Annotated in this window: 51 protein-coding genes, 1 tRNA gene and 1 riboswitch (1 of these 53 cut by a window edge); of the genes, 43 read left to right on the top strand and 9 right to left on the bottom strand. The window is 64.9% G+C overall.

Annotation, left to right across the window (positions count from 1 at the left end):
• Together ligA and ACFVTG_RS22650 are read left to right on the top strand one after the other, a co-directional pair.
• Positions 1-1,676, top strand: partial view of an NAD-dependent DNA ligase LigA gene (gene ligA, locus ACFVTG_RS22655; protein WP_390282992.1) — the 3' portion only. The gene continues 583 nt to the left of window position 1, outside the view; the window shows 1,676 of its 2,259 coding nt (coding positions 584-2,259); its start codon lies off the left edge, out of view; it ends in the stop codon at positions 1,674-1,676.
• Complete coding sequence (locus ACFVTG_RS22650; RefSeq protein WP_390282991.1) at positions 1,673-2,500, top strand: inositol monophosphatase family protein; 828 nt, start codon at positions 1,673-1,675, stop codon at positions 2,498-2,500. Before ligA ends, ACFVTG_RS22650 begins: the two co-directional genes overlap by 4 nt.
• Before the next feature lie 84 nt (positions 2,501-2,584).
• Here the strand turns inward: ACFVTG_RS22650 and ACFVTG_RS22645 are convergent, their stop codons facing one another.
• Positions 2,585-3,940, bottom strand: coding sequence for an LLM class flavin-dependent oxidoreductase (locus tag ACFVTG_RS22645; RefSeq protein WP_390282990.1), 1,356 nt, complete (start codon positions 3,938-3,940; stop codon positions 2,585-2,587).
• A 536-nt stretch (positions 3,941-4,476) separates the two neighbouring features.
• Here ACFVTG_RS22645 and ACFVTG_RS22640 point away from each other — a divergent pair.
• Positions 4,477-4,989: a GNAT family N-acetyltransferase gene (locus tag ACFVTG_RS22640; protein ID WP_284751376.1), complete on the top strand. Its 513-nt coding sequence runs from the start codon at positions 4,477-4,479 to the stop codon at positions 4,987-4,989.
• A 57-nt stretch (positions 4,990-5,046) separates the two neighbouring features.
• Positions 5,047-5,427, top strand: a complete 381-nt coding sequence (locus ACFVTG_RS22635) for a RidA family protein (protein WP_078105825.1) — start codon at positions 5,047-5,049, stop codon at positions 5,425-5,427.
• A 66-nt stretch (positions 5,428-5,493) separates the two neighbouring features.
• On the opposite strand, the gene ACFVTG_RS22630 is transcribed toward ACFVTG_RS22635, so the two are convergent.
• Both ACFVTG_RS22630 and ACFVTG_RS22625 read right to left on the bottom strand, forming a co-directional pair.
• On the bottom strand, positions 5,494-6,168 hold the full coding sequence (locus tag ACFVTG_RS22630; RefSeq protein ID WP_284751375.1) for a response regulator: 675 nt from the start codon (positions 6,166-6,168) through the stop codon (positions 5,494-5,496).
• A complete protein-coding gene (locus tag ACFVTG_RS22625) occupies positions 6,165-8,003 on the bottom strand; it encodes an ATP-binding protein (RefSeq protein ID WP_390282989.1) in 1,839 nt (612 codons plus the stop codon). Before ACFVTG_RS22625 ends, ACFVTG_RS22630 begins: the two co-directional genes overlap by 4 nt.
• 226 nt (positions 8,004-8,229) lie before the next feature.
• Between ACFVTG_RS22625 and ACFVTG_RS22620 the strand changes: the two genes are divergently transcribed.
• The 11 genes from ACFVTG_RS22620 to ACFVTG_RS22570 all read left to right on the top strand — a co-directional run bounded on the left by ACFVTG_RS22620 (position 8,230) and on the right by ACFVTG_RS22570 (position 21,602).
• Positions 8,230-9,702, top strand: a complete 1,473-nt coding sequence (locus ACFVTG_RS22620) for a CitMHS family transporter (protein ID WP_390282988.1) — start codon at positions 8,230-8,232, stop codon at positions 9,700-9,702.
• Positions 9,703-9,838: 136 nt separating this feature from the next.
• Positions 9,839-10,135 (top strand): Asp-tRNA(Asn)/Glu-tRNA(Gln) amidotransferase subunit GatC, encoded by a 297-nt coding sequence (gene gatC, locus ACFVTG_RS22615; RefSeq protein ID WP_184736130.1) that lies wholly within the window; start codon positions 9,839-9,841, stop codon positions 10,133-10,135.
• A 3-nt stretch (positions 10,136-10,138) separates the two neighbouring features.
• Positions 10,139-11,719, top strand: coding sequence for an Asp-tRNA(Asn)/Glu-tRNA(Gln) amidotransferase subunit GatA (gene gatA / locus ACFVTG_RS22610; protein ID WP_390282987.1), 1,581 nt, complete (start codon positions 10,139-10,141; stop codon positions 11,717-11,719).
• The gene (gene gatB, locus ACFVTG_RS22605; RefSeq protein ID WP_284989768.1) at positions 11,719-13,227 is read left to right on the top strand and encodes an Asp-tRNA(Asn)/Glu-tRNA(Gln) amidotransferase subunit GatB; all 1,509 of its coding nucleotides are present in this window, start codon (positions 11,719-11,721) and stop codon (positions 13,225-13,227) included. Before gatA ends, gatB begins: the two co-directional genes overlap by 1 nt.
• 196 nt (positions 13,228-13,423) lie before the next feature.
• A complete protein-coding gene (locus ACFVTG_RS22600) occupies positions 13,424-14,041 on the top strand; it encodes a hypothetical protein (RefSeq protein WP_390282986.1) in 618 nt (205 codons plus the stop codon).
• Positions 14,042-14,123: 82 nt separating this feature from the next.
• Positions 14,124-15,128 (top strand): LacI family DNA-binding transcriptional regulator, encoded by a 1,005-nt coding sequence (locus ACFVTG_RS22595; protein WP_284751369.1) that lies wholly within the window; start codon positions 14,124-14,126, stop codon positions 15,126-15,128.
• 260 nt (positions 15,129-15,388) lie between these two features.
• Positions 15,389-16,711: an extracellular solute-binding protein gene (locus ACFVTG_RS22590; protein WP_390282985.1), complete on the top strand. Its 1,323-nt coding sequence runs from the start codon at positions 15,389-15,391 to the stop codon at positions 16,709-16,711.
• Positions 16,708-17,658 (top strand): carbohydrate ABC transporter permease, encoded by a 951-nt coding sequence (locus ACFVTG_RS22585; protein ID WP_284751367.1) that lies wholly within the window; start codon positions 16,708-16,710, stop codon positions 17,656-17,658. Before ACFVTG_RS22590 ends, ACFVTG_RS22585 begins: the two co-directional genes overlap by 4 nt.
• Positions 17,651-18,625 (top strand): carbohydrate ABC transporter permease, encoded by a 975-nt coding sequence (locus tag ACFVTG_RS22580; protein WP_390282984.1) that lies wholly within the window; start codon positions 17,651-17,653, stop codon positions 18,623-18,625. The genes ACFVTG_RS22585 and ACFVTG_RS22580 overlap by 8 nt, the downstream gene beginning before the upstream one ends.
• Before the next feature lie 60 nt (positions 18,626-18,685).
• The gene (locus ACFVTG_RS22575; protein ID WP_390282983.1) at positions 18,686-20,407 is read left to right on the top strand and encodes a DUF4091 domain-containing protein; all 1,722 of its coding nucleotides are present in this window, start codon (positions 18,686-18,688) and stop codon (positions 20,405-20,407) included.
• A 10-nt stretch (positions 20,408-20,417) separates the two neighbouring features.
• On the top strand, positions 20,418-21,602 hold the full coding sequence (locus ACFVTG_RS22570; protein ID WP_390282982.1) for a Gfo/Idh/MocA family protein: 1,185 nt from the start codon (positions 20,418-20,420) through the stop codon (positions 21,600-21,602).
• Positions 21,603-21,669: 67 nt separating this feature from the next.
• On the opposite strand, the gene ACFVTG_RS22565 is transcribed toward ACFVTG_RS22570, so the two are convergent.
• Positions 21,670-22,626, bottom strand: a complete 957-nt coding sequence (locus tag ACFVTG_RS22565; RefSeq protein ID WP_390282981.1) for a LysR family transcriptional regulator — start codon at positions 22,624-22,626, stop codon at positions 21,670-21,672.
• 115 nt (positions 22,627-22,741) lie between these two features.
• On the opposite strand from ACFVTG_RS22565, the gene tdh reads away from it, so the two are divergent.
• The 11 genes from tdh (at position 22,742) to ACFVTG_RS22510 (ending at position 34,118) form a co-directional block, all read left to right on the top strand.
• Entirely contained in the window at positions 22,742-23,788 is a 1,047-nt protein-coding gene (gene tdh, locus ACFVTG_RS22560) for an L-threonine 3-dehydrogenase (protein ID WP_284751362.1), read from the top strand.
• 59 nt (positions 23,789-23,847) lie between these two features.
• On the top strand, positions 23,848-25,056 hold the full coding sequence (locus ACFVTG_RS22555; RefSeq protein WP_284751361.1) for a glycine C-acetyltransferase: 1,209 nt from the start codon (positions 23,848-23,850) through the stop codon (positions 25,054-25,056).
• A gap of 6 nt (positions 25,057-25,062) precedes the next feature.
• Entirely contained in the window at positions 25,063-26,463 is a 1,401-nt protein-coding gene (locus ACFVTG_RS22550) for a 6-phospho-beta-glucosidase (RefSeq protein ID WP_390282980.1), read from the top strand.
• Between the two features lie 55 nt (positions 26,464-26,518).
• Positions 26,519-26,989, top strand: a complete 471-nt coding sequence (locus ACFVTG_RS22545) for a pyridoxamine 5'-phosphate oxidase family protein (RefSeq protein WP_390282979.1) — start codon at positions 26,519-26,521, stop codon at positions 26,987-26,989.
• 51 nt (positions 26,990-27,040) lie between these two features.
• Positions 27,041-28,138: an NAD(P)/FAD-dependent oxidoreductase gene (locus ACFVTG_RS22540; RefSeq protein ID WP_390282978.1), complete on the top strand. Its 1,098-nt coding sequence runs from the start codon at positions 27,041-27,043 to the stop codon at positions 28,136-28,138.
• An 11-nt stretch (positions 28,139-28,149) separates the two neighbouring features.
• Positions 28,150-29,373: an imidazolonepropionase gene (hutI, locus tag ACFVTG_RS22535; RefSeq protein WP_284751357.1), complete on the top strand. Its 1,224-nt coding sequence runs from the start codon at positions 28,150-28,152 to the stop codon at positions 29,371-29,373.
• Positions 29,374-29,637: 264 nt separating this feature from the next.
• Positions 29,638-30,555: an SIS domain-containing protein gene (locus tag ACFVTG_RS22530; RefSeq protein ID WP_284751354.1), complete on the top strand. Its 918-nt coding sequence runs from the start codon at positions 29,638-29,640 to the stop codon at positions 30,553-30,555.
• A gap of 8 nt (positions 30,556-30,563) precedes the next feature.
• On the top strand, positions 30,564-31,514 hold the full coding sequence (locus tag ACFVTG_RS22525; protein WP_390282977.1) for an ROK family protein: 951 nt from the start codon (positions 30,564-30,566) through the stop codon (positions 31,512-31,514).
• Positions 31,515-31,522: 8 nt separating this feature from the next.
• The gene (locus ACFVTG_RS22520; protein WP_390282976.1) at positions 31,523-32,467 is read left to right on the top strand and encodes a 1-phosphofructokinase family hexose kinase; all 945 of its coding nucleotides are present in this window, start codon (positions 31,523-31,525) and stop codon (positions 32,465-32,467) included.
• Entirely contained in the window at positions 32,464-33,303 is an 840-nt protein-coding gene (locus ACFVTG_RS22515; RefSeq protein ID WP_284751351.1) for a class II fructose-bisphosphate aldolase, read from the top strand. Before ACFVTG_RS22520 ends, ACFVTG_RS22515 begins: the two co-directional genes overlap by 4 nt.
• Before the next feature lie 23 nt (positions 33,304-33,326).
• Positions 33,327-34,118: a DeoR/GlpR family DNA-binding transcription regulator gene (locus tag ACFVTG_RS22510; RefSeq protein ID WP_234750768.1), complete on the top strand. Its 792-nt coding sequence runs from the start codon at positions 33,327-33,329 to the stop codon at positions 34,116-34,118.
• Positions 34,119-34,132: 14 nt separating this feature from the next.
• Here ACFVTG_RS22510 and ACFVTG_RS22505 read toward each other — a convergent pair whose 3' ends face one another.
• Positions 34,133-34,813 (bottom strand): histidine phosphatase family protein, encoded by a 681-nt coding sequence (locus tag ACFVTG_RS22505; protein WP_284751350.1) that lies wholly within the window; start codon positions 34,811-34,813, stop codon positions 34,133-34,135.
• A gap of 99 nt (positions 34,814-34,912) precedes the next feature.
• On the opposite strand from ACFVTG_RS22505, the gene ACFVTG_RS22500 reads away from it, so the two are divergent.
• Positions 34,913-35,677, top strand: coding sequence for a CPBP family intramembrane glutamic endopeptidase (locus ACFVTG_RS22500; protein WP_390282975.1), 765 nt, complete (start codon positions 34,913-34,915; stop codon positions 35,675-35,677).
• 119 nt (positions 35,678-35,796) lie between these two features.
• Here the strand turns inward: ACFVTG_RS22500 and ACFVTG_RS22495 are convergent, their stop codons facing one another.
• Complete coding sequence (locus ACFVTG_RS22495; RefSeq protein WP_028266517.1) at positions 35,797-36,435, bottom strand: VOC family protein; 639 nt, start codon at positions 36,433-36,435, stop codon at positions 35,797-35,799.
• A gap of 247 nt (positions 36,436-36,682) precedes the next feature.
• On the opposite strand from ACFVTG_RS22495, the gene ACFVTG_RS22490 reads away from it, so the two are divergent.
• On the top strand, positions 36,683-37,999 hold the full coding sequence (locus ACFVTG_RS22490) for a bifunctional o-acetylhomoserine/o-acetylserine sulfhydrylase (RefSeq protein WP_390282974.1): 1,317 nt from the start codon (positions 36,683-36,685) through the stop codon (positions 37,997-37,999).
• A 161-nt stretch (positions 38,000-38,160) separates the two neighbouring features.
• Positions 38,161-38,276: riboswitch (SAM riboswitch) on the top strand.
• Between the two features lie 13 nt (positions 38,277-38,289).
• The gene (locus ACFVTG_RS22485) at positions 38,290-39,411 is read left to right on the top strand and encodes a homoserine O-acetyltransferase (RefSeq protein WP_284751347.1); all 1,122 of its coding nucleotides are present in this window, start codon (positions 38,290-38,292) and stop codon (positions 39,409-39,411) included.
• A 1-nt stretch (position 39,412) separates the two neighbouring features.
• Here the strand turns inward: ACFVTG_RS22485 and ACFVTG_RS22480 are convergent, their stop codons facing one another.
• A complete protein-coding gene (locus ACFVTG_RS22480) occupies positions 39,413-39,805 on the bottom strand; it encodes a hypothetical protein (RefSeq protein ID WP_390282973.1) in 393 nt (130 codons plus the stop codon).
• Positions 39,806-39,871: 66 nt separating this feature from the next.
• The gene (locus ACFVTG_RS22475; RefSeq protein WP_390282972.1) at positions 39,872-40,708 is read right to left on the bottom strand and encodes an SGNH/GDSL hydrolase family protein; all 837 of its coding nucleotides are present in this window, start codon (positions 40,706-40,708) and stop codon (positions 39,872-39,874) included.
• 75 nt (positions 40,709-40,783) lie between these two features.
• Between ACFVTG_RS22475 and ACFVTG_RS22470 the strand changes: the two genes are divergently transcribed.
• The gene (locus ACFVTG_RS22470; protein ID WP_390282971.1) at positions 40,784-41,431 is read left to right on the top strand and encodes an alpha/beta hydrolase; all 648 of its coding nucleotides are present in this window, start codon (positions 40,784-40,786) and stop codon (positions 41,429-41,431) included.
• Positions 41,432-41,495: 64 nt separating this feature from the next.
• Here ACFVTG_RS22470 and ACFVTG_RS22465 read toward each other — a convergent pair whose 3' ends face one another.
• A complete protein-coding gene (locus ACFVTG_RS22465; RefSeq protein WP_284751344.1) occupies positions 41,496-41,726 on the bottom strand; it encodes an RNA-binding S4 domain-containing protein in 231 nt (76 codons plus the stop codon).
• A gap of 33 nt (positions 41,727-41,759) precedes the next feature.
• Here ACFVTG_RS22465 and ACFVTG_RS22460 point away from each other — a divergent pair, with 33 nt between their 5' ends.
• The 13 genes from ACFVTG_RS22460 to ACFVTG_RS22400 all read left to right on the top strand — a co-directional run bounded on the left by ACFVTG_RS22460 (position 41,760) and on the right by ACFVTG_RS22400 (position 56,992).
• Positions 41,760-42,788: a DMT family transporter gene (locus ACFVTG_RS22460; RefSeq protein WP_390282970.1), complete on the top strand. Its 1,029-nt coding sequence runs from the start codon at positions 41,760-41,762 to the stop codon at positions 42,786-42,788.
• A 115-nt stretch (positions 42,789-42,903) separates the two neighbouring features.
• Positions 42,904-44,289, top strand: a complete 1,386-nt coding sequence (locus ACFVTG_RS22455; RefSeq protein ID WP_284751342.1) for a glycine--tRNA ligase — start codon at positions 42,904-42,906, stop codon at positions 44,287-44,289.
• 2 nt (positions 44,290-44,291) lie between these two features.
• Entirely contained in the window at positions 44,292-45,266 is a 975-nt protein-coding gene (locus tag ACFVTG_RS22450; RefSeq protein ID WP_390282969.1) for a GNAT family N-acetyltransferase, read from the top strand.
• A gap of 214 nt (positions 45,267-45,480) precedes the next feature.
• Positions 45,481-46,854: an FAD-binding oxidoreductase gene (locus tag ACFVTG_RS22445; protein ID WP_284751340.1), complete on the top strand. Its 1,374-nt coding sequence runs from the start codon at positions 45,481-45,483 to the stop codon at positions 46,852-46,854.
• A gap of 252 nt (positions 46,855-47,106) precedes the next feature.
• Entirely contained in the window at positions 47,107-48,540 is a 1,434-nt protein-coding gene (locus ACFVTG_RS22440) for a YibE/F family protein (protein ID WP_390282968.1), read from the top strand.
• Positions 48,541-48,645: 105 nt separating this feature from the next.
• Positions 48,646-49,584: an ABC transporter ATP-binding protein gene (locus ACFVTG_RS22435; RefSeq protein ID WP_284751338.1), complete on the top strand. Its 939-nt coding sequence runs from the start codon at positions 48,646-48,648 to the stop codon at positions 49,582-49,584.
• Positions 49,581-50,357, top strand: a complete 777-nt coding sequence (locus ACFVTG_RS22430) for an ABC transporter permease (RefSeq protein ID WP_284751337.1) — start codon at positions 49,581-49,583, stop codon at positions 50,355-50,357. The genes ACFVTG_RS22435 and ACFVTG_RS22430 overlap by 4 nt, the downstream gene beginning before the upstream one ends.
• Positions 50,358-50,379: 22 nt before the next feature.
• Positions 50,380-51,552: a sensor histidine kinase gene (locus tag ACFVTG_RS22425; protein ID WP_390282967.1), complete on the top strand. Its 1,173-nt coding sequence runs from the start codon at positions 50,380-50,382 to the stop codon at positions 51,550-51,552.
• Positions 51,549-52,160: a response regulator gene (locus tag ACFVTG_RS22420; protein ID WP_390282966.1), complete on the top strand. Its 612-nt coding sequence runs from the start codon at positions 51,549-51,551 to the stop codon at positions 52,158-52,160. Before ACFVTG_RS22425 ends, ACFVTG_RS22420 begins: the two co-directional genes overlap by 4 nt.
• Positions 52,161-52,219: 59 nt before the next feature.
• The gene (dusB, locus tag ACFVTG_RS22415) at positions 52,220-53,401 is read left to right on the top strand and encodes a tRNA dihydrouridine synthase DusB (RefSeq protein WP_284751334.1); all 1,182 of its coding nucleotides are present in this window, start codon (positions 52,220-52,222) and stop codon (positions 53,399-53,401) included.
• A 113-nt stretch (positions 53,402-53,514) separates the two neighbouring features.
• Positions 53,515-54,825: a deoxyguanosinetriphosphate triphosphohydrolase gene (locus tag ACFVTG_RS22410; protein WP_370872192.1), complete on the top strand. Its 1,311-nt coding sequence runs from the start codon at positions 53,515-53,517 to the stop codon at positions 54,823-54,825.
• 48 nt (positions 54,826-54,873) lie between these two features.
• Positions 54,874-56,856, top strand: coding sequence for a DNA primase (gene dnaG / locus ACFVTG_RS22405; protein ID WP_390282965.1), 1,983 nt, complete (start codon positions 54,874-54,876; stop codon positions 56,854-56,856).
• 63 nt (positions 56,857-56,919) lie between these two features.
• A tRNA-Asn gene (locus ACFVTG_RS22400) sits at positions 56,920-56,992 on the top strand.
• Positions 56,993-57,199 lie beyond the last annotated feature (207 nt).

Raw genomic sequence — 57,199 nt, 5'->3', positions numbered from 1 at the left:
CATTCGCTGAATTCAACGAAGCGCTGATCGAGGCCGGCAAAGCGCCGTTGGCCAACCCCCGCAACGCCGCCGCAGGCTCCCTGCGCCAGAAGGACCCCGCGGAAACGGCCAAACGTCCGTTGCGGATGTTCGTCCATGGCATCGGAGCCCGCGAAGGCCTTGACTCCACGAGCCAGTCTGAAACGTACAAGCTGCTGGAGGAATGGGGCCTGCCCGTCAGCCCCTATTTGAAGGTGCTGGACTCCTTTGAGGAGGTCCTCGACTTCATCAAGCACTTCGGCGAACACCGGCACGACCTCCTGCACGAGATCGACGGCATCGTGGTCAAAATCGACGACTTCGCCACGCAGCGTGCCCTCGGTTACACCTCGCGGGTGCCTCGCTGGGCCGTTGCCTACAAATACCCGCCGGAGGAAGTCCACACCAAGCTTCTGGACATCCAGGTCAACGTCGGCCGCACCGGCCGCGTCACTCCCTACGGGGTGATGGAACCGGTCAAGGTGGCCGGATCCACCGTGGAGATGGCCACCCTGCACAACCAGGACGTGGTCAAGGCCAAGGGCGTCATGATCGGCGACATCGTGATTCTCCGGAAGGCCGGCGATGTCATTCCTGAGATCGTCGGGCCGGTATTGGCGCTCCGCGATCAGCAGGATCCCCCCGTGCGTGAGTTCGTGATGCCCACGGAATGCCCGTCCTGCCACACGCCCCTGGCTCCTGCGAAGGAAGGCGACGTCGATATCCGCTGCCCCAACGCGAAGTCGTGCCCGTCCCAGCTGCGCGAGCGTGTCTTCCACGTGGCGAGCAGGGGCGCTTTCGACATTGAGGCACTGGGGTGGGAAGCAGCCATCGCGCTCACCCAGCCGGCGGAACCGGAAACTCCGCCCCTGCGCAGTGAGGCGGCCCTGTTCAACCTCGCTCCGGAGGATCTCGCCGAGGTCCGCATCCGCCGTGAGAAGCGCTCCAAAGGCGTGGGCACGGGAACGTACGAACTGGTGCCGTATTTCTATTCCAAGGCCACTGCCAAGACCCCTTCGAAACCTACAGCCACCACGGACAAACTCTTCAAGGAACTGGAGAAAGCCAAGACCCAACCCCTCTGGCGCGTCCTGGTTGCCCTGTCCATCCGGCACGTCGGCCCCACAGCGTCCCGGGCCCTGGCCACGGCACTGGGGAGCATGGAAGCCATCCGGGCTGCCTCCGAGGAGGAGCTGGCCAACGTCGACGGGGTAGGGCCGACCATTGCAGCAGCACTCAAGGAATGGTTTGCCGTTGACTGGCACCAGGAAATCGTGGACAGCTGGGCCGCGGCCGGGGTGCGCATGGTTGACGATCGCGACGCCGGCATCCAGCGGAACCTGGAAGGACTCACCATCGTGGTGACGGGCTCCCTGCCCACGCTGAGCCGGGACGAAGCCAAGGAAGCCATCATCATCAGGGGCGGCAAGGCAGCCGGCTCGGTTTCCAAGAACACCAGTTACGTCGTGGCCGGGGAGAACGCAGGCTCCAAGCTGGACAAGGCCGAGCAGCTTGGTATCCGGGTGTTGGACGAGGACGGCTTCAAAGCATTGCTCGACGGCGTTCTGGAACCCGCCGGCGGCACGGCTCCGGATGACGAGGACGCAGCCGTTGCTCTGGCCGGCGCTGCCGCGGCCGAAACGGAAGCCTCCGAATGACGGCCGAGCTTTTGGAGCTTCTCGCTGTCGCCCACGCGGCGGCCGCGGCAGGAGCGGAGGTACTCGCCGCCCGGCCTGCCGGCCCCAACTCGGCGGGGAACCTCGGCGTCGTGAACAAAGGCGACGCCGGTGACTGGGTGACGGCCTTCGACGTCGCGGCGGAGAACGCTGTGCGGGACGCAATTACGGCAACCCGCCCGCATGACACCATCACGGGCGAAGAGCATGGCACCACCCGGCCCGAGCAGCCCAGTGGCTACCGATGGTCCATCGACCCGCTGGACGGTACTACCAACTTCATCCGGAATATCGTCTACTACGCCACGTCCGTGGCCGTTGCGGATGCCGACGGGGTCTGGCTGGCCGGCGTCGTCAACGCCCCCGCGCTGGGACGGATCTACTCTGCGGCACGCGGCCACGGAGCATGGCTTGAAGAAAACGGGCAACGCACCCAACTGAGTGGACCGCTCATGGGCCGGACGGGACTGATTGTGGCCTCCGGGTTCAGCTACGATCCCGCCACGAGGGCAGAGCAGTTCGCCGGGCTTCGGAACCTCATGGAAGGCTTTGCCGATCTCCGCAGGCTTGGCTCCGCCGCGTTGGATCTCTGCCTCGTGGCTGATGGAACCCACGACGCCTTCGGAGAACGCGGGCTCAACGAACATGACTACGCTGCGGGTGCCTTGATCGCCGAGGAAGCCGGCTGCTGGGTCCGCCGTCCACGGTTGACCAGCCCGCTGGACGGCGGCCCCACGGATGCGGACCGCTTGGAAGCTTGGACCTGCGCGGGAACCCTCGAGCTCTCGGGCAAGTTCCCGCTCTAAGGTGGCGTCAGGGGCCCCGACGACGGCGGGATGGCCGCCGTCGTCGGGGAGTTGTGGCTGCCTGCGCCGCTGGACTTTTCGTTGTTAAGCCCCGGCTGCGGCGAGCGACCCGATCTCCGAGAAGCGGTTGGCCGGGCGTTCCAAGCCGTAGTGGTCCCGCAGCGTGCTGCCCGTGTATTCGGTGCGGAACAGCCCCCGTTGGCGCAGCACCGGCACCACGTGGTCAACAAAGGTTTCGAGACCCGACGGTAGAACGGCCGGCATGATGTTGAAGCCGTCGGCCGCGCCGTTTTCGAACCACAGCTGGATCGCGTTGGCCACTTGTTCCGGCGTTCCCGCGAAGGTCAGATGGCCGCGGCCGCCGCCCAGCCTGCCGATCAGCTGGCGTACCGTAAGCTTTTCGCGGCGGGCAAGCTCCACAATGAGGGTATAGCGGCTCTTCGCTCCTTCGATCGAGTCCTCGTTGGGAAGATCGGCGGGAAGTTGGCGGTCGAGGGGCAAGTCCTCGGGCTTCACGCGGAGCGTCTTGGCCAGCTCGGCCCTCGCGTATTCGGGGCGGATCAGCTCATCCAGTTCACGTTCCAGGCGCAGCGCTTCGGCATGGGTGGCGGCGATCACCGGGACAATTCCCGGCAGGATCTTGATGCTCTCAGCCGTCCGGCCGAGTGCGACTGTCCGTGCCTTCAGGTCTCCGTAGAACGCCTGGGCATCTTCAAGAGTTTGCTGGGCCGTGAACACGGCCTCGGCGTACCTGGCGGCCAGGCCCTTGCCATTTTCGGAGGAGCCCGCCTGGACGATCAGGGGATGGCCTTGGGGAGAGCGCGGCACATTGAGCGGCCCGCGGACCCGGAAGTGCTTGCCCACGTGGTTGATGGGCCGGACCTTGGCTGAGTCTGCCCAGACGCCGGCTTCCTTGTCAGCGATGACGGCGTCGTCCCCCCAGCTGTCCCAGAGCTTGGCGGCCACTTCCAGGAACTCGGCGGCCCGTTCATAGCGGGCGGCATGGGCGGGCTGGTCGTCGATGCCGAAGTTCCGCGCGGCCTCCGGCCCGGCTGTGGTCACCACGTTCCATCCGGCCCTCCCGCCGCTGACGAAGTCCACCGAAGCGAAGCGCCTGGCCAGGTTGAAGGGATCGTTGTACGTGGTGGACGCCGTGGCGATGAGGCCGATCTTTTCGGTGGCAGCCGCGATCGCGGTGAGCAACACCGTCGGTTCCAGCTTGCCCGCGGGACGGCGTCCGACGTCGCCGAAGATCACGGGGGAGTCGGCGAAGAAGATGGAGTCGAACGTGCCACGCTCGGCAATCCGTGCGAGGTTTTGGTAGTGCCGGATGTCGGTGCTCGCGCGCGGGTTGCTTTCAGGCAGCCGCCACGAAGCCTCGTGGTGTCCGGTGCTCATGAGGAATGCGTTGAGGTGGAGTGTGCGTTGCTGGGGACTCATGTGGGGTTCCTTTCGTTGTGTCCTGGCCGCCAATCAACCACGCGAACCCCGCCCCGCGCCAGCATCGCGAAACCTTCCCGCAACAGCAGGAAACCGGGCTTCACAGCCGGAAACCGGACTCAATCTGGCGCCACGCGAAGCAATGTTTGAGCGGCCCCAACGCTCGCTCACCTGTGTGGGGTTTCTCCTCCACGCTCGCTCACCTATATGGGGGTGTTCCGCCGACGCTCGCTCACCTATATCTGAGCGGGCGTTGGGCGGAACGGCCTTGTATCTGAGCGGGCGTTGGGGGATCAGGGTGGATATCTGAGCGGGCGTCCGAGGCGGGACGACGCAAAGTCGCCCGCCGCCGTCGTACTTTAAGACGCTCGCTCACCTATGTGGGGTATTCTGCCGACGCTCGCTCACTCATATCTGAGCGAGCGTCGAGGGATTGGGGCATGTATCTGAGCGAGCGTCGGGTCCGGGGTGATAGTTCGGTCACGGAAACACCGCTTTGGCACCCGCGGCACCTCGGCCGCGACTACCATGGATCAGTGCATTCGCAGATTACCGTCCGTCCCGCCCTGCCCGAAGACTACGACGCCGTAGCCCGTATCACGATGGCGTCTTACGTGACCGCTGGCTACTATGGCAGCCCGGACCACCCGTACCTGGAGAAGCTGCGCGATGTGGCCGGCCGCGCGCGGTACGCCGATGTCTTCGTCGCCGAACGTGATGGCCAGGTTATCGGCTCCGTCACCTCGGCCAAGGCGGGAGGCGACTTTTCTGACATTGGCCTTCCGGACGAACTCGAAATGCGCACGTTGGTAGTTGATCCGGACGTGCAGCGCTCCGGCGCGGGACGCGCGCTCGTACAGGCGGTCGTCGACCAAGCCCGCTCCATAGATGGCATCAACGCCGTTTCCCTCACCACAGGCGCGACGTGGGAAAGCGCCAATGCACTCTACGCCAAGACCGGATTCGAGAGGGAGCCGGAGCGTGATTGGTTTGTTCCCGGGACCGACATAAAGCTGTTCGTTTACCGGCAGGATGTCCGCCAGCCATAAAGTTTCCTCGTAAACCCCGGTCATCGGGCCGGGTGCGGAAACTGAGAAAGGCGCGGCATGCGCAAGACATTCGGCACGGGCTCGGTCTGGGAGCAGACCCTTGGATACTCCCGTGCGGTCCAGGTGGACAACACACTCTTCATTTCGGCTACGGCGGCGTCCGGACCTGATGGCATCGTCGGCGACGACTTCTACTCGCAGACCAAGTACATCCTCGAAAAGCTGGGTGCCGTCCTGGCTGACGCCGGGTTCGACTACGAGGACGTCGTGCAGTCCAAGCTCTACCTGACCGACATCAGCAAGTGGGAAGACGCCGGCCGCGCGCACGGCGAAGTCTTCGGCGAGATCCGGCCCACCCTTTCCCTGGTCCACGTCCTGCCGTTCCTCGACCCTGAAATGCTGGTCGAAATCGAACTCGTAGCCCAGAAGAGCGCCTAAGAGCCTAAGAACTATCAAAGGTTGGCGCGAGCTGGCAGTAGATGCCCTCAAGAACGGCGGGAAGGGTCATTTGCTGCCAGTTCGCGCGGGGACGCCGTAGCGGTGTTCCGGGCGGCCGGTGCTGCCGTAACGCAGTTGGATTTCGACGGCGCCATCGTCGGCGAGCGAGGAGAGGTACCGTTGCGCCGTGGCGCGAGAGACGCCCACCCGTTCCGCTACTTCCGTGGCTGAGTATTGTTCCCCCGGTGCCAAGGATTCCAGCACCGATGCTTCGGTGGCCGATCGCGGCTTTCCCGACGGCGCGACGTCCCCGGCGACGAGCGCCCGCTTGGCCCGTTCGATCGTGTCCTGGTCCACCGCATGCTGTCGCCCGAGGATTCGCCGGTATCTGGCATAGGAACGCAATTGCTGCGACAGTGATTCAGCCGTGAACGGTTTCAGCAGATACGCCAAGGCCCCGCGCCGGAGGGCTGTCCTGATGGACACGGCATCGGAAGCCGCGGTCAGCATCATCGCATCCACATCGAGTTGGCCCAGGAGATCCAGGCCCGAACCGTCCGGCAGATAAACGTCCAGCAACACGAGATCCGGCCGAAGGCTATGCACGGACTGCAGCGCCTGCGCCGTGGATCCCACCGGGGCCAGGGCGAGGAAACCGGCCACGGAGTCCACGTAGGCTGCATGGAGCTTGGCGACATGGAAGTCGTCATCCACAATCAACACCCTGAAGTCTTCGCTCACTGGTGTCCTTCCTTGTGTTCGGCTGCTGCGGAGGGTTCGGCTGCTCCGGAGGGTCCAGCTGGCGGGGCATCCCCCGGCGAGCCGGTAACCCCTGGCGAGCCGGTAACCCCCGGCATCGTGGCCATGAAGACGGCGCCTGGACCGCCGGGCGAGCCCGGTTCCAGGACGCGCACGTCGCCTCCGCGACGCCGCACGAGCTGCCGGACCAGGGCGAGGCCGAGCCCCTGCCCACCTGCCCTGGCGGTCCCGCCTTCGGCGGCCTCCGCCGTCGTGAATCCTTCCACGAATACCCTTTCGGGCTCGACACCGCCGAGGCCGTCGCCGGAGTCCGCGACGACGATGTGCAGCGTGCCGCCGTCGGGCCCCGGTTCGTCGAGCAACTCAAGCTCCACCCAGCGTTGGGTCGAAGAGCCGGCGACAGCGGCGTTGACGGCGTTGTCGATCAGGTTGCCAAGCACCGTGGTGACGTCCTGCGGTTCGGTGACGTGCTCCCTCACTAGTGTCTCCGGGCCGATCCGCAACGCCACTCCTCGCTCGTCCGCCTCCACGCTCTTCGCGCCGACGAACGCTTGCAGATAAGGATCCTGCAGGAGCTCGGCTTGCTGCACGGGAAACTTCAGGGGACCGGTGGCGGAGATCCTGGCGAGATAGTCCTTGGCCTGGCCGTGTTGGCCGATGCTCAGGAAGCCGGCGATCGTATGGAGCTGATTCGCGAATTCGTGGCGCTGGGCCCGGAGCGCTGTGGACATGGTGCCCACGGCGTCGAGCTGGCGTGTCAGCTGCTGCAGCTCGGTGCGGTCCCTGAGCATGACCACCCAGCCGAGATCCTCCTTGCGGTGCAGCGCCTTGCGGGCGTTGGCAACCAAGACCCGCCCGCCCGCAACGATTTCCACGGCTTCGGCATCGTGCGCAGAGGGTTGAGTGAGGGCCTTGAGCTGCGCCGGGACGGCTGCGTTCTCCCAATCGGTGCCTGTCCAGTCAGTGCCTGGCAGGTTGGCGCCGGAGCTGTCCGAGCCGGCCGCGGCGGGGGAGCCAGGAGTCCCCGACGCTTCCGGCATACCAAGCAGCCGCCTCGCCGCGGCATTGAAGACAGTGATGCGGCCATCGGCGGAAATGCCGATCACGCCGTCGTCCACGCCTTGAAGCACGGCCACCTGGTCATGTACGAGGGTGCTGATTTCTTCGGGTTCGAGGCCTAGGGTCAAGCGTTGCAAACGGCGGCGCAGGAGGAAGGACGCCAGAACCCCGGCAACCAGGGAGCCCGCCGCGGTCAGGGCAATCGGGACGATGTCCTCGGCAAGGCTTTGGCCGAGCGACTCCATGGAATAGCCCACACTGACTTCGCCAACCACCGTCGCCACGGAACCCGGAGCGAAGACCGGGACCTTGGCGCCCGCGGATGGTCCCAGAGTGCCCGTGTTCCGGGTGGTGACTTCCTTCCCGGAGAGGGCGTCCGAGGGATCCGTGCTGACCCGTTCGCCGAGCCGGACGAGATCCGGGTGAGCCAGCCGCAAACCGGTCTCGTCCGTGACTACCACGAACAAAGCACCAGTGCGGCTCCTGGCAGCCTCGGCGGCTGCTTGGATGGCGCCGGTCGCGAGCACTCCGGGAGGCGGTGTTCCCGGCTCGTTGCTGATGGCTTGGACCTGGGCACGGATCACCGGATCCGAAGCCACGGTGCGTGCCAAAGTCAGCGCCTGGTTTTCCGCTTCGGCGCCGATCCGCCCATAGACGAGCCACGCATGCACACTGCCGCTGAGCAGCACCACCAAGAGGACGACCCCGAGTTGCAGGAGCAGGGTCTGCGTCGAGAACCGCAAGGCAAGCCTGGGCATCCTGCCTCCTTCCGGCTGGGATTGGCCGGCTGGAGCTGGGCAGCAGCGGCGCTGTATTTCTACGTCTACCTCTCCATTGAAGCATTGAGCACAATGAGCAAAATGCTCTCAATCAGCAGTATGTCCATCAAATCCCACAAACGCCTTGCTGTGAGCGTCGCCACTATAAGTTCTGTATCGCGCATCACATCGACGTGATGCCGTTCACTGTAGTAAGGAGCCGGCTGTGCTGGTATTGCTTGGATTCGCAATGATTGCGGTGTTCATGGTCCTGATCATGACAAAGAAGTTGACGCCCGTTCTGGCGCTGATCATCGTTCCCACCGTCTTCGGTTTGTTTGCCGGTGCCGGTCTTGGCATCGGGCCGATGGTCATGGATTCGATGAAGTCCATGACGTCCACCGCCGCACTCCTGATGTTCGCGATCGTGTACTTCGGACTCATGATCGACGTCGGACTGTTCGACCCACTGGTCAAGTTCATTCTCCGCAAGCTGGGCAACGACCCCGCCAAAGTGGTCCTGGGCACCGCCATCCTCGCTGCCGCTGTATCGCTCGACGGCGACGGCTCCACCACATTCATCCTCACCACCGCGGCGATGCTGCCCGTCTACCTCCGTTTGAAGATGAGCCCCGTGGTCCTGACCTGTGTGGCCGGCCTGGCCAACGGCACCATGAACATCCTGCCGTGGGGTGGCCCCACGGCCCGTGCGGCCACCGCCCTCAAGATCGACGTCAACGACGTGTTTGTTCCGATGGTCCCGTCCCTCATCGCTGGCCTCGTCGTCGTCTTCGTGTTCTCCTGGCTCTTGGGCCTGCAGGAACGCAACCGCCTCCGCGCCACGGCCCCCGAGATCTGGGGCGACGTCGCCGACGCAGGCGACGTGTTCGACGGCGGCACGAACCGCGGCGATACCGGCACCGGCTCCTCGGGCCGCGGTTTCGGCCCGGGGCGCACCGCCGCTAAGCCTGGCACCGGCGGCGGCACCGGCGTCGTGGTCCTGGAACGCACCGAAACCGTCGTGGACCTCGCCGATACCGGCCTGACCGACACCGCACTCGATCCGAACCGCAAGACCCTGCGCCCGAAGCTCTTCTGGTTCAACCTCGGCCTGACCGTCGCTGTGATGGTCATGCTGGTGGCCAACCTGGTGCCGCTGCCCTACGTCTTCATGGTGGGTTCCGCGATTGCCCTCCTGGTGAACTTCCCCAAGGTCAAGGAACAAGGCGCGCAGCTCGTTGCCCACGCACCGTCCATCGTGGCCGTGGTCAGCATGGTCATGGCGGCGGCTGTCCTCACTGGTGTCCTCAACGGCACCGGCATGGTCAAGGAAATGTCCGCGTGGCTGGTCCACATCATCCCCGCCGAGATGGGTCCGTTCATGGCCGTCATCACCGGGCTGCTCAGCATTCCGATGACCTTCTTCATGAGCAACGACGCCTTCTACTTCGGCGTCCTGCCGGTCCTGAGCGAAACCGCCGCGCACTACGGCATCAGCGGCGCGGAAATGGCCCGAGCCTCCATCACAGGCCAGCCCTTCCACCTCCAGAGCCCCCTGGTCCCCGCGATCCTGCTCCTTGTGTCCTTGGCCAAGGTAGAACTGGGAGACCACCACAAAAAGGTCTTGTGGCGCACGGCGGTCATCTCGGTCGTCATGCTCGCAGTGGGCATGCTGACGGGATCCATCGGCATCGGGTAGCAAAGCAACCAGCAACGCGGGGTCACTTACGGCCCATTCGGGACCTCCGGATGGGCCGTAAGTGACCCCGCGTTGTTCGTCGTCCAACCCACGTAGACTAGTCCGGAAAACCATTTGAACTTTGCAGGGGAGATCCATGGCTGCGATCAACCGTGACGACGTCGCGCATCTTGCGCGTCTGGCTCACATTGAAATGAGTGCCGAAGAGCTGGACAGGATGGCGGGCGAGCTCGCCGTCATCGTGGATTCGGTGAAGTCCGTCAGCGAAGCCGCCGGGGACGATGTCCCGGCCACGTCCCACCCGATTCCGTTGAACAACGTGTTCCGCGAGGACGTCGTGGGCCACACGTTCACGGCCGAGCAGGCTTTGTCCGGGGCTCCGGATTCCTTCGAGGGCCGCTTCAAGGTTCCGGCAATCCTGGATGAGGACTAAGCGATGACTGAATTGAACAACTCCGAACTCATCCGCCTGTCCGCAGCACAGTTGGCCGCCAAGCTGGCCGCGCGCGAGGTCACGTCCGTTGAGGTCACGCAGGCGTACCTGGACCGGATTGCCCTTGTAGACGGCGGGGCCGACGGCATCCATGCTTTTTTGCACGTCAACGCTGAAGAGGCGCTCGCGGTCGCCGCCGAGGTGGACGCGATCCGCGCCGCCGGTGGTGCCGAGGCCGAAGCGCTCCACGAGCTCGCTGGCGTACCGATCGCCGTCAAGGACCTCATCGTCACCATTGGCCAGCCCACCACGGCCGGTTCCAAGATCCTCGAGGGCTGGCACAGTCCCTATGACGCCACCGTCATCAAGAAGCTGCGCGCTGCGAAGATGCCCATCCTGGGCAAGACCAACCTGGACGAATTCGCCATGGGTTCCTCCACGGAACACTCGGCGTACGGCCCCACCCGCAACCCGTGGGACCTGGATCGCATTCCCGGCGGCTCGGGCGGTGGCTCCGCGGCCGCCGTCGCCGCTTTCGAAGCTCCGCTGGCCCTTGGCACGGACACCGGCGGATCCATCCGCCAGCCCGGCGCCGTCACCGGCACGGTCGGCATGAAGCCCACCTATGGTGCCGTTTCCCGCTACGGCGCCATTGCCATGGCGTCGTCGCTGGACCAGATCGGTCCGGTTTCGCGGACCGTGCTGGACTCGGCCTTGCTGCAGGAAGTCATCGGCGGCCATGACCCCTTCGACTCCACCTCGCTGACGGACCCCTTCGACACGCTCGTTGCCGCAGCCAAGACGGGCAACGTCACGGGCATGAAGATCGGCATCGTTAAGGAACTCCACGGCGAGGGCTACCAGGCCGGCGTCGAGAACCGTTTCAACGAGTCCCTTGAGCTGCTCAAGGAGGCTGGTGCGGAAATCGTCGAGGTTTCCTGCCCTAACTTCAAGTACGCGCTGGGCGCCTACTACCTGATCATGCCTTCCGAGGTTTCCAGCAACCTGGCGAAGTTCGACGGCGTGCGCTACGGCTTGCGCGTCCTGCCCGAGGACGGTCCCATGACGATCGAACGCGTCATGGCCGCTACCCGCGCCGCCGGTTTCGGCGATGAGGTCAAGCGCCGCATCATCCTGGGCACTTACGCCCTGAGCGCCGGCTACTACGACGCCTACTACGGTTCGGCGCAGAAGGTCCGCACGCTCATCCAACGCGACTTCGATGCCGCGTTCGCGCAGGCCGACGTCCTGATTTCGCCGACAGCCCCCACCACGGCCTTCAAGCTGGGGGAGAAGCTGGACGATCCGCTGGCCATGTACCTCAACGACGTCGCCACCATCCCGGCGAACATGGCCGGTATCCCCGGATTGTCCCTGCCTGGCGGCCTGGCCGACGAAGACGGCCTGCCCGTAGGCATCCAGCTGCTGGCGCCTGCCCGCGAGGACGCCCGCCTGTACCGCGTGGGTGCTGTCCTTGAATCCTTGCTCGAAGAGAAGTGGGGCGGCCCGCTGTTGGCGAAGGCACCTGAATTGAAAAACGCAGGTCTCGGTACCGCATTCAACACCGCCGGAGGTTCCAACTGATGTCTACCGACGCCATCCTCAGCTTCGAAGAGGCCATGGAGAAGTACGATCCCGTCCTTGGCTTCGAGGTCCACGTGGAGCTCAACACCAAGACCAAGATGTTCTCCTCCGCCCCGAACGTCTTCGGCGACGAGCCGAACACCAACGTCAACGAGGTGGACCTGGGCATGCCCGGCGTCCTGCCCGTGGTGAACAAGACGGCAGTGGAATCCTCCATCAAGATCGGCCTTGCCCTGAACTGCAAGATCGCCGAGTCGTGCCGCTTCGCCCGGAAGAACTACTTCTACCCGGACACCCCGAAGAACTTCCAGACGTCCCAGTACGACGAGCCCATCGCGTATGACGGCTACCTGGACATCGAGCTCTCGGACGGAACGGTGTTCCGCGTCGAGATCGAGCGCGCACATATGGAAGAGGACGCCGGCAAGCTCACCCACATGGGTGGCGCCACCGGACGCATCCAGGGTGCCGACTACTCGCTGGTGGACTACAACCGTTCCGGCGTTCCGCTCGTGGAAATCGTCACCAAGCCGATCGAGGGCGCCGGCAGCCGCGCACCCGAACTCGCCAAGGCCTACGTCGCCGCAGTGCGCGAAATCGTCAAGAACCTCGGCGTTTCCGATGCCAAGATGGAACGCGGCAACGTCCGTTGCGATGCCAACGTCTCCCTGCGCCCGCACGGCCGCGAACGTTTCGGCATCCGTTCCGAGACGAAGAACGTCAACTCTCTGCGCGCCGTCGAGCACGCCGTCCGTTACGAAATCCAGCGTCACGCCGCCGTCCTGGACTCCGGTGAGCCGGTCATCCAGGAAACGCGCCACTGGCACGAAGACACGCGCACGACGACGTCGGGCCGGGCAAAGTCCGACGCCGACGACTACCGCTACTTCCCGGAGCCGGACCTCGTTCCGGTCCTCGCGTCCCGTGAATGGGTTGAAGAACTCCGCGCCACCTTGCCCGAGCCGCCCGCGGCCCGCCGCAAGCGGCTCCAGGCCGACTGGGGCTATTCGGACCTCGAGTTCCGCGACGTCGTGAACGCCGGCGTCATGGACTCCATCGAGGAGACCATCGCCGCCGGTGCCAGCGCCTCCGTGGCCCGCAAGTGGTGGATGGGCGAGATCGTCGGACGTGCCAAGACCGCCGACGTCGATCCCTCCGAACTCGGCGTCACGCCGGAAACCATCGTGGAGCTCAACAAGCTCGTCGAGGGCGGCAAGATCAACAACAAGATGGCTTCGCAGGTGCTCGACGGCGTCCTCGCCGGCGAGGGCACCCCGGCCGAGATCGTCGAGAAGCGCGGCCTCGCCGTCGTGTCCGACGACGGCCCCCTGCTTGAAGCGATCGACGCCGCACTGGCGGCCCAGCCCGACGTCGCGGAGAAGATCCGCGGCGGCAAGCTCCAGGCCATCGGTGCGATCGTCGGCGGAGTCATGAAGGCCACCCGCGGGCAGGCCGACGCCGGACGCGTCAAGCAGCTGATCCTGGAGCGGCTCGGCGTCGAAGGCTGAGTCCCACCCGCCACCCGCGCCTCACCCAACTAGGTCGCAGTTGTTGTCGTTATGAGCCGTCAAAACGACAAGAACTGCGACCCGGTTGTGTCTGGATCCACAGCCCCCACACAGCTTCAGGGCTCATCATGGAGTCATCAGTTCTTTGCTGCCCGCCCCTTACCGGTCCGGGGAGGAGCGGAGAAAGGATTCGGCCATGTCCACCATGACTCCGGGGGTTCGTAAGGCCCTCATCGCCGGCGGTATCGCCGTCGTCCTCGGCGGCGGTGGTGCGGCCGCAGTGTGGGCTGCCGGCCAGATCATCCCCGAGTACGTGGTGAGCGCGACGCCGACAGGTACGGCGTCGCCCGCCACGCCGTCGCCGGGGGCCACCTCGCCCGCCACTCCGTCGCCCGGCAAAGCCCGGCCGTTCCCCGTGCTTCCCCGCGGCTTCGCAGGTCCGGGGATCCACGGTGAGTTCACGGTCAAGAACAAGGACGGCAGCTATACGACCCTCGTGTCGCAGCGAGGCACCGTGCAGTCCGTCAGCGATGCGAGCATTTCCGTCAAGAGCGATGACGGCTTCACTCAGAGCTACGCGATCACATCGTCTACCACCATCGTCAAGCTCCCCGCTTCCGGAGCGGGCACGCAAGGCCGGCGGCCATCTCCCCAGACCATCAAGGCCACCGACTTGAAGGCGGGGGACACAGTCGCTGCCTCCGGCACGAAGAGCGGCACCACCGTCACGGCCACACGCATTATCGGAGGTACCTTGCCTGCTGCGCCCGGTAATGGTGGACGACGGCTGGGCTACGGGAGCGTCTCTTCCTGAACCCGCGCCCGCTCGTCTGGCTATGATGCTACTACCGCCGAACCACGCCCGTGGTTCGGCGGCTCAGCCAAGAAGGAGACGAATGCGCCCCACGATCAAGTCCGTGGCGGCAGCAGCCGGGGTTTCGACGGCGACTGTGTCCTATGTGCTTTCAGGCAGGAGCGGCAAAGACGGCAGCAGGAGCGGTTCCGGCGTGGCCCCCGCCACCGTGCTCCGGGTTCAAGAGGCTGCCCTGGCCCTCGGATATCGCCCCAACCAATCGGCAAGGGCGATCCGCACTGGACGAACGAACCTACTCATGCTGTCGCTGACCATGATCTCGGATCCATGGGCACTGGACGTGAGCCGCGCTGTTGGTACGGCTGCGGCCCAACGTGGCATTACGCCCATGATTCTGGCCGATACCGACTGGCGGGTGGCCCTGAAACGGCAAAACGCCGACGTGACATTCATCGACGGCGCCGAAGAGCCAGGGGATGCCGAACTGCTGGCGCAGGCGGCGAGATTGCAGCGCTTGGTGGTTTTCAGCGACACCATGGAACCTGAGGGATTCGACGTCGTGCGCCCGTTGGCCGGTTCGTCCTGCGAACAGGCGGTGGATCACCTCACCGGGCGGCACCGCCGGGTGGGTTGCCTGATCTCGTCGACACATTCGATGAGCACCCTGGACATCCGCTTGGGCGCATACACGCGTGGCCTCGCCAAGGCTGGTTTGGATTACCGGGACGACTACGTCGAGACGTATGACCGCGACGGACTCAGCGCGTTCGATGCCGCGCTGCGGCTCCTGCAGCGGGCGGACCGTCCGACCGCGATCTATGCGACCACCGATTTCGCCGCGATCGCAGCCATCCATGCGGCCCAACGGCTGCAACTCCGCATTCCCGAGGACGTGGAAGTGCTCGGTATCGGCAACACCACCGAAGGCGAGCGCATGACGCCGTCGTTGACCACCGTTGGTCCTGAGGGCTTTTTCGATGGCTTGGCTGCATTCCTGCTCGACCGGGCAGAGAATCCCGATGGGCCCGCGAGCGTTCTGGAATTCCCCTGGAAGCTCATTGTGAGGGATTCAGCGCCCTCGGCGTGAACCGGGAGCCCTCGGTCGAACCGGGAGCTATCCCCGAGGTACGTCGATGCACGTTCCCGATGATCAGGCAATCATCCCATTTGCACTTTGATGACGTTTTGTGCCCGAAAAAGTTAAGGAAAGATCAATCAGGATCTTGCCTTTAAACGATTAACATGATGTGATCAACTGCACAACATCAGTTGGGTTGGCTGTTCGCCGAATGCGGGCCCGCCCCCGAAGGACCGTCGGTCTTCTGACCAAGACATCGGAGAATTCTTATGAACCACAACGTGACCCGCAGGTCATTCCTTTCCTTTGCGGCCGCCGGTGCCGCCGTCGTTTCGCTCGCTGCCTGCGGCGGGAACAGTGCCGCCGGGGGCAGCGCAGCCAAGGCCGCCTACGCTGCTCCCGCGAAGGACCTGAGCGCCGAGCTGAGCTACGCCATCTGGGACGCGGCACAAAAGCCCGCGATGCAGAAGATCGTGACCGAGTTCAACAAGCAATACCCGAACATCAAGGTCACCATCGACGTCACGCCGTCGAAGGGTTCGGCCTACTGGACGAAGATCCAAACCCAGGCAAGCAGCAACACCCTGCCGGACGTTTTCTGGATGAATGGTCCGCACATCAAGCTCTACGCGCAAAACAACCAGCTGTTGCCTTTGGACGGACTGGTCTCCGGCAAGGGAGTGGATTTGTCCAATTACCCCAAGGCACTGGTGGATCTGTACACCGTCAACGGGACGTTCTACGGGGTCCCCAAGGACTTCGATACCAGTGCGCTCTTCTACAACAAGGCCCTCTTCAAGGAAGCCGGGGTGCCCGATCCGACGCCCAACTGGACATGGGACGACGTGAAATCCGCTGGCGCGAAACTGTCCAAGTTCTACCAGGGCAAGGGTATCTACGGTTATGCCGGGGACCTCACCGGTGGCCAGACCAGCTACTACAACACCATGATCGAAGCCGGCGGGACCATCATTTCGGCCGACGGCAAGAAGTCGGGCTACGACTCCGCCGGATCGATCGCAGGCCTCCAGTTCTGGCGCGACCTGATCGAGTCCGGCGTATCGCCCTCGATGCAGCAATTGACGGACACCTCCTCGAGCGACATGTTCACGTCCAGGAAATTGGCTATGACCATGGACGGCTCCTGGACCGTCGGGCCGGCCCAAAAGGCACTCGGTGACGATCTGGGCATTGTCAGCCTCCCGAAGGGGCCGAAGAGCAACCAGAGCGTGATCCACGGACTTGCCAACGTGATTCCCGCCAATGCGAAGAACCCTGCCGCGGCGCAGGCGTTCGTCGCCTTCCTGGGGACCCAGGATGCTGCCAAGATCCAGGCGGAAACTGGAACCGTCATCCCGGCTTTCAACGGCACGCAGGATGCCTGGGTCAAGTCCGTTCCTTCCGTTGACCTCAACGTCTTCCTTGACCTGGCCAAGGATGCCTCGCCCTACCCGGCGTCTGCCAACACTGCCGCCTGGAACGAACTCGAGAACACCTTGCTGCCGCAGGCCTTCGCCGGGACCAAGCCGGTTGCCGACGTCGCCAAGGACCTTGCCAGCCAGATGAATGCCGCGCTGGCCAAAGAATCATGAAAGCCCAGACCCTGACGCCGGCGTCCAAAAGCGTCCGTGCCGCCCGGGCAGCGGGGGATCGCCGCAAAGGAAAATCGAAGTCGGATGGCTGGTGGCCATGGTTGTTCGTGGTGCCTACCGTTGCGGGCATCGGTGTGTTCTACCTTTGGCCGATCATCCAGACGTTCTACTACAGCTTCACCAAGTGGGGAGTCTTCGGCGGAACCAAGTTCATCGGCTTGGACAACTACGTGCGGATGTTCGCGGATTCCACTATTCCGCAGTCAATCCTCAATACGCTGATCTACACGGTCGTCGTGCTGCTGGGGATTCCCATCGCGGTCATTCTTGCGTCCTTGATCGAGCGTCCCGGCCTGCGCTTCGCAGCCCTGTACCGGACGCTGTACTTCATTCCCTACATCACCATGCCGGCCGCCGTCGGGATCGTATGGAGGCTGATCTACAACGGTGACTTCGGACCCATCAACTGGTTCTTGGGCTTGTTCGGGATCCAGGGCCCCTACTGGACATCGACGCCGGGGTTCGCACTGCTCGCCGTGGCTACCGTGGGGCTTTGGATGTCGCTGGGATTCAACCTCATCATCATCAGCGCGGGGCTGCGCGAGATTCCGCGGGAGCTCTTCGAAGCGGCGGAAATGGACGGGGCCAGCCGGGTCCGCCAATTCTTCAGCATTACCGTTCCGTTGTTGACGCCCAGCATCTTCTTCGTCACGATCGTCACCGTGATCAGCGGCTTCCAGCTGTTTGATCTGCTGTACGTGATGATGGGGAAAGCCAACCTGGCCATGCCGCAGACGCAAAGCCTCGTGTACATCTTCTACAACCAGGCCTTCCTGCAGAACGACAAGGGCTACGCGGCCGCCATCGGCATCCTGATCCTGGTCATCATCGCTCTTCTGACCGCTTTCCAATTCCGTATCCAGAAGAGGTGGGTCAACTATGTCTGAATCGATGCTCTCCACAAAAAGCGGCGTCGAATCGCGACGGAGCGGGGCGGCCACCGCGAGGCCGTCTCAAGCTCCAGGCACACCCGCGGATCGCGACGGCGCGGGCCGCGCAAGCAAGGGCCGGGGCGCCAAAAGCCACGGCGCCAAAGGCGGCAAACAGGGCTCGAACGTCCTGGCGCACTGTGTTCTGAGCATTGGCGGGTTGGCCATGATCTCCCCGCTCCTGTACCAGATCGTCATGTCGCTTTCGACGAACGCCGAAGTCCAAAGCACCCCGCCCACCCTGTGGCCGAGTGTCGTCCAATGGCACAACTTCGCGGACGTCTTCACCTCCATGAATTTCGGTTCACAGCTTTGGGTGACGGTAGCAATCACAGTGATCCGGGTGATCGGGCAAGTGCTCCTCTGCTCGATGGCGGGCTACGCCTTCGCGCGGATGCAGTTCCGGTTCAAAGGGCTCATCCTGGCCGTCGTCTTGTCGATCATCATGGTGCCGTCCCAGTTGTTCCTGATCCCGCAGTACCAGATCATCCAAAACCTGGGTTGGCTGAACAGCATTGCCGGCATCGTGGCTCCGGGCATCTTCAGCGCTTTCGGCCTGTTCCTGATGCGCCAGTTTTTCATGGGGCTCCCGGACGAACTCGAAGATGCGGCACGGCTCGACGGCGCCAATCCGTTCCAGATCTTCTTCCGGGTCATGCTGCCACCCGCGGCCAACGGCCTGTGGGCCCTCGTCATCATCACTGTGCTGTGGTCCTGGAACGACCTCTTATGGCCTTTGGTAGTGACGTCGACGGCGAACGCCGCACCGTTGAGCGTCGGGCTTTCGAACCTCCAGGGTGAGCACGCCAACAATTACCCGATCCTCATGGCGGCATCCCTGATGGCCATGGCGCCGATCCTGATCATGTTCCTGCTCATGCAGAAGCGCGTCATGGCAGGCATCGGCCGCTCGGGACTCAAGTAGGGCTCAAGTAGAGCCCAAGTAGAGACTCAAGTAGAGCTCACGTAGGAAAGGATCACAGCCTTGACGGAACAGAACGCGGCACCGGATGACGGCTGGTCGTTCGTGCTCGTGGACTCCCTGGAAAAGGTCTACCCGGACGTTCCACCACGGCCGTTCGACAGGACCATTCCGATGTCCGTTTTCCCCGGCGAGACCGCCTCGGTCCAGGTAGCGCTCCGGCCGCCCATGAAACACGACTTTCGGCTGTCCGGGGCGTTGGAAGTTGCAGTCGATGGTCCGGCGGCAGGATTCACCTCCATTTCGCAGGTTGAGCTGGTGCCATGTTCATTGGCGGCATTCCCGGAGCATGATGGCGGTTACGACCGGGACACCCCCGGACTGTATCCGGACCTTTTGCGGCCTGCCCCGGATGGGCTGATCAATCCGCTCTATGGCCAATGGACCGCGGCATGGATCGACCTCGTGGTGCCTTCCGTGGATCACGCGGGCGATCACGAACTCGGGATCTCGGTGCGGGACGCGGAAGGCAACACGCTCTTCAGCACCCACATCTGCATCACCGTGGTGCCCCCGCAAGCCCCGGAACTGGAGATCGTGAACGCCCACTGGTTCCACTGCGACGGCTTGGCGAGCCATTACGGCGTCGGCGTGTTCAGCGAGGAGCATTGGTCGATCATCGATGCCTTCATGGGGTCCGCGGCAAGGATGGGAGCCAATTCGCTGCTGACACCCACGTGGACTCATCCGCTGGACACGGCCGTCGGAGGAACTCGGCTGCCCACCCAGCTGATCGGGATCCGCGAAGATTCCGGCTACCACTTTGATTTCAGCAAGCTGTTGCGCTGGGTGGGCCTGTGCGCCAAACACGACATCCAGTACTTGGAAATCGCCCATTTGTTTACCCAATGGGGCGCCAAAGCGACTCCGGCGATCTATATCGAAACCGCGGAAGGCCTGGAGCGGCGCTTCGGCTGGGACGTGCCGTCGACGTCGTCCTCGTACCGGGAGCTCATGGCCGAGCTGCTGCCGGCGCTGCGGTCCTTTCTGGCGGAGCACTGGTCGCTTGACCGGGTCATTTTCCACATTTCGGATGAACCGGAGGGTGCCGAAGCCCTGGCCGGATACCAACGGGCAAAGGGCGCCGTCGCGGATCTCCTCGACGGGCTGACGGTGGTTGACGCCCTGAGCGACTTCGAGTTCTACAGCAGCGGGGCAGTATCGAATCCCGTGGTGGCAAGCGATGCCGTGGCGCCGTTCCTGGCGGCCGGAGTGAAGGACCTGTGGGTCTATTACTGCGTCGCCCAGGACGTCGGTGTTGCGAACCGGTTCATTTCCATGCCTTCAGTGCGAAACCGGGTGTTGGGCCACCAGCTCTTCGCCCTGGAATGTGCGGGTTTCCTGCATTGGGGATTCAACTTCTACAACACGGCCCACTCGTTGGCGCCCGTGGACCCGTTCAAGGACACCTGTGCCGGAGGAGCCTTTCCGGGCGGCGACGCCTTCATGGTCTACCCGGGACCGGACGGGGTGCCGTGGGAATCGATCCGTTACAAGGTGCTCGCCCAGGCCATGTGGGACCACCGGGCATTCTCGCTCCTGGCGAAGCTCGCCGGTCGCGAGGAAGTGCTCGCCCTCATCGATACGAACGGCTCGGGCGGGAGCCTCGCCATGGACAGCTTCAGCTACGACCCCCTTCACTACCGAAGGGTTCGCGAGCTGGTCAACCAAGGAATCGCGCAACGGGTGGGTCAAACACGCCCGCGCATCAACCTATCTAGTTAGGAAAGTACTTATGGACCTCAAAGTAGGCATCGTCGGATTCGGCTTGCGGTCGTCGCTGTGGCGCCACGCGCACAAGCCCGGCCACGGTTCGGAAGTCACGGTCGTGTGCGATCTGGGCGAGCGCGGCCGGGCAGACGCGGCCGAGAAGATCCCGACGGCGGTCATCACCGAAGACTTGGACGTCCTGTTGGACTCCGGTCTGGACGCGGTCCTGGTCCTGACGCCGGACAACCAGCACGCCGCCGTCGCCGTCCGGACGCTCAAAGCCGGCATCCCCACCTTCTGCGAGAAACCGCTCGACGTCACGCTCGAAGCAGCCGACGTTATCCTCCAGACGGCCTTCGACACCGGAACGCGACTCTACGTGGGCCACAACATGCGGCACATGCCGGTGGTGGTGCAGATGCGCGACATCATCCAGGCCGGGACCATCGGTGACGTCAAAGCAGTTTGGTGCCGGCATTTCGTGGGGAACGGCGGGGACTACTATTTCAAGGATTGGCATGCCCAGCGTGCCAACACCACAGGGCTGCTGCTGCAAAAGGGCGCCCACGATATCGACGTCATCCACTGGCTCGCCGGGGGATACAGCACCAAGGTCCAGGCGATCGGCGAGCTGGCCGTGTACGGGGACGTCGCTTCCCGCCGCGACAACACGGGGCGGCGGATGGGAGATTGGTTCTCCGTGGACAACTGGCCCCCCACCGAACAGACGGACCTCGCCGAGACGATCGACGTCGAGGACATCTCGATGATGAACATGGTCTTGGACAACGGTGTACTCGCCTCGTACCAGCAGTGCCACTTCACCCCGGACTATTGGCGGAACTACACGGTGATCGGCACCAAAGGCAGGATCGAGAACTTCGGTGACGGGGCCGGCGACCAGATCTACGTATGGACCACCAGGACCACCTCCGGTTTCGCCGAGCCTGACCAGAAGGTCTTGGTCCGTGACGGAGAAGGCGGCCATGGCGGAGCGGACCCCTTGCTGATCGCTGAGTTCCTGCGCTTCGCCAAGGATGGCGGAACCACGGCGACCTCGCCGATCGCGGCCCGCGAGGCCGTGGCCGCTGGAGTGCTTGCCACCGAGTCCCTCCGCGGCGACGGTTGCGCGAAGCTGGTTCCGGCCTTGCCCGAGGAGCTCGTGGAGTATTTCAACGCAGGCCAACCGTCCCGGGTCCGGGAACTCTAGCGCCCGCGCCCCCAAGTAGCTCGCAGTTGTTGTCGTTTTGGGGCCTCATAACGACATTAAATGCGAGCTAGTTGGGCTGGGAGGCGCCAGGTGAGGTGCCCCCGGCGAGTTCGGTCATGACGGTCTGCAGCGCTTCGCAGACCGTCATGACCGATTTCCGTTTCAGGGTCTCCGGCCTCGCGAGGATGTCGATCTTGCGCACGGAATTCACCCCCGCCAGCGGACGCAGCACCACGCCGGCGTCCAGCACGCGCTGGGCGGTGAACCGCGGTAGCAAACCTATCGCGCCGCCGTCCGCCACGAGCGAGGCAACGGTGGAATAGTCGTTGATGCGGTGCAGGACATCCGCGGGACGTCCGCTGACGGCGACGACGGCGGCCAGTACGTCCGCGGGGGAATAGCCGGCGCGGCTGGTCACCCAGGGCTGCCCGACGACGTCGGCCGGCCTGAGTTCGCGGCGCGCCGCGAGCGGGTGCCCGGCAGGCAACGCGACGTCGAGCGGTTCGTCGGCGAGGGGGATCACGGCCACTTTGTCGGTGGGCCACCCGGGGCTGTGCTCCATCCGGTGCGCCAGCACGAGGTCATAGCGCGCGGCGAGGCCCGGAAAGTCTTCCTGTGCAACGTCTTCGTCGGCGAGCTTCACGCGGGGAACGCTGTTTTCCGGACCCGCGTTGCGCGCGCTAGTCAATAAAGCTGCCAGCGGAGCGAACAAGGCCTGCCCCGCACTGTGGAAGGCGCTCAGGGTCACAGTGGAGCCCGGGGAGTCGTGGTAAGCGCCGATCGCCGCCTGGGCGTCCGCGAGCGCATTCACGACGGCGGCTCCGGCGTCGGCGAGGACCCGGCCCGCATCGGTGAGTACCAGGGCGCGGCCTTCCTTGCGGGTCAGGGGCACGTCCACCGATTTCTGCAGGAGTGCGAGCTGCTGGGAAACGGCCGAGGGGGTGACCATGAGCGTCTCGGCTACGGCCTTGACACTGCCGAGATCTCCTAGTTCCCTGAGCATCTGGAGCTGATGTACTTCCATTTAGCAAATGCTAAATCGTTGATTGAGAAAAACCTAGTTGTGCTAAACCGTCCGTGGGGCTTCAATGAAGTGAAACGGCACACAAACGGCCCAATCCCTTGAGTTAGGAAGACCCATGAAGGCTCTCTACAAGTCCGGTCCCCACGCTGGTTTTGAACTCGTCGAACGGCCCGAGCCGGAGGCAGGTCCGAGCGACGTCAAGATCCGCGTCATGACCACCGGCATCTGCGGAACCGACCTGCACATCCAGTCCTGGGACGCCTGGGCGCAGAGCATCATCGAGACTCCCTTGATCGCCGGACACGAGTTCTACGGCGAAGTGGTGTCTGTGGGCGAGGACGTCCGCGACGTCAAGGTAGGTGACCGCGTCTCCGGTGAAGGCCACGTGGTCTGCGGGATCTGCCGCAATTGCCGCGCAGGCCGCCGCCAGATGTGCATCCACACGGTGTCCGTGGGAGTGCAGCGAGACGGCGCCTTCGCCGAATACGTTGTCATCCCGGAGACCAACGTCTGGGTCCACCACGATCCCTCCGTCACCCCGGAGCTTGGCGCCATCTTCGACCCCTTCGGCAACGCCGTCCACACCGCCCTGAGCTTCCCCCTGGTCGGCGAGGATGTGCTCATCACAGGTGCCGGGCCCATCGGGCTCATGGCAATCGCCGTCGCGCGCCACGCCGGTGCCCGCAAGATCGCCATCACGGACGTCTCGGCTCCCCGCCTCGAACTCGCCCGGAAGATGGGTGTGGACCTCGCCGTCGACGTGTCGAAGATGCGCGTCAAGGACGCCCAGCTCGAGCTCGGCATGCGCGAAGGATTCGACATCGGCCTGGAAATGTCCGGGCATCCCACGGCCCTGCCTGAGATGATCAACAACATGAACCACGGCGGACGCATCGCCATGCTCGGCTTGCCCAGCCAGTCCATCGACATCGACTGGGGCAAAGTGGTCACGCACATGCTGACCCTCAAGGGCATCTACGGCCGCGAGATGTACGAAACCTGGTACGCCATGAGCGCCATGCTGTCCTCCAACCCCGTGCTGCACAGCCACATTTCCGCCGTCGTCACGGACAAGCTGTCCGCCACCGATTGGGAAAAGGGCTTCGAAATCGCGCGCGCCGGCATTGGCGGCAAGGTTGTCCTCGACTGGACCGAACTCTAGAACGCCGAAATCTAAGACAACGTAAAGTCCTCCCCAAGACCCCAGTACCAGGAGCCACCATGTACTCAAGCATCAAAGACCAGCTGCAAGGCGAACTTGAAGAGATCCGGACCGCAGGCCTCTTCAAGACCGAACGCCACATCGACTCGCCGCAAGCGAGCCACATCGCCGCAGGCCAGCTCGGCCAGCCGGCGAACACCGTCCTTAACTTCTGCGCCAACAACTACCTGGGCCTCGCAGACCACCCGGACATCATCGCGGCCGCCAAGTCCGCCATGGACGAGCGCGGCTTCGGCATGGCCTCCGTCCGTTTCATCTGCGGCACCCAGGACCTCCACCTTGAGCTCGAGGCCCGGGTCTCACAGTTCCTCGGAACCGAAGACACCATCCTCTTCTCCAGCTGCTTCGACGCCAACGGAGGTGTCTTCGAGTCCCTGTTCGGGGCCGAGGACGCCATCATCTCCGACTCCCTGAACCACGCCTCGATCATCGACGGCATCCGGCTCAGCAAGGCCAAGCGCTTCCGCTACGCCAACCAGGACATGGCTGACCTCGAAGCCAAGCTGATCGAGGCCTCAAGCGGCGAGGCACCGGCCCGGCGCAAGATCATCGTGACGGACGGCGTCTTCTCCATGGACGGCTACCTCGCGCCGCTCGAAGCCATCTGCGATCTCGCCGAAAAGCATGACGCGCTGGTCATGGTGGACGATTCCCACGCCGTAGGCTTCATGGGAGCCACCGGTGCCGGAACCCCGGAACACGCGGGTGTTTCCGACAGGATCGACATCTACACCGGCACGTTCGGCAAGGCCCTTGGCGGCGCCTCCGGAGGCTACGTCTCCGGCCGCAGCGAAATCGTCGCCATGCTGCGCCAGAAGGCCCGCCCTTACCTGTTCTCCAACTCCCTGGCCCCGGCAATCGTCGCAGCCACCATCAAGGCCATTGAGCTGGTCCAGGGTTCGGGCGAGCTCCGCTCCAGGCTCTTCGAGAACGCTGCCTTGTTCCGGCGCCGCATGAGCGAGGAAGGCTTCGAACTGCTCGACGGCGAGCACGCCATCATTCCGGTGATGTTCGGCGACGCCGTGGCGGCAGCGAAGGTTGCCGACGAGATGCTCCACCATGGAGTGTTCGTCACGGCGTTCAGCTACCCCGTGGTGCCCAAGGGAGCTGCCCGGATCCGCGTGCAGCTCTCGGCCGCACACAGCTCCGAGGACGTCGAGGCGTGTGTCGAGGCCTTCGTGAAGAGCCGCGCAGCCGCGGGGCTCTGAGTTCCCATGATCCTCACCATCCTGGGCGGCGGGGGATTCCGGGTACCCCTGGTCTATTCAGCACTGCTGTCGGACCATGGGCCCGGCAGGGTCACCGAACTGAGGCTGTTCGACGCCGACCCCGCACGCCTGGGCGTGGTGGCCAGGGTCCTCGCCGACATGGCCGAGCGGGTGCCCGACGCACCTGCGGTGAGGATATTCACGGAACTGCCGGACGCCTTGCCCGGCACCGACTTCATCTTCTCCGCCATCCGGGTGGGTGGCCTGGAGGGGCGCGCCGCCGATGAGCGGATTGCCCTGGCGCACGGTGTCATCGGGCAGGAGACCGTCGGTGCCGGCGGGATTTCCTATGCCTTGCGGACCATTCCCGTGGTCCTGGACATCGCCGAGGCGGTGAAGAAGCATGCTCCGGACGCTTGGTTCATCAACTTCACCAATCCGGCCGGGGTCATCACCGAGGTCATGACGCGGGTCCTTGGCAACAAGGTGGTGGGGATCTGCGATTCGCCGGTGGGGCTGGCCAGGCGATGCTTGCTCGCGGCCGGAATCCACCGTGGCGGGGCGGCCTTTCGGGACGGCTCCGTGGAGATCGACTACATCGGCCTGAACCACCTGGGCTGGCTGCGCGGGCTGGTGGTCGACGGCGAGGATGTCCTGCCGCGGCTCCTGGCCGACCACCGCGCCATCGAGTCCTTTGAAGAGGGCCGGCTGTTCGGCGCTTCGTGGATCAAAGCCCTCGGCGCGGTTCCCAACGAGTATCTGCACTACTACTACTTCAGGCGGGAAGCGCTCGACGCCGACCAGCGCGCCCAAACCACCCGCGGCGCTTACTTGGCGCGGCAGCAGTCGTCCTTCTACAGCGGGCTGGCGGAAGCGAACGACAGCGGTGCGGAGCCCGCCCCGGGGTTCCCGTCGTCGAAGTCGGCCCTCAGGCTCTGGGAGAAGACCAAGCTCGACCGCGAAGAGACGTACATGCAGAGCAACAGGGAGGCAGCCGGTACGTTCGAACGCGACGCCGAGGACCTGGTATCCGGCGGCTACGAGGCTGTTGCCTTGGCGATCATGCGCGCCATCAGCCAGGGGGAATCTGCCCGACTGATCCTGAACGTCCCCAATAAGGGCACCCTGGCAGAACTCGACGCCGACGCCGTCATTGAGGCGCCGTGCCTCGTGGATGCGGGCGGAGTCCGCTTGCTCGCGGCCAAGCCTCTTCCGGACTACGCTCGCGGGCTCGTCGTCAACGCCAAGGCGGTGGAACGCGCCACGATCGACGCCGCGCTCACGGGTTCCCGGAGCTCTGCCTACAAGGCGATGGCGATGAACCCGCTCGTGGACTCGGTCAGGGTGGCAGAAGCGCTACTGGATGACTACATCCGCCATTTCGAGGAGCTCCAGTACCTGCGCTGAGTCCCCTTCCTGGCAACCCTGTCCCAAGGGGGATCGGAGGCCTAGTATCTGCAACATGGACAAAGATGCAGCACAACCCGTCACCGAGGTGTTGGATTCGCAGCAATGCTGGAATCTCCTGAGGGGCGTGTCCGTTGGCAGGCTGGCGGTGTGGCTCGGAGACCACCCTGACATTTTTCCGATCAATTACACCGTGGACCAGGGGACGGTTGTCTTCAGGACCGGGGCGGGCACAAAGCTTGCCGCGGCCTTGGGCGAATTCCCGGTGGCCATGGAAGTGGACGGCGTCGACGCCGACACCGGCGTCGCATGGAGTGTTGTGCTCCACGGCAAAGCGGCGCCCGTCAAGCAGATCGACGACGTCGTCAACTCGTTCTCGCTGCCCCTCTTTCCTTGGGAAGCCGGCAAGAAAGACCATTTCGTGCGGGTTCCAGCGGATTCGATCTCGGGGCGGCGCTTCACCGTCACGGAGCCCCTCACGTGGTGGACCCCCTACATGGGCATCAAGCGGTCCGCGGTGGAATAGCCCCACCACCTCCCCCTCGCATCTGGGCGTGTGCGCTGACAGGATGGAGGAATGGCTGCAAACTATGACGTGGTAATTGTCGGTGGAGGCATCGCCGGGTTGTCGCTGGCTTCGGCGCTGGCCGGCCGGTGCTCGGTGGCCCTCGTGGAAGCCGAACAGACACTGGCCTACCACACGTCCTCCCGCTCGGCCCGGCAATTGATCCCAAGCTACGGACCCGCCGTCGTGCAGGAACTCACCGTCCGCACCCTGGAACTGATGGGAGCCCGCGACGCCGCGTTGCCGGTACCGGTACTGGAACCGCGCTCGTTCATGTTGGTTGGCGACGAAGCCACCGTCAAGGCAGAAGCCAGCGGGCACATGCACCACATTACGCACGCCGAAGCCCTTGAGCTGTGCCCCGCTTTGAACCCTGGGTCATTCACGGCCGCGGGCCTGGATACCGGGTCATTCGCCTGCAACGCACCCGTGCTCTTGGAAGACCACCGGCAGCGCGCCGAAGCCGGGGGAGTGGACATCATCACCGGCGCCCGGGTCCATTCGGCCCAACGCCTCCGCTCCGGCTGGCAACTGGGCGCCGGGCTGGAAGGCTTCCAGTCCGCCGTCGTGGTCAACGCAGCAGGTGCCTGGGCGGATGAACTCGCGGTGCTCAGCGGGGTGGAGAAGCTGGGCTTGCAGCCGTTCCGGCGCACGGCGGCCATCGTCGACGTCGAACGCCCCCTTCCGGTGGGCAGCCCCATGGTGGCGGCGGCGGATGACTCGTACTACTTCCGGCGCGAGGGGGAGCAAGTGCTCATTTCGCCGTCGGAGACGGTGCCGAGCGGCCCCGAAGACGCACAGCCGCGTCCCGGCGACGTGGAAGAGCTGGTGGTCCGGCTGAACTCGATCACGTCGCTGGGCATACGCTCCGTGGCCAAGGCTTGGACCGGGTTGCGCACCGAGGCCGCCGACGGCGTTCCCGTGGTGGGTTTCGACGCCGAGGCTCCGGGCTTTTTCTGGCTTGCAGGCCAAGGCGGCTACGGTTTCCAGACCTCTTCCGCCATCGCCGAGCTCGCGGCCGCGGAAATCCTGGACCACACATCCGGCATCAGTCCGGCATCCCGGACACCGAGGGAGCTGGCAGCGGCCCGTTGGTCCATCCGCCGTTGAACAATAGGTTCATGAGCGGGCAGACGAGCACACTGATCAGCAACATCGGCGAACTGATGACCCAGGACGCGGAGCACCGTGTCCTCAAGGACGCCGCCGTGGTGATCGAAGGTGAGCGGATTTCCTGGATCGGTCCGGCGTCGGAGGCTCCCTCGGCTGATGAGCACGTGGACGCGGAAGGCCGCGCGGTGCTCCCGGGCTGGGTGGACTCGCACTCGCACCTGATTTTCGCAGGGGACCGCACCGCCGAATTCGAGGCCAGGATGGCCGGCCAGAGCTACAGCGCCGGCGGCATCGCCGTCACCACCGGCGCCACGCGCGCCGCGAGCGACGAGGAACTGACGCGACTCGCCGCCGGGCGCGTGGCCGAAGCCGTTTCCCAGGGCACCACCTACCTTGAGAGCAAGACCGGCTACGGACTGGACCTTGAAAACGAGGCCCGCAGCGCACGCATCGCGGCAGCGACCGTGGACGAAGTCACCTACCTCGGCGCGCACTTGGTCCCGGCCGGTGCCGACGCCGAGGAATACACGGACCTCGTCTGCGGTCCGATGCTCGACGCCGTCCGCCCGTATGTCAGCTGGGCCGATGTCTTCTGCGAGCGCGGCGCTTTCACTGAAGAACAGTCGCGTCGCGTCCTGACCGCCTGCCGCGATGCGGGCCTGGGCCTGCGTGTGCACGGCAACCAATTGGGTGAAGGACCTGGTGTGCAGTTGGCCGTGGAGTTCGGTGCTGCCAGCGTTGACCACGTCAATTACCTTTCAGCGGCCGATATCGAGGCGCTCGCCGGAACCTGGAGCGGCTGGGATGCCTCCACCGGAGCGGGCACGCGCGGCACGGTGGCCACGTGCCTGCCTGCCTGCGATCTCTCCACCCGGCAGCCGCTCGCGCCGGGCCGCGCGTTGATCGACGCGGGGGTGCAGGTCGCCTTGGCCGCGAACTGCAATCCCGGCACCTCCTACACGAGCTCCATCGCCTTCTGCGTCACCACGGCGGTGCTGCAGATGCACTTGAGCGTCCACGAAGCCGTCCGGGCGGCCACCTACGGCGGCGCGCTCGCTTTGGGCAGGGAGTCGGGCAACGACGTCGACGGCGAACGGGCGGTGGGTTCGATCGCCGTCGGGCACCGCGCCGACCTGCACATGCTCAAGGCGCCGTCGGCGACGCACCTGGCGTACCGTCCCGGTATCCCGCTGACTTTCGCGGTGTGGCGGGCAGGCGTCCGCGCGGTCTAGGGCCGCCTACCGCAACACACTTTCGCAACACCGGCAGGGCCTCTCCACGCGGAGGGGCCCTGCTTTTGCTTGTGCACTCTAGCGACCCCAGGGCGGGGTTCCGCCCTGGGTGTAGTCATTCCCATTTGCCAGGCGCGCCTTGCGGTCGCAACGATCCTTGTGCGATTGAATATGATCGTTTAGTGTTTATATGGATCATAAAACGTCAAAACATTGAACGTTGAAGAGTGCGTCGAAGAAGCGCGGACAGGAATGGTAAGTGCGATGAGTAACAACACCCTCGGGGCCTTCATGGAAGAAGAGCTTGTTTCGCAGCCCGAGGTCTGGCAGCGGGCCATCGAGCAATCCAAGGCGGAGCACCTGCTTCCCGCCGACGGTGAGCGGATCGCCGTCGTTGGTTGCGGTACCTCATGGTTCATGGCGCAAAGCTATGCCGCTGCCCGCGAAGCCGCGGGCAAGGGCGTCACGGACGCGTTCGCAGCGTCCGAAGCCTTCCTCAATCACAACAGCGCGGGCCGCCAGTACGACGCCGTGATCGCCATCACCCGCTCCGGCACCACCACTGAGGTTCTTGAGTTGTTGGAAGCCTTGCGCGGGAAAGTCCGTACGGTTGCGGTGATCGGGGACGTGAATTCGCCTATCACCACCCTGGCCGACGCCGTGATCGGCCTCCCTTACGCCGACGAGAAATCGGTGGTCCAGACCCGCTTCGCCACGACGGCCCTCGTGTACCTCCTGACGAGCCTGGGCATCGAACTCGGCACGGCAATCGAGGACGCCCGTACCGCTGTGACCGAACCTGTTTCCCAGGAGCTGCTCGACGCTGAACAGTTCACCTTCCTCGGCACGGGCTGGACGGTTGGGCTGGCCCACGAAGCCGGGCTCAAGATGCGTGAGGCAGTGCAGGGCTGGACCGAATCCTATCCGGCGATGGAATACCGGCACGGTCCCATTTCCATTGCTGCACCTGGCCGGGTGACGTGGATCTTTGGCCCGCAGCCCGAGGGACTGGACGCCGACATGGGGCGCACGGGCGCCCTCTACGTCAACACCGGCAAGCACCCGCTCGCCGAGCTGGCACGGGTCCACAAGGTCACCCTGGAGCGGGCACGCGTGCGCGGCCTCAACCCGGACCTGCCGCGCAACCTCACGCGCTCTGTCGTCCTGAACGCCACGGCCTAGGTAATCCCATGGTTCTCGGAGCCGCTGAATCCGCAGTCCTGGCCTTTGATGTGGGCGGGACGGACCTGAAGGCAGGCCTTGTCGACACGGCCGGGAATGTCCTGGGTTTGTGCCGCACTGCTACGCCGCATGATCCCTTGCGGCCGGGCGAGGCAATCCTGGACGCCGTTGCGGCATTGGCGGCTGAGTTTGCCGCTGAGTTCCCGGGCCACCCGGCGAAAGCCGCGTGCATTGTTGTTCCGGGAATCGTTGACTCAGACACCGGGGTGGGGATCTATTCGGCGAACCTGGGTTGGCGGAACTTTCACTTCGGGGAAAAGGCCGCGCAGCGCCTCGGGCTGCCGGTCTCCTTCGGGCATGACGTCAGCACGGCGGCCGAAGCCGAATTCCGTTTCGGAGCGGCCCGCGATTTTCGCAACGTCGTGGTGATGGTGGTCGGCACCGGGATCGCCGCCGCCGTCATCTCCGACGGGTACCCGGTGCGCGCAGGCGGCTTCGCCGGGGAACTGGGCCACGCCCTCGTACCGGACCCGGACGGTCCCGGGACCGCGATCCTCGAGGCCGTCGGCTCCGCCGGAGCGATCGCCCGGCGTTACAGCGACAAGGCCGGAACTCCGCGCGCCGGTGCCCGTGAAGTCCTCGAACGGGCCCAAGCGGGCGATGCCCTTGCAGCCCGGATCTGGGCCGACGCGGTGGACGCCCTCGCCTTCAGCCTCAGCCAATGCGTCAGCATCATCGGCACCGAAGCAGTGGTTGTGGGCGGCGGCCTTGCCGAAGCGGGAGAAGGACTACTGCAGCCTCTGCGTTCGCGCCTCGACGAGCTGCTCGATTTCCAGCGCCGGCCCATCATCATGCGCGCCGAGCTCGGCCAGGATGCAGGTTTGCTCGGCGCCGCCATGAGGGCACGGGCCCTGCTCCCGGCTGCGAAGGCCGCCTCCGGCACGGGGACGGGGCGATGAACCACGCCATGAAACAGGTCATCGCCGTGACGCCCAATCCGGCCATCGACCTCAGCTACCACGTCGCCGGGATCACCCCCGGTGCAAGTCATCGCGTAGCCGCACCGCTCAGCCGCGCAGGCGGAAAAGGCCTCAATGTTGCGCGCGTGGCCCACCAGTTGGGCTATCCCGTGCTGGCACTCGCGCCCTCGGGCGGCCCGGCCGGTGCCGAATTCGCCGCCGAACTGCTCAGCAGCGGCGTGCCGCACCGATTGATTCCGGTCGCCGCGGAAACACGGCGCAGCATCGCCCTCGTGGACACGGTGGGTGGCGAAACGTCCATTTTCAATGAAGAGGGGAGCCCCCTCCAACCGTCCGAATGGCAGGCGCTGGCAGCCGCCGTCGTCGACGCCCTCGACGGGGAGAGCGCAGGCGTGCTCGTCGGTTCCGGCAGCCTGCCACCCGGCGCGCCGGCCGACTTCTACCCGGCGCTGGTGAGCTTGGCGCACGACGCCGGGATTCCCGCCGTCGTCGATACCTCCGGTCCCGGGATCATCGCCGCCGCGCGGGCCGGGGCGGACCTCCTCAAGCCCAACAACCACGAACTCCTCGAAGCAACAGGGGAAAGCAGCCTGGATGTCGCGGCACGGCGATTGATCGCTTTGGGTGCCAGGACAGTCCTGGTCAGCGCCGGTGCCGAAGGCATGCTCGCGTTCCACCATGCCGCCCCCGGAGGCTACTGGAGCGCCCGGCTCCCGGAACCACTCAGCGGCAACCCCACGGGAGCCGGCGACGCCGGAGTGGCGGCGGCCGCCGTCGCGCTCGCCGCCGGCATCACCGACATCCCTACGATCCTCCGCCGGGCAACAGCCTGGTCCGCCGCCGCAGTGCTCATGCCTGCCGCCGGTGAGATCTCGCCGCTTTATACGGACCTCGAAGACCAACTCATTCTCAGCTGGAAGGAGACCCTGTGACGCTCGTCAGTACACGGGAACTCATGGATACCGCCGCGGCCAATGGCATCGGACAGGGCGCCTTCAATGTCATCCACCTCGAAACCGCGGAAGGCCTGGTTGCCGGGGCGGAGGCGGCAGGCGTCCCGTTGATCCTGCAAATCTCGGAGAACTGCGTCCGTTTCCACGGCGGGCTCGTGCCGATTGCACGGGGTGCCATGTCCATCGCCCGGGACTCCTCGGTGCCCGTGGCCCTGCACCTGGACCATGCCGAATCCGAAGAGCTGGCCCTGCAGGCCGTCGACCTCGGGTTCGGTTCCGTCATGTACGACGGCGCGCACTTGCCTTATGGCTCGAACGTTGACGTCACGCGTCGGGTCGCCAGATACGCCCGGGAGCACGGGGTCTACGTCGAGGCCGAACTTGGGAAGGTGGGAGGCAAGGACGGTGCCCATGCTCCGGGAGTCCGGACGGATCCGGCGGAGGCCCGCTCCTTCGTGGATGCCACCGGCGTTGACGCCCTCGCCGTCGCCGTCGGTTCCTCGCACACCATGACCGAACGCAGTGCCGCCTTGGACTTGGCCCTCATCACCCGGCTCAAGCAGGCCGTCCAGCTGCCGCTCGTCCTTCACGGGTCCTCCGGAGTAGCAGATGAAATGCTGGTGGCGGCAATCCGGGCCGGTATGACTAAGATCAACGTATCCACACACTTGAACGGGTTCTTCACCCGCGCCGTCCGTGAGTACCTGGATGCCAACCCTTCCGTGGTGGACTCCCGCAAGTACATCAAGGCCGGACGGGACGCCCTGGTGTTGGAAACCGCACGTCTGCTGACGCTGTTCGCGAAGGTGAATTAGTCCCAATTTCCGGAAGGTTCGTGATGACCCGCAACGATCGACTGACAGCCATCCTTGATCTCCTCGCCGAGTCAGGGCATGTCGAGGTCGAGGATATCGTGACCCGCCTGGCAGTCTCGCCAGCCACGGCCCGTCGTGACTTGGACAGCCTCGCCAAGCAGCGGCTCCTGAGCCGTACCCGTGGCGGTGCAACCACGGGATCAGTGGCCTACGAACTCCCGGGGCGCTACAACAGGGATGATCACGCCGAGGCAAAGCAGCAGATTGCCTTGGCGGCCTCCGAGCTCATCATGCCCGGGGCCGTGATCGGACTGAGCGGCGGCACCACCAACACGGCCTTGGCCCAAGTGCTGTCCACCCGCGAAGACCTGAACGCGCCCTCCAACCGCCCAATGCTGACTGTGGTCACCAACGCGATCAACATCGCCGCCCAGCTTGCCGTGCGCCCTAACATCAAGATCATGGTCACCGGTGGCATCCTGAACCCGCGTTCCTACGAACTTGTGGGGCCCTACACCGATGTCATCATGCAGAAGGTTGCCTTGGACATCGCCTTTATCGGCGTCAACGGAGTCGATCCGAAGATCGGCCCCACCATCACCGACGAGGGAGAAGCCATGGTGAACACCGTCATGGCCCGGCGCGCCACGGACTCCTATGTCCTGGCCGACTCCACGAAGATCGGCAAGCGTGCCTTCGCCGCGATGGCCGGATACGACTTCCGGAGGCTCATCACGGACTCGGGCATCACGGCAGAGGACAAGGCGGCATTTGAAGCCAGCGGCACCGAAGTGATCGTGGCCAAGGACGCCTAGCAGCGTTGTGGCCGTTAGAAAACCATCGGGGGAGCGTTCAGCACGGTTTCGTCCGTGCTGCGCTGCACCCACTGGCTGAACGGCGTGTCGAGATCGTACTTGTCCTGGTCGTTGCGGATAAGTGTCCGTAGCTCCGCGTTGCCGGGGTTGTTGAGGGACTCGAAGTACTCCACCGACCAGTGGAACCATCGCATGCAGAAGAGCCGCATGGTGAGGCCATGGGTTACCAGCAGGGTGTTGGGCGCGTAATCGGGCTTTTCCCAATGCCGGTACAGCGTTTCCATGAAGGACGAAATCCGGTCGTAGACATCGGAGCCTGATTCGCCCTCGCGGAACCGGTAGAAGAAATGTCCGTAGAGGTTGCGAAGCTCCTTCTGGTCCCCGATGTCTCCGGCAATCTGGAAGTTGGCCCAGTCCTGTTCACGCAGCCGGGGCTCCTCGATCACCCTTTCCGTGAGGCTGCCCAGATTCAGTGCCTCGAGGGTCTGGTATGCCCGAAGGTACGGCGAGACGTAAACGCATACGGGTTCGCCGGCGAGCTTCCTGCGCAGCACCTCACCCGCTGCCCGTGCCTGCCCGACGCCAAGCTCCGTCAGTGGGATGCGGTAATCGGGCACACGGTTGTAGATGGAAGTGTCGGCGTTGGCGGCGGACTGGCCGTGCCGGATCATGAAGATTCGTGCGGGCGCGCTCATCCCACCAAGCATAGGGTCAGGAGCAGCCCGGCCCATGCAAGCGGACTCCGGGGACCCGGCTCAAGGAAAACATCAGGGAAATGAAGGCAAGATAGGAGCATGCTCCTAGCCTCAACGCGCCGGTTGCGCGCCGAAGTACTGATTGTCCTTGGCCTGTCTCTGGGCCAATCGGCCGTGTACTCCGTGGTGCAGTTGTTGGACAAGATGACCCAGGGGCCTTTGGCCCATGCGACGTCCACCCTCAACCGCTCGCAGAGCACGCGAGAGTACTTCGACCTCACCTACCAACTGCTGGATATCGCGTTCGCGCTGGTCCCTGTGGTGTTGGTGTTCTACTTCCTGTCCTTGCACCGCCAGACCGCGGAGAGTCCATCGGGTTTCACCCGGCTGGGCTTCAACTTCGCCCGCCCGGGCCGCGACACGTTGCAAGGACTGGGCCTCGCCGCGCTGATCGGGATCCCGTCGCTGGGCCTCTATGCGGCCGGCCGCGCCCTGGGGATCACGACGGCGATCATCCCCAGCGGCCTGGACTCCTACTGGTGGACAGTGCCCGTTCTGGTCCTGTCCGCGGTGCGGCACGCCGTCGTCGAGGAAGTCATCGTGGTGGGCTACCTCCTCGACCGTTTCGCGAAGTTCGGATGGAGCACACCGTTGGCGATCGTGCTCAGCGCGCTCCTTCGCGGCAGCTACCACCTGTACCAAGGCTTCGGACCGTTCATCGGCAATGCGGTCATGGGCCTCGTGTTCGGCTGGATCTACACCAAGACCAAACGGGTCATGCCGCTCGTGGTGGCGCACGCACTCCTGGACATTGTGGCGTTCGTCGGCTTCAGCGTCTTCGGCAAGGCCGTCGGGCTGGGGTAAGGCGCGTTAAAAGGTTTCGGCCGCCATCGCTGGGTGACGTCATTGGCACCCGCATATGGCGGCCGAAGTTTTCCGGGCCTCCTCGCCCGATGTCCCTCAGAAGGTGATGCGAGGGTCCGTCAGATGGTGACGGCTCCGTTGGCGGTTTCGAACGTTACCGACATGATTCCCGGCGTTCCGTGCGGTGCCATCCATTGGACGGCGACGTCCTCAAGCGGCTTCTCCACGGGTTCTCCGAGCCACTCGGTGACGCGCTCCGCCGAGCCGGCGATCGTGAGGCTGGACATCTTGACGTCGCTCGGGTAGACGAGGGACGGATGAAGTGCGGGGTCGCCCTCCCAACGGAGCAAGTACGGAACCTGGGGATCGGCGATGAGTCCCAGGATTCCGATCTGCGACCAGACGAGTTCGCGCCCGTCCGGAAACTTGCGGTTGCCGGGAACCGCGGCGCGTCCGAGCCGCTGTTCGAACGGGCTCAGGTCGTCAACAGCGACGCACCAGCCCATCCATCCACCTCCCGCGGCGGAGCGTGCACGGACGGCTTGTCCAAAAGGTGCCTTGTCGGATGCCGGGTGGTCAAGGACCTCGACAACCTCCAGGTATTTGTGGTCAGCAAGGGGAATGATCATGTTCCGGGTACCGAAGCGCGGGTGCACTCCGCCCCGGACTGCGTCCACTCCCAATGCTGCGGAAATCCGCTCGGTGGTGGCCAAGAGGCCATCTCGTTCACAAGCGTAAGAGACGTGATCCATGCGCATGGCTTCATCTTGGCACTTTGTGATGGAGCTCTCAGCTAAGTCAAGCCTAACTAAGGTGGGATGTATCGAAAAGGCAGCTCAGGGTCACTTCAGGACGCGCCAGGACCGAAAACTACCGTGTTCGTCACAAAGCTTCCGGAGCCCGCAACGCCGTCCCTAGACTGGCGGCAACCGAACGCCGGCTGGCTTAATCCCGCAGGCCGGCAGGCTGAAGCACGGCAAATCGCCCAGACAACCAGGAGTCCGCATGTCCCAAGGATGGTCATTCGAAACGCGCCAGATCCACGCCGGCCAGGAGCCTGACGCCGCCACGGGCGCCCGGGCACTCCCCATTTACCAGACCACCTCATTCGTCTTTCCCAGTGCGGAAAGCGCGGCCAACCGCTTTGCGCTGGCCGAATTGGCGCCCATCTACACCCGGATCGGCAACCCCACGCAGGATGCGGTGGAACAGCGCATAGCGAGCCTGGAAGGAGGCTTGGCGGCGCTCCTGCTGAGCTCCGGCCAGGCCGCGGAAACGTTCGCCATCCTCAACGTGGCCGAGGCCGGTGACCACGTGGTCGCCAGCCCGAGCCTCTACGGCGGGACTTACAACCTGCTGGCGCACACGCTGAAGAAGTTCGGAATCTCGGTCACCTTCGTCGAAGACCCGGACAACCTCGATCACTGGCGCGACGCCGTGCAGCCGAACACCAAGCTGTTCTTCGCCGAAGTCGTCTCCAACCCCCGCCAAGACGTTTTGGACATCGAGGGCGTCTCCCGCACCGCACATGAGGCCGGAGTCCCGCTCGTCGTGGACAACACCCTCGCCACGCCCTACCTGATCAGGCCCATCGAGTGGGGCGCGGACATCGTGGTGCATTCGGCCACCAAGTACCTGGGTGGGCACGGTTCTGCTATTGCCGGTGTCATCGTGGACTCCGGCAACTTCGATTTCGGCAAGGACCCTGAGCGGTTCCCCAACTTCAACACCCCGGACCCCAGCTACAACGGCCTGGTCTATGCCCGCGACCTCGGCAAGGACGGTGCCCTCGGCGCGAACCTTTCCTACATCCTCAAGGCCCGCGTCCAGCTCCTGCGCGACCTTGGCTCGGCCGTTTCACCGTTCAACGCTTTCCTGATCTCGCAAGGAATCGAAACCCTCAGCCTGCGGGTGGAACGCCACGTGGACAATGCCACCAAGGTGGCGCAATGGATCGAAGGGCGCGACGACGTCGAATCGGTCGCCTACGCGGGGCTGCCTTCCAGCCCGTGGTTCGAACGCGGACGGAAGTACGGACCCCGGGGCACCGGCGCGGTGGTGTCCTTCACCATCCGCGGCGGGATCGATGCCGGCAAACGCTTCGTGGACGCCCTGGAGTTGCATTCCCACGTGGCAAATATCGGCGACGTCCGTTCCTTGGTCATCCACCCGGCGTCCACGACGCACAGCCAGTTGACGCCCGAACAGCAGGCTGTGGCCGGAGTGACTCCGGGCCTGGTGCGGCTGTCCGTCGGGATCGAGCACATCGACGATATCCTCGCGGACCTCGAGTCGGGATTCCGGGCAGCCAAGGGCGCCTAGTACTGCCCCGGATGGCGCAGGGAGGCTGGCCGGCGACGCAGGACGAATCTTCGCCGACCGGCCTCCTGGGCTTCAACTTCATGAACAAAACGCGGTCAAGTGTCACAAAGATGTCATAATCTTCGTCAGAAGGGGTCCGGTTTTCCTAGACTCTTCCTATAGGTCATGAGTGCCAGCGACAGCCCCGGCTTGCTGGCCGGCAACCCTCCATTCGCGGTGGGGTGCCCCGGGTGAAGACCTGGCCCTTCGCTGTATTGGCGACGGGCAAGCGCGATGTGAGGTGTCAACGAATGACAATTGCTGCAACAGCCATACCCCTTTCCGGTACCCAGGACGGAACCCTCAAGTATGTTTCCGTGGGTGGACTCGAACTGGAGGCCGGAGGTTTCCTGCCGGACGTCGTCCTTGCGTACGAGACGTGGGGGCGGCTCAACGCAGACTCTTCCAACGCCGTCCTGGTGGAACACGCCCTGACCGGAAGCACCCATGTGGCCCGCGGCGAGAGCGATGAAGAAGGCTGGTGGGAGCAACTCGTCGGCCCCGGCGCCACCATCGACACGGACCGCTACTTCGTGGTCTCCGTCAACATCGTGGGAGGCTGCTACGGCAGCACCGGGCCGTCGTCGAGCGCTCCCGACGGCAAGGCGTGGGGCTCCCGCTTCCCGCTCGTGACCCTGCGGGACAGCACCGTAGCCGAAGCCCGGCTGGCCGACGTCCTGGGGATCCGCAGTTGGCATACCGTGGTGGGCGGGTCCATGGGCGGTGCCCGTGCATTGGAATGGGCCGTCAGCTATCCGGACCGCGTCAAGCGATGCGCCGTGATTTCGATCGGGGCGTACAGCACTGCCGAGCAGATCGCGTTTGCACAGGCCCAGACGCTCGCCATCCGGCAGGACGCCGACTTCAACGGCGGCGACTACTATGGCCAGTCCGCCCCCGAGGCGGGGTTGGCCCTTGCCCGGCGGATCGCCCACATCACGTACCGTTCGGCGGATGAACTGGACTTCCGCTTCGGCCGGAACGCCCAGGGCGGCGAGGCGCCCCTCCAGGCTGCCGCGCTGGGGGACCGGGGCCGCTACCAGGTGGAGAGCTATCTCGACCATCAGGGACGCAAGCTGGTCCAGCGCTTCGACGCCAACAGCTACATCGCCATCACCGAGGCGCTCATGAGCCACGACATCACCCGCGGCCGGGGCTCATTGGAGGATGCGTTGTCCGTGGCAACCGCGAAGTTCTTCGTTGCCTCGGTGGACTCGGACCGGCTCTACTTCCCGGAACAATCCCACGAGCTGGCCAAGGCCTTGCCCGGAGAGGTTCCCGTTCACGTGATCGAGGCGCCGATCGGGCACGACGGGTTCCTCACCGAGATCGGCCAGCTCGGTCCCCAGCTGCGAGAGGCCTTCTTCGGCTGAATCAGCCGTTCATGATTTCCTGGCGGAGCTTCATGTAGTCCTCCATCGCGATTTTCCCGTCGCTGTACTCCTGGTCCAGCTCGGCCAGTTTCCGTGCCCGGTAGCCTTGGGGAGCGCTGTTCGGCTGGGGAACGCTGTTCGCTTGGGGAGTAGCCGACGACGGCGGAGCGGCCTGCGGCGCGGGCGTCGCCACCGGGAGTTGGGGTTCAGCCGGGAGCACTAGCGGAGGCTGCTCCGGGTATCCGATGGGGTAGTTCTGTGGAGGATAGGGCGGCGCGGGGTAATTCTGCGGAGGGAAGTCCCGGAGCCTGCGCTGGCGCGATCGGTTGTACATGCGGATCCCCATGGGAATCAGCCAAGAGCAGACGATGATCCAGAAGATCAAATTGTTCACGGTGGGGGCCTCCCTGTCTTTCACCAGCTTAGCTCCGCTCCCTGTGACCCACCTCGTGGTTCCCGGTCAGCTCCGGGGCAGGATGGCGTCGGCAGGACCGAAGACAGGTCCCGGCGTCGGGCGTTTCGGCAAGATTCTGTCACCGGAGGACTGGTGACGGATCCGGCGGATGACCCACGGGACAAAGTACTCCCGTGCCCATACGAGGTCGCCCGAGCGGGCCTCGCGCCAACTGCGCTGGGGGAGCGGCTTCGGGGACAGCGGCTCGAGGTTGTGCGGCACATTGAGGGAATCGAGGACCATTGCTGCGATGGTGTGATGGCCGAGCGGCGAGAAGTGCAGGCGGTCTTCGTCCCACATCTGGGAGTTGGAGAGTTGCCGCAGGGACCACATATCGGCGATCACGGCATCGTGGCGGGCGGCAACCGTGCGGAGGTTTTCGTTGTAGATGGCCACTTTGCCGCGGATCCGGCCGAGGACCGAGGACGCGGTGTCCGGACCGTTGAAGAGAACCACGGTGGCGCCTTCGGAACTCAGGGTCTGCACGGCGGCATCGAGTTTCTCCGCCAAGGCGTCGGGGTCGCCGCCGGGACGGATAAGGTCGTTGCCGCCTGCGGAGATGCTCACGAGGTCCGGCTTGAGGTCCATGCACGGGCTAAGTTGTTCGTCGAGGATCTGCTGCAGGAGCCGCCCGCGGATGGCCAGGTTGGCGTAGGCGAAATCCCGGTGTCCCCGGCTCAGTTCCTCGGCTACGCGGTCGGCCCAGCCACGATGTCCCCCGGGGTTGTTGGGCTCGGGGTCGCCGATCCCTTCGGTAAAGGAATCACCCAATGCCACGTAGCGGGTCCACGGATGAATCCGTTCGTCCGGCTTTGGTCCCACCGTGGGATCAATGTCACTCACGTCGATATCCTGCCTCTTGCTGCAACGCCACGCGCCTGTGGCTTGTTACTCATGGGTAACTGTAAGAATAGTCCCATGAGTCAAGCTTCCGCCTTTCCTGCCCCGGTCGTTTTGTGGTCCCACGAAGAGGAGGAGCGGGCTGGGAAGCCATTGCTGGTCCTGCTGCACGGTTACGGGTCCAACGAGCAGGACCTCTTCAGCCTTGCCGGCCTGTTGCCCCGGGACTTCGTCGTCGCTTCGCTCCGCGCACCGATCGCCACGGGCCCGGGCTTCACGTGGTTCCCGCTCACGGCGTCCATCGACTACTCGCTCGACGCCGTCAAGGACGCAGCAGAGTACGTGTTTTCCTGGTTGGACTCGTGCAAGTCCAACCACAGCTCGGTAACGCTCCTCGGGTTCTCCATGGGCATGGCGATGGCCACCTCGCTGTTGCGGCAGCGCCCGGCGGACTTCGCCGCCGTCGTCGGGCTTTCAGGTTTCGCCGTCGACGCCGATGCCGACCCCGCGTTCCGCGACGCCGAACTGGACGGTTCCGTGCCGCTCTTCTGGGGACGCGACCAGCAGGATCCTGTCATTACTCCGGACAAGATCGAATACACCATGGGGTGGGTGCGAAAGCACACGGACCTCACCAAGGTGCTCTACACAGGCATGTGGCACGGCATCAACCAGCAGGAAATCGGCCACGTGGGCGAATTCTTGGAGCACAAGGTCCTCTCCTAGCAACGCGGGGTCACTTACGGCCCATCCTGGGGCGCGTAATGGGCCGTAAGTGACCCCGCGTTTGCTAGGCAGCGGCAGTGATCCGCACGGTCTGTCCGTTGACGGTCACGGTATCGCCTGCGTGAAGCTGGCGGCCGCGCCGTTCGTCGATCTCGCCGTTGACTTTGACCAGGCCGTTCTTGATGAGTTCCGTGGCTTCCACGCCGTCCTCCACCAGGTTGGCGAGCTTCAGGAGCTGGCCGAGTCGGATCATGTCGTCGCGGATGGGGATTTCTTCGATTTCCGGGTTGCTCATACAAGCAATGATGCCTGAAGTAGGGTGGTGAAAATGCCGCGAACTTCTCCTCCCTTGCTCACCGGACTGCTGCTTGCGGTGGCGAACGGTACCCTGCTTCCGGTCCAAGGCCGGATCAACAGTGCGCTGGGGGCCAGGCTCGACGACGGCGTCGCGGCCGCCGTCGTCAGCTTCACTACCGGGCTGGTATTGATCGCCGTGATCGGCCTTGCACTGCCGAAAGGCCGCGCTGGTTTGCGCCGGATAGTGCCTGCCGTCAAGGAGCGCAGCTTTCCGCGGTTCTATGTGGTGGCCGGCGGGATCGGCGCCCTCTACGTGATTGCCCAATCGTTCACTATTGGCCTGCTTGGCGTCGCGTTGTTCACGGTAGCCGTGATCACCGGGCAGACCGTGAGCGGCCTTTTCGTGGACCGGCTCGGCATCGGTCCCGGCGGCAAACGCACGATCACCGGGGTCCGCATCCTCGGCAGCGTCCTGACGATCGCCGCCGTCGTCTGGGCCGTGTCGCCGCGCCTCGGGGCGGCCGCCGACGTCGGGTCCTTGCTGCTCCCGATCCTGTTACCGGTCGTGGCGGGTTGCCTCATGAGTTTCCAGCAGGCCATGAACGGCACCGCGACCGTGCACTACGGTAGCCCCATCGCCGCGACGCTGGTGAATTTCATGGCCGGAACGGTCATTCTCTGGATCGCCTGGCTCATCAAAGTGTTGGTGGTTGGTCCCGGCCACGCCCTGCCTGCTGAGTGGTGGTATTACGTGGGCGGCCCGATGGGCTGCGTCTTTATCGGCCTGGCGGCCTTGTTGGTCCGCAGCCTTGGTGTGCTCGTGACGGGGCTGGGGATGATCGCCGGGCAACTGCTCGGATCCCTCGCACTTGACCTGGTCCTGCCGGCTCCCGGAACCGTGGTTGCCTTCCCCACGATCCTTGGCACCTTGCTGACCCTGTTCGCCCTCATTGTCGCCACGTTGCCTTGGCCGAAGGGCGCGCTCTCTTCCCGCCGTCCCGCCAAGAGCCATTCGGGCCAGTCCCGGAGGCAGGACAGCGGTCAAAGGCCGGTAGGCTAGGACACGCAGCTTCCTGCACAGCACTTCCCCAAAACAGCGTTTCCCCTTAATGACTGTTCCCGTAGAGCATAGCCACGGACCGCACCCAGCGGCCCTGTAGAACATTGGAGTACCCATGGCAGCAAAATCCGTCCTCGACCAGGTCATTTCCCTCTCCAAGCGGAGGGGCTTCGTGTTCCAGGCCGGTGAAATCTATGGTGGCTCCCGGTCTGCATGGGACTACGGCCCCCTCGGTGCCGAGCTCAAGGAAAACATCAAGCGCCAGTGGTGGCAGAGCGTTGTCCGCGGCCGCGAAGATGTAGTGGGCCTGGATTCTTCCGTGATCCTGCCCCGCCAGGTATGGGAAGCTTCCGGCCACGTCGAGGTGTTCTCCGACCCCCTGGTCGAGTGCCTTTCCTGCCACAAGCGTTACCGCGCCGACCACCTCGAGGAAGAGTACGAGGAAAAGAAGGGCCGTCCCGCCGAAAACGGCCTCAAGGACATCGCCTGTGCCAACTGCGGCACCCGCGGCCAATGGACCGAACCGCAGGAGTTCTCCGGCCTCCTCAAGACCTTCCTCGGCCCGGTGGCCAGTGAAGAAGGCCTGCACTACCTCCGCCCGGAAACCGCGCAGGGCATTTTCGTCAACTTCAGCAACGTGCTCACCACGTCCCGCAAGAAGCCGCCGTTCGGCATCGGCCAGATCGGCAAGTCCTTCCGCAACGAGATCACGCCGGGCAACTTCATCTTCCGCACCCGCGAGTTCGAACAAATGGAAATGGAATTCTTCGTCGAGCCGGGCACGGACGAAGAATGGCACCAGTACTGGATGAAGGAACGCATGTCCTGGTACACCGACCTGGGCATCCGGCCGGAGAACCTGCGTTTCTTCGAGCACCCGTTGGACAAGCTCAGCCACTACTCCAAGGGCACCACGGACATCGAATACCGCTTCGGTTTCCAGGGCTCCGAGTGGGGCGAGCTCGAGGGCATCGCCAACCGCACCGACTTCGACCTCTCCACCCACTCGAAGGCCTCCGGCCAGGACCTCAGCTACTTCAACCAGGCCACCAACGAGCGCTACACGCCGTACGTCATTGAACCGGCCGCCGGCCTGACTCGCTCCTTCATGGCCTTCCTCGTGGACGCCTACACCGAAGACGAGGCACCCAACGCCAAGGGCGGCGTCGATGTCCGTACTGTCCTGAAGCTTGACCCGCGCCTGGCGCCGGTCAAGGCAGCCGTGCTGCCCCTGAGCCGCAACGAGGACCTGTCCCCGAAGGCGAAGGACTTGGGCACCCAGCTGCGCAAGAACTGGAACATCGACTTCGACGACGCCGGCGCCATTGGCCGCCGCTACCGTCGCCAGGACGAGATCGGTACTCCGTTCTGCATCACCGTGGACTTCGACACCCTCGACGACCAGGCCGTCACCATCCGTGAGCGCGACACCATGAGCCAGGAACGTGTGTCCCTGGACAAGGTGGAGGGCTACCTGGCCGCACGACTGATCGGCGCCTAAGCGTGACCATCGAGTACCGCGAATGGCGTGAGGGCGACGACCTCGCGCTCCTGGAAATGTGGGGCGGGCCCGAGACCCTGCCGGCCCAGCAATTCCGCGCAGCCCTGGCACCGTCGAGCAACAGCGGTCAAGGCCAGCCTTGGCGCCGGTGCATCGTGGCGGAAGACGTCGTTGACGGCGTCGGCATCCCGGTGGCCGCGGGTGTGGTCCATGAGGCGTCCCTGCACGCGGAACGTCTCTGGGCCTACATCGAGGTTGCCAAGGACCACCGACGCAGCGGGATAGGGGCCACGCTCCTGACCATGCTGCGGCGCGAAGCCGGGCAGTCGCCGTCGGGCGTCACCAAGCTGCGCAGCAAAGTGGAGCCCGGCACGGCCGGTGCCGCCTTCGCCGAGTGGGCGGGACTAACACCGATCCAGCGCTCCCGGCTTGTGGTGGTGGATCCCGAGCCGCTCAGGCTGCCCGTGTTTGGAGACGGCTCCGAAGAAGCGGCGTCCGAGCAAGTCGAAGACCTCGCCACGGGATCCGTGGAACTGAGCGACGTCGTAGGCCGGTACTACACCGCCGTACACCACTGGGACAACCCCGGCGAGCTGGGCATCCCCACGGTGCAACGGCTTTTCCTCGACGATCTGACGGGGGCGCACGGAGCGGTCGTGCTGCGTGCTCCGAAGGCCAGTGCTTTTGGTACGGGCGTTCCGGCCACCCGCAAGGGCAAGCTGCAGGCCTTCGCCATCAGCTATGCCCAGGGCAGCTCGGACGAGCCATCGGAGGTGTTCCTTGGCCACGATCCGCTTTTGCAGGATGACGAGGCGAGGGAGGCAGTCCGTGGCCTGCTCGCGCTCATTGCCTACCAGCACCCCGTGCTCCTTGAGGTGGACGATTCGATGACGGCCGTCCGTGCCGTCGTCGATCCCTTGCTGGAGCTGGGTAAAGCGAAGCTCCGCGGCGCGGACACCCTGGTGGTCAGCGAATAGCCGGCGGCTGGCCCAAGTGACTCGCAGTTGTTGTCGTTATGAGCCCTCATAACGACAACAACTGCGAGGTAGTCGGGGGAAGCTGGTTGGGGAAGCCTTGACGAGGCCGTGGCATGGGTGTAGGCATGACGACGTAAGCCCCGGCCGTTGCTCTGGTGGGGTAGCGGCGGGTGGAACGAATCCGGTCTCATGAAGAGAATCGGCGGTAACACCCATGAATGGAACAGCCCTCGACGGACTGCGTGAACAGCTCCGTGGGCAACTCGTCACTCCAAGTGATCCTGACTATGATTCCGCCCGTGCCGTCTTTAACGGGATGATCGACAAACGTCCGGCAGGAGTCGTCCGGGTGGCCCAGGTGGCGGACGTCATCGCGAGCGTGAACTTCGCCCGGGACAATTCCCTGCCATTGGCTATCCGCGGCGGCGGCCACAGCGCACCCGGCTTCGGGACTTGGGACGATGCCCTCGTCATAGATTTCGTCAACCGTACCGGAGTCCGTGTTGATCCCGAAGCCGGCACGGCCCGTGCCGAGGCGGGAACAACCTGGGCAGATTTCAACCACGCTACCCATGCATTCGGGCTGGCCACCACCGGCGGGATTGTGGGATCCACCGGCATCGCGGGCCTGACCCTGGGTGGCGGCATCGGCTATCTTGCCCGCAAACACGGCCTGTCCTGTGACAACTTGATCTCCGCCGACGTGGTGACTGCCGACGGCAAGTTCCTGACTGCAAACGAAACCCGGAACGAGGATCTCTTCTGGGCCTTGCGGGGCGGCGGCGGCAATTTCGGTGTGGTGACGTCACTGGAATACAAGTTGCACCCGGTGGACATGGTCCACGTGGGGATTGTCATCTATGGAGCGGAAAACACCGAGACGGTCGCGAAGTTCTACCGGGATTACATTGACTCCGCTCCCGAAGAGTTCGGAGCGTTCCTCGGATTCCATCAAGGCCCACCCGTGCCGTTCCTTCCAGAAGAATGGCACGGCAAGCCCGTGTGCGTCGTGGTCGGGATGTGGACGGGAGACATGGCAGAAGGCGAAGCCCGCTGGCAGCCGTTCCTCGAAGCCGCACCCGTGGCCGGATCCCTGATCACCCCGATGCCCTATCCGGCACTCAACGTGGCGTTTGACGGGCTCAATCCCAAAGGCCTGCAAGGGTACTGGAAAGCCAACTTCATCAGTGAACTCAACGATGGCGTCATCGACGCGCATGCAGAATTTGGTTCCACGGTCACCAGCCTCAACACCGCGGTCCACGTCTACCCGATCGACGGCGCGGCGGCCCGGGTCGGAGCCCAGGACACAGCTTTCGCGAACCGCGGGATGAAGTTCGCCCCCGTGATCGCAGCACAGTGGCCGGACCCTGCGGACAATGAAGCCAACATAGCCTGGGCCCGCAACTACGCGGAGGCGCTCCGTCCGCATTCTGCTGCGAGCGGCTACATCAACTTCATGGATGCGGAGGACCAAGGCAGGATCAGTGAGAACTACGGGGTCAACTACGAGCGGCTGCAAGCCATCAAGGGCAAGTACGATCCAGGAAACCTCTTCCACGTGAACCAAAACATCAAACCCGCCTAAGCACTCGGGTATCAAGCGAGCCCAACTGATCCCCACCGCCACCCTCGCCTCGCAAGTCCCCGCCGGCTCCCAACCTTCGCAAGCTCAGGCTGGGGCCCTCGCCGGCGGGGCCCCACGGCCAGGGAACCCTGGCGGCGTGGGCCCACGCATTTGTTGTCGTTCTGAGCCCTCATAACGACAACAACTGCGAGTTAGTTGGGTGGGACGCAGCGCTGCCCCACGTAGGCTTGTGGGCATGAGGTTTTGCAGCTAATGGGTCACGGCCATTCACACGGACACACAGAGCATGTCGAGCCAAGCCCGACGGCGCTCGCGGCACGCAAGCGGGCCAACTGGCTCCTCGTGGCCGTGCTGGCTCCGATTGCCGTGCTCACGATCGTAGCCATGCTCGTCATGTGGCCGTCGGGGAGCAAGGAAGGTATCACCTTCGCGAGCCCCTACACGGCCGCTCCCGGGGTGACGTTCGATACCGGCAAGATCCAAGCCGTCACCCAGGAAAGCTGCACGCAAGGGACGCAGGCGCCGAGTACGAACGGCACGAACCAGAGTAGTGGCGCACAGCCGCAGGGGTCCCAATGCACTTTCGCGTCCACGCAACCGGATAACGGCGGCAGCCCCGTGAAAGTAGTCATCAACCCGGATGTCGCCAAGTCCCACGGCGTCAAAGTCGGGGACAGCATCCGTTACCTGAACCTCTCCGGGGTGCAGGGCGCAGCGGCGGGCAACGGCTCGCCGTCGTACGTTTTCCTGGACTTCGTGCGGACCGTTCCCATGGCCCTTCTGGCGATCCTGTATGCCGTGGTGGTCATTGCGGTCGCGCGCTGGCGCGGCTTCAGGGCGCTCCTCGGGCTGGCCGGAGCCTACGTGGTGATGGTCAGCTTCATGCTTCCGGGATTGGTGGAAGGGAAGCCGCCGCTGCTCGTGGCTTTGGTCGGCTCCACGGCCATCATGATGGGGGTCCTCTATTTCGCCCACGGATTCTCGGCCAAGACCTCCACCGCGCTGCTGGGCACGATCTTCGGCCTCGGCATTACGGCGCTGCTGGCAGCCTGGGCCACGGATGCGGCCAACCTGACAGGGATCGCCACGAGCGAGGGCGCCACGCTCGTGAACATGTCGGACAAGATCTCCCTTTCCGGGATCATCCTCTGCGGGCTCATCATCTCCGGGCTCGGGGTCCTCAACGACGTGACCATCACCCAGTCCGCGGCAGTGTGGGAACTCTACGAACTGGCACCCGAGACTGGCGCGCGGAAGCTGTTCACCTCGGCCATGAGGATCGGCCGGGACCACATCGCCTCCACGGTCTACACCATCGCCTTCGCCTACGCCGGTGCCGCACTGCCCATCCTGATCATTGTCATGCTGTACGACCGCCCGCTGGTCGACGCCCTCACCAGTGCCGAGTTGTCCGAGGAAGTCATCCGCACGCTGGTTGGCTCCATCGGCCTGGTGTTGGCCATCCCGGTGACCACCTTGATTGCTGTGCTGGTGGTGAAGGCGACCGGTCCAAGGCGGCTCGCGGCTGCCGTTGCCGCGGATCCGGAACCAGCCCACGACGACGGCGACGTCCGTGAGCTTGAAACTGCCGGGTCCGCAGACGCCTTCGAATCGTTCGACACGGGCGAGCTCGCCGCCGTCGTCATGACCAGGCGGGCACGCAGGGAAGCCGAACGCGGACAGTAGAACCGACATGACATTTGTCATGCCTCATTGGTGACACACGCCCCGGCGCCGGACGCGGATCCCGGCTTTGATGGGTAGTGGAGTAAACCAAAGCCAAGGAGAGTCATGACAACAGCGAGTGTGCCGGCCGTCCACGCCGCCGGACTGCACAAGAGCTTCGGGAAGGTCCATGCCGTACGCGGCCTCGACCTCACCGTGCAGCCGGGGGAAGTGGTGGCGTTCCTCGGTCCCAACGGGGCCGGCAAGACCACCACGATCGACATGATCCTCGGCTTGAGCGCCCCGGACCAGGGAAGCGTTTCCATCTTCGGCCACACTCCCCGGGGAGCCATCGCCCGTGGCCAAGTGGCAGCCGTGATGCAGACTGGCGGCTTGCTGCGGGACATCAGCGTCCGCGAGACCGTGCAGCTCAACGCAGCCATGTTCGATTCCTCCCGCCCCGTGGACGAAGTCCTGGCGCGGGCGGGCATCCTGGAGATCGCCGACCGCAAGGTGGAAAAGTGCTCCGGCGGCCAGCAGCAGCGGCTGCGCTTCGCCATGGCCCTCGTCTCCGATCCCGGATTGCTCATCCTGGACGAGCCCACCACCGGCATGGATGTGGCGGGCCGGCGCGACTTCTGGACCGCCATCAGGAGCGACGCCCAGCGCGGACGGACCGTCATCTTCGCCACCCATTACCTCGAAGAAGCCGACGCCTACGCGGACAGGATTGTCCTGGTCCGGCAAGGCAGCATCGTCGCCGACGGCACCGCCGCCCAGATCAAGAACCTTGCCTCGGGCCGTACCGTCAAGGCTTCCCTTCCGGCGGCAGAGCGCGGGCTCTTGGCCGGGATGCCGCCGACGGAAAGTGTCGAGTACGACGGCGGCCGCCTCACCGTCCGCACGGGCGACTCGGACGCCGTCGTGCGGTACCTGCTCAACAACACGGGCGCCCACGACGTCGAAGTGGCGGCCAACAACCTCGAGGAGGCGTTCGTCGCCCTCACCGGAGACGATGCCGTGCCGGAATCCACGAGCATCACTTTTGAAGGAGACCTCGTATGAGCACGGCAACAGTCGTCCAGGAACGGAAACCGTCCGCTGGCGGGGTCAACCGCACGTTCCTCTGGATCGAAATCAAGCGGATGCTCCGGAACCGCCGGACCATCATTTTCACGGTATTCATGCCCGCCGTTTTCTTCTTCATTTTCGGCTTGTCCAACAAGGACAAGCTCCTGCCCAACGGGCACAGCTACGGCCAGTACATCCTCATCAGCCTCACGGTCTATGCCGCGATGACCGCTGCTACGGGCGCCGGCAGCCAAGTGGCAGTGGAACGTGCCCAGGGTTGGAGCCGCCAGCTTCGCCTCACGCCCCTCCTGCCCGGTGCGTACATCGCGGTGAAAGCCATGGCTGCGCTGACGCTGTCCCTCGTTGCCGTCGTGGCCCAGTTCGTCATCGGTGCCCTGGCTGGTGTCACCATGGATGCCCAGACCTGGCTGACGGCGGGGCTGGTTGCCTGGCTGGGCTCCCTGGTCTTCGCGGCACTCGGCTTGTTCGTCGGATACCTCATGCCGAGCCAGAATGTCATGCAGATCCTCGGCCCGGCCCTTGCCATCCTTGCCATGCTCGGTGGACTGTTCATGCCGATCGAGATCATGGGGGAGACCTTCGGGAACATCGCCAAGTTCACGCCCGCCTACGGGATCGGGCAATTGGCCCGGAGCCCCATCACAGGCGAGTTCGACTGGGCGTGGATCGTCAACGTGCTCATCTGGCTCGTGATCTTCGTGGCCGGGGCTGCGATGGCGTTCCGCCGCGACACGAAACGTGTCTGAACAGGCCGCTAGGGTGAGCACCATGACCAACAAAGCAGGCGGAAGCTCTTTCAGGGATGTGCTCAACGGCAGCGCGTTCAGCGGCCAGCTGTTCACCGGCAGCATGTTCCGCGGTCCCGGACCACGGGGCTGGTTCATCGGGGCGGGACTCTCCATCCTGCTCTGGGCCTGGCCGACGTGGAACATCGTGTGGTCCGTGGACGAGCCGCTGGCCTGGAAAGTAGCGGCGTCGGCGTCCCTGATTGTGTTCTTCGCTGCCTACGTCTTCCTGCCCCAGATCAGTTGGCGCCTGGGCGTCCGGGCGGGCATTGTGTCCGCCGGTATCCTGCTGGCGCTGAACGGTGTGATCGTCCTCCTCATCGGCAGGGAAGCCTTGTGGACCTGGACTTTCCTCGCCTGCGCCATCGCCATGACGTCCCTTCCGCCGCGCGCGGATTTCTTCCTCATCGTCGGATTGGCCCTCGCTTCCTTCACCACCCAGTTGGTGACGGGCAACGGGGAGCAGGCCTTGCTCCAGGCCGGGATCATCGTGTCCCTCGGCCTCATGATGTCCGCCTTCGCGCGGCTGATCAGGCAGACCGCACGGCTCCGGGAAGCGCAGACTGAACTGGCCGACACAGCCGTGGCGGCGGAGCGCAGCCGCGTCGCCCGGGACATGCACGACATCCTGGGGCATTCCCTGACGGTCATCGCCGTGAAGGCCGAATTGGCAGGCAGGATGCTGGACACCGTCCCGGGCGATTACCCTGCCCGCGACCGGGCCGCGGCCGAGATCGTCGCGGTGCAGGACTTGGCCCGCGGCGCGCTCGCCGACGTCCGCGCCACCGTGGCCGGCTACCGCGGCGTCAACGTCCTGGCGGAACTCGCAGTGGCCCGGACCGCCTTGGAATCGGCCGGGATCGACGCCGAATTGCCGGGAACCGTCGAACAGGTTCCGGCGCGTCACCGGGAGCTCTTCGGCTGGGTGTTGCGCGAAGGCGTCACCAACGTTGTGCGGCACTCCGGCGCCGCGCGCTGCCGCGTCCGGTTGACGGCGTCGAGCGTTCTGGTGGAGGACGACGGCGTCGGCCCGGCCTCCGGGGGCCGCTCCGGGAACGGACTGGCCGGGATCCGCGAACGCGTGGGTGCCGCGGGCGGAACGGTCAGTATTGGCCCGAGCGACCTGGGAGGGTTCAGATTGGCGGTAGAGGTATGAGCATCCGATTGGTGATCGCGGATGACCAGGCCCTGGTGCGCGGTGCACTTGCGGCTTTGCTGGGACTGGAGCCGGACATCGAGGTGGTCGCGGAACTGGGCGACGGGACAGGGGTGGCGGCCGCCGTCGTCGAGCACTCCGCCGATGTGGCAATGCTCGACGTCGAGATGCCCGGCCTGGACGGGATCAGCGCGGCAGCCGCCGTGCGGCGGGCCGCGCCGCAGTGCCGGGTCCTCATGGTGACCACGTTCGGGCGGCCCGGCTACCTCAAGCGCGCGATGCAGGCCGGTGCCTCCGGATTCGTCGTCAAGGACACCCCGGCGCGGCAATTGGCCGAAGCGGTGCGCCGCGTGAATCAGGGGCTCAGGGTGGTGGACCCCGTGCTCGCCGCGGAATCCTTGACCGCGGGAGACAGCCCGCTGACCGAACGTGAGGGGGAAGTGCTCAAGGCAGCGTCCGACGGCGGAACGGTGGCCGATATCGCGAAGTCGGCGATGCTCTCCGAAGGGACCGTGCGGAACTACTTGTCCGCCGCGATGGCCAAGACCGGCGGCCGGACCCGCGCCGAGGCCGTGCGGATCGCCGAAGACAACGGCTGGCTGCTCTAGCGGCCCGGCTCGCGACCGGCCGGTCCAGTCGATTTGCCCCGCTTTGAGACAATGGACGGGTGACTGTAGTAGCAACACCCCCTTCGCCCAAGCTCGAACTGCCCCCGCTGCAGCTCGGCCGGATCACCGTGGACACCCCCGTGATCCTTGCCCCGATGGCCGGCATCACCAACTCGGCCTTCCGTCGGCTGTGCCGTGAATACGGCGGCGGTCTATACGTCGCGGAGATGGTGACCTCCCGTGCCCTCGTGGAGCGCACCCCGGAGTCGTTGCGCATCATCTCCCACGACGACGACGAAAAAGTCCGTTCCGTGCAGTTGTACGGCGTGGACCCCGTCACCGTTGGCCAGGCCGTGCGCATGCTCGTCGAAGAAGACCGGGCGGACCATATCGACCTCAACTTCGGCTGCCCCGTGCCCAAAGTCACCCGGCGCGGCGGCGGATCCGCCCTCCCCTGGAAGATCGACCTCTTCACCTCGATCGTCCAGACTGCCGTCAAGGAAGCCTCCAAGGGCGACATCCCGCTGACCATCAAGATGCGCAAGGGCATTGACGAGGACCACCTCACGTACCTCGACGCCGGCCGCATCGCCCGCGACTCCGGTGTTGCCGCCGTCGCGCTCCACGGCCGCACGGCCGCGCAGTTCTACTCCGGCCAGGCCGACTGGTCCGCCATCGCACGCCTGCGCGAGGCCCTCCCGGACATTCCCGTCCTCGGCAACGGGGACATCTGGTCCGCCGAAGACGCAGTCCGCATGGTGCGCGAAACCGGGATCGACGGCGTCGTGGTGGGCCGCGGCTGCCAAGGCCGCCCGTGGCTCTTCGGGGACCTCCAGGCCGCCTTTGAGGGCAGCGACCAGCGCCACCGTCCGGGCTTGCGCGAGGTGGCCGACGGCGTCTACCGCCACGCCGAGCTCATGATCGAAACCTTCGGCAACGACGAGTACAAGGCGCTGCGTGAGATCCGCAAGCACATGGCCTGGTACTTCAAGGGCTACGTGGTGGGAGGGGAGCTGCGTGCCAAACTGGCCACGGTGCCGACGCTCGAGGTCCTGCGCGAGCTGCTGGACCAGCTGGACATGGACCTGCCGTACCCAGGCATCGATTCGGAAGGCCCGCGCGGACGCGCAGGTTCCCCCAAAAAGCCGGCGTTGCCTAAGGATTGGCTTCTCAGCCGGCAGATGGACGCGGACCAGACGCGTGATATCGCCGCAGCCGAACTCGACGTCTCAGGCGGCTAAAGCGCGGCCCGGACCGGCGCGTGCACGCGCACGGCCAGAGTCGTGGAAAACTGGCTGCATAGGCACGGGCTGAAGAGACGCCGGTGCACGGCAAGCGGAGGAGGCAGATACCCATGGGAACTGAAGCGATGTCTGCAGCACGCCCGGCCGAAAACGCAACGGGCATTCCAGGCTATGTGGAGGCCGACTCGGCACGCTGGGTCCAGGAACCCCGCAAGAATACCTACCGCTCGGACTTCGAGCGGGACCGGGCACGGGTGCTGCATTCGTCAGCCCTCCGGCGGCTCGGGGCCAAGACCCAAGTGGTGGCCCCGGACACCGACGACTTCGTGCGCACCCGGTTGACGCACAGCCTTGAAGTGGCCCAGGTGGGCCGCGAATTGGGCCGCGCGCTCGGTTGCGATCCGGATGTTGTGGACACGGCGTGCCTGAGCCACGATCTTGGCCATCCGCCTTTCGGGCACAACGGGGAATCGGCGCTCAACGAGGTCGCCCATGGAATCGGTGGCTTCGAAGGCAACGCCCAGACCCTGCGCCTGCTGACCCGGCTTGAACCCAAGGTCCTTGCCCCCGACGGCCGGCCCGCGGGCCTGAACCTGACCCGGGCCAGCCTTGACGCCGCGTCCAAGTATCCCTGGTCCGCCGTCGATGCCCCCGTCATCCACGGACAGCGGAGCAGCAAATTCGGCGCTTACGAGGACGATCTGCCCGTGTTTGCCTGGCTTCGTGACGGAGCGCCGGGGAACCGTTCCTGCATCGAGGCCCAGGTGATGGACCTGGCCGACGATATTTCGTACTCCGTCCACGACGTCGAGGACGCCATTGTTGCCGGCCATTTCCAGCTGAAGTGGCTGGACAATCCGGACCACCGCGCGCGCGTGGTGGGGTACACGAAGCAGTGGTACCTGCCCCACAACGATCCGGCCGAAATCGACGCCGCACTGGCACGCCTCGAAGCCACGAGCGTGTGGGTCCGCGAAGCCGACGGCAGCCGCAAGTCGATGGCCGCGCTGAAGGACATGACCAGCCAGTTGATCGGCCGGTTCTGCCAGAGTGCCTTGGAGACCACGAGGGCGCACTTCGGACCGGACCACCTCACCCGGTACGCTGCGGAACTCATGGTCCCCGAGGAAACCGTCACCGAGATCGCGGCCATGAAGGGCCTTGCCACGACGTTCGTGATCTCCACCGACCATCGGCAGCCCGTCTATGAGCGCCAGCGCGAAGTCCTGCACGCCCTCGTCGGCGTGCTCAACGCGAGCGGAGACCGGCATCTGGAACCGATGTTCGCCGCGGACTGGCGGGACGCCCCCGACGACGGCGCCCGGCTTCGCGTTGTCATCGACCAGGTGGCGTCCCTCACGGACGCTTCGGCGCTGGCGATGTACGAACGCCTCGTGGGCAGCCTCCCCTCGCTCTGGTAGCCCGACGGCGGCCCGCGGCTGCCCGTGCGGAGCGACTAGGATGGTGACGTGGCTGGCCTGATCAAACGTGAAGATATCGACGAAGTACGCCAGCGCACCGATATCAAGGAAGTAGTGGACGGCTACGTCACCCTCAAGGGCGCCGGCCTGGGGACCTTCAAAGGCCTGTGTCCCTTCCACGACGAGCGCTCGCCGTCGTTCACTGTCCGTCCGCAAGTGGGCCGGTACCATTGCTTCGGCTGCGGCGAAGACGGCGATGCCATCTCCTTCGTCCAGAAAATGGACCACAGCTCCTTCCACGAAGCCGTGGAAAAGCTCGCAGCCCGGATCGGCTACGAGCTCCGCTATGAAGACGGCGGCACAGGTCCCAACCGCGAAGAGGTCGGCAAGCGCCAACGGCTGCTGGATGCCCACAAAATCGCCGACGAGTTCTTCCGTGCCCAACTGCTCACGGCAGGTGCCGCAGAGGGCCGCAACTTCCTCCACGGCCGCGGCTTCGATCGGACCGCGGCCGAAAAGTTCGGCGTCGGCTACGCGCCCCAGGGTTGGGACTCGCTGCTGAAGCACCTGCGCGGACGCGGGTTTACGGATGCCGAGCTGAAGCTGACGGGAATGTTTTCGGAAGGCAACCGGGGCATTTACGACCGCTTCCGCGGCAGGCTCATCTGGCCCATCCGGGACATCGCCGGTGACACCATCGGCTTCGGTGCCCGCAAGCTTTACGAGGACGACCAGGGCCCGAAGTACCTGAACACTCCGGAGACCGTGCTCTACAAGAAGTCCCAGGTCCTCTACGGAATCGACCTCGCCAAGCGGAACATCGCCAAGGACCGGCAACTGGTGGTGGTGGAGGGATACACGGACGTCATGGCCTGCCATCTTGCCGGAGTCGGTACCGCCGTGGCCACATGCGGTACGGCCTTCGGCACGGAACACATCAAGATCGCCCGCCGCTTGCTGTCAGACGACGGCACCGGGGGAGAGGTCATCTTCACCTTCGACGGCGACGCCGCCGGGCAGAAGGCCGCATTGCGCGCTTTTGAGGAAGACCAGCGCTTTACCGCGCAGACGTACGTGGCCGTGGAACCCACCGGGGCCGACCCATGCGATTTGCGCCAACTCAAGGGGGACGCGGCCGTCCGGGACTTGATCGGCACCCGCCGGCCCCTCTTCGAATTTGCCATCCGGGCCTCCCTGAAACGCCACAACCTGGACACCGTGGAAGGCCGGGTCGCCGCCCTGCGCGAATCGGCCCCTGTGGTGGCGCAGATCCGTGATTCGGGCATCCGTCCGGCGTATGTCCGCGAGCTGGCGGGCTGGCTTGGCATGCCGATTGAGGAGGTCAGCCGGGCTGTGGGCTTGGCCGCCAAGCGCGCTGCTTCCGCGCCTGCACTGGGGATGTCGGGCGCTTCAGGAGCTGCGGGATCCGCTGGAGCCCAGGGGGCCGGGCAGGGCACACTGCCGGGCCAGGCCGGACAGCCGGCGGCAGCACCGCCGTCGAGCGCTCCCATCGCCTTCATGCGCCCGGATCCGCGGGATCCCATTGCAGCCATGGAGCGGCAGGCCCTCGAAGTGGTCATCCAGAATCCTGCTGTCCTCGGTGGCGAAGCTGCGCTTGCAGGTGGAGCTGTGCCTAACAGTGGAGCATGGGAACGATTTGAGGCCTGCCATTTTGTCACTCCGGCCTATTCAGCCGTGCACACTGCCATCCGGGCTGCCGGGCTGGCACACGCGGGAGACCCTGTGGCCTGGGTGGAAGGGATTCGCCAAGAGGTTCCGGAACCGCTCCAAGGCCTGGTCTCCGAGCTTGCCGTCGTTCCGCTGCCGGCCAGCACCCCCGAGGCGCTTCAGCGTTATTGCCGAGACATCTTGGCCCGACTTTTCGAACTGCAGATCACCAGGGTCAAAGCGGACAAGATGGGCCAATTGCAGCGCCTGGACGCCTCGGCCCAGCCGGAGGAGTTCCAGCGCCTCAACCGGGAACTCATGCAGCTGGAAATGCAGCGCCGCGCTCTCCGCATGGATAGCTAAGGGCGTTCCCCGGCGTCGATTTCGTTTCCCGGCAGCCCTTTGTTAGGCTGGTACACGCTTCATTCCTCCGTAGCTCAATTGGCAGAGCATTCGACTGTTAATCGAAGGGTTACTGGTTCAAGTCCAGTCGGAGGAGCTTACTCAAAAATCCCCGTCCTCAGTAGAGGGCGGGGATTTTTGGCGTCTGGTTCTTTACCTCGTGGTGAGGGTGACGTCGTCGAGGTACATCCAGGTGTCATCCGCCGGGCTGGAGCCGTCGAGGTGGACGTTGAACCAGAGGGTGATGGTCTGGCCTTTGTAGGCGGTGAGGTCGGCGGTGAACTGGGTCCAGGTGCCGTTGTTG

It is taken from the genome of Arthrobacter sp. NPDC058127 (assembly GCF_042884555.1).
In the GTDB taxonomy this organism is placed as follows: domain Bacteria; phylum Actinomycetota; class Actinomycetes; order Actinomycetales; family Micrococcaceae; genus Arthrobacter.
Note: the sequence above shows the minus strand (reverse complement) of the source record. Positions and strands in the feature narration are given on the sequence as shown.

Bases quoted from the DNA above. Each gene is read 5' to 3' on its own strand.
- ACFVTG_RS22570 (WP_390282982.1), top strand. From the start codon at position 20,418: ATGGACCTCAAAGTAGGCATCGTCGGATTCGGCTTGCGGTCGTCGCTG.
- ACFVTG_RS22525 (WP_390282977.1), top strand. From the start codon at position 30,564: ATGGTTCTCGGAGCCGCTGAATCCGCAGTCCTGGCCTTTGATGTGGGC.
- gatB (WP_284989768.1), top strand. From the start codon at position 11,719: ATGTCTACCGACGCCATCCTCAGCTTCGAAGAGGCCATGGAGAAGTAC.
- ACFVTG_RS22635 (WP_078105825.1), top strand. From the start codon at position 5,047: ATGCGCAAGACATTCGGCACGGGCTCGGTCTGGGAGCAGACCCTTGGA.
- ACFVTG_RS22590 (WP_390282985.1), top strand. From the start codon at position 15,389: ATGAACCACAACGTGACCCGCAGGTCATTCCTTTCCTTTGCGGCCGCC.
- ACFVTG_RS22565 (WP_390282981.1), bottom strand. From the start codon at position 22,626: ATGGAAGTACATCAGCTCCAGATGCTCAGGGAACTAGGAGATCTCGGC.
- gatA (WP_390282987.1), top strand. From the start codon at position 10,139: ATGACTGAATTGAACAACTCCGAACTCATCCGCCTGTCCGCAGCACAG.
- ACFVTG_RS22530 (WP_284751354.1), top strand. From the start codon at position 29,638: ATGAGTAACAACACCCTCGGGGCCTTCATGGAAGAAGAGCTTGTTTCG.
- ACFVTG_RS22460 (WP_390282970.1), top strand. From the start codon at position 41,760: ATGCCGCGAACTTCTCCTCCCTTGCTCACCGGACTGCTGCTTGCGGTG.
- ACFVTG_RS22485 (WP_284751347.1), top strand. From the start codon at position 38,290: ATGACAATTGCTGCAACAGCCATACCCCTTTCCGGTACCCAGGACGGA.
- ACFVTG_RS22510 (WP_234750768.1), top strand. From the start codon at position 33,327: ATGACCCGCAACGATCGACTGACAGCCATCCTTGATCTCCTCGCCGAG.
- tdh (WP_284751362.1), top strand. From the start codon at position 22,742: ATGAAGGCTCTCTACAAGTCCGGTCCCCACGCTGGTTTTGAACTCGTC.
- ACFVTG_RS22595 (WP_284751369.1), top strand. From the start codon at position 14,124: ATGCGCCCCACGATCAAGTCCGTGGCGGCAGCAGCCGGGGTTTCGACG.
- ACFVTG_RS22555 (WP_284751361.1), top strand. From the start codon at position 23,848: ATGTACTCAAGCATCAAAGACCAGCTGCAAGGCGAACTTGAAGAGATC.
- ACFVTG_RS22580 (WP_390282984.1), top strand. From the start codon at position 17,651: ATGTCTGAATCGATGCTCTCCACAAAAAGCGGCGTCGAATCGCGACGG.
- ACFVTG_RS22520 (WP_390282976.1), top strand. From the start codon at position 31,523: ATGAAACAGGTCATCGCCGTGACGCCCAATCCGGCCATCGACCTCAGC.
- ACFVTG_RS22490 (WP_390282974.1), top strand. From the start codon at position 36,683: ATGTCCCAAGGATGGTCATTCGAAACGCGCCAGATCCACGCCGGCCAG.
- ACFVTG_RS22545 (WP_390282979.1), top strand. From the start codon at position 26,519: ATGGACAAAGATGCAGCACAACCCGTCACCGAGGTGTTGGATTCGCAG.
- ACFVTG_RS22645 (WP_390282990.1), bottom strand. From the start codon at position 3,940: ATGAGTCCCCAGCAACGCACACTCCACCTCAACGCATTCCTCATGAGC.
- ACFVTG_RS22430 (WP_284751337.1), top strand. From the start codon at position 49,581: ATGAGCACGGCAACAGTCGTCCAGGAACGGAAACCGTCCGCTGGCGGG.
- ACFVTG_RS22420 (WP_390282966.1), top strand. From the start codon at position 51,549: ATGAGCATCCGATTGGTGATCGCGGATGACCAGGCCCTGGTGCGCGGT.
- ACFVTG_RS22500 (WP_390282975.1), top strand. From the start codon at position 34,913: ATGCTCCTAGCCTCAACGCGCCGGTTGCGCGCCGAAGTACTGATTGTC.
- ACFVTG_RS22455 (WP_284751342.1), top strand. From the start codon at position 42,904: ATGGCAGCAAAATCCGTCCTCGACCAGGTCATTTCCCTCTCCAAGCGG.
- ACFVTG_RS22440 (WP_390282968.1), top strand. From the start codon at position 47,107: ATGGGTCACGGCCATTCACACGGACACACAGAGCATGTCGAGCCAAGC.
- ACFVTG_RS22435 (WP_284751338.1), top strand. From the start codon at position 48,646: ATGACAACAGCGAGTGTGCCGGCCGTCCACGCCGCCGGACTGCACAAG.
- ACFVTG_RS22585 (WP_284751367.1), top strand. From the start codon at position 16,708: ATGAAAGCCCAGACCCTGACGCCGGCGTCCAAAAGCGTCCGTGCCGCC.
- ACFVTG_RS22625 (WP_390282989.1), bottom strand. From the start codon at position 8,003: ATGCCCAGGCTTGCCTTGCGGTTCTCGACGCAGACCCTGCTCCTGCAA.
- ACFVTG_RS22465 (WP_284751344.1), bottom strand. From the start codon at position 41,726: ATGAGCAACCCGGAAATCGAAGAAATCCCCATCCGCGACGACATGATC.
- ACFVTG_RS22540 (WP_390282978.1), top strand. From the start codon at position 27,041: ATGGCTGCAAACTATGACGTGGTAATTGTCGGTGGAGGCATCGCCGGG.
- ACFVTG_RS22650 (WP_390282991.1), top strand. From the start codon at position 1,673: ATGACGGCCGAGCTTTTGGAGCTTCTCGCTGTCGCCCACGCGGCGGCC.
- gatC (WP_184736130.1), top strand. From the start codon at position 9,839: ATGGCTGCGATCAACCGTGACGACGTCGCGCATCTTGCGCGTCTGGCT.
- ACFVTG_RS22410 (WP_370872192.1), top strand. From the start codon at position 53,515: ATGGGAACTGAAGCGATGTCTGCAGCACGCCCGGCCGAAAACGCAACG.
- ACFVTG_RS22550 (WP_390282980.1), top strand. From the start codon at position 25,063: ATGATCCTCACCATCCTGGGCGGCGGGGGATTCCGGGTACCCCTGGTC.
- hutI (WP_284751357.1), top strand. From the start codon at position 28,150: ATGAGCGGGCAGACGAGCACACTGATCAGCAACATCGGCGAACTGATG.
- ACFVTG_RS22505 (WP_284751350.1), bottom strand. From the start codon at position 34,813: ATGAGCGCGCCCGCACGAATCTTCATGATCCGGCACGGCCAGTCCGCC.
- ACFVTG_RS22495 (WP_028266517.1), bottom strand. From the start codon at position 36,435: ATGCGCATGGATCACGTCTCTTACGCTTGTGAACGAGATGGCCTCTTG.
- ACFVTG_RS22425 (WP_390282967.1), top strand. From the start codon at position 50,380: ATGACCAACAAAGCAGGCGGAAGCTCTTTCAGGGATGTGCTCAACGGC.
- ACFVTG_RS22600 (WP_390282986.1), top strand. From the start codon at position 13,424: ATGTCCACCATGACTCCGGGGGTTCGTAAGGCCCTCATCGCCGGCGGT.
- ACFVTG_RS22470 (WP_390282971.1), top strand. From the start codon at position 40,784: ATGAGTCAAGCTTCCGCCTTTCCTGCCCCGGTCGTTTTGTGGTCCCAC.
- ACFVTG_RS22445 (WP_284751340.1), top strand. From the start codon at position 45,481: ATGAATGGAACAGCCCTCGACGGACTGCGTGAACAGCTCCGTGGGCAA.